This is a genomic window from Sutterella wadsworthensis 2_1_59BFAA (assembly GCF_000297775.1).
In the GTDB taxonomy this organism is placed as follows: Bacteria; Pseudomonadota; Gammaproteobacteria; order Burkholderiales; family Burkholderiaceae_F; genus Sutterella; species Sutterella wadsworthensis_A.
On the sequence record NZ_JH815519.1, the window covers coordinates 83073 to 139882 of the forward strand.

Annotated in this window: 46 protein-coding genes, 1 tRNA gene and 3 pseudogenes; 28 read left to right on the plus strand and 22 right to left on the minus strand. The window is 62.8% G+C overall.

The genetic code is table 11. The features are described from left to right. The 3 genes from HMPREF9465_RS09535 to HMPREF9465_RS09545 form a co-directional block, all read left to right on the plus strand. A partial coding sequence (locus HMPREF9465_RS09535) for an IS256 family transposase (protein WP_005436399.1) occupies positions 1 to 546 on the plus strand: 546 nt, incomplete at its 5' end. 461 nt (positions 547 to 1007) lie between these two features. Continuing rightward, complete coding sequence (locus HMPREF9465_RS09540) at positions 1008 to 1967, plus strand: agmatinase (RefSeq protein WP_005436400.1); 960 nt, start codon at positions 1008 to 1010, stop codon at positions 1965 to 1967. 98 nt (positions 1968 to 2065) lie between these two features. Then, the gene (locus tag HMPREF9465_RS09545; RefSeq protein WP_005436401.1) at positions 2066 to 3385 is read left to right on the plus strand and encodes an anaerobic C4-dicarboxylate transporter family protein; all 1320 of its coding nucleotides are present in this window, start codon (positions 2066 to 2068) and stop codon (positions 3383 to 3385) included. A gap of 66 nt (positions 3386 to 3451) precedes the next feature. Here HMPREF9465_RS09545 and HMPREF9465_RS09550 read toward each other — a convergent pair. Next, a pseudogene (locus HMPREF9465_RS09550) lies at positions 3452 to 3940 on the minus strand (LysR substrate-binding domain-containing protein); the annotation flags it as partial. A 145-nt stretch (positions 3941 to 4085) separates the two neighbouring features. On the opposite strand from HMPREF9465_RS09550, the gene HMPREF9465_RS09555 reads away from it, so the two are divergent. Further along, complete coding sequence (locus tag HMPREF9465_RS09555; protein WP_005433715.1) at positions 4086 to 5801, plus strand: transposase; 1716 nt, start codon at positions 4086 to 4088, stop codon at positions 5799 to 5801. Here the strand turns inward: HMPREF9465_RS09555 and HMPREF9465_RS09560 are convergent. Next, a complete protein-coding gene (locus HMPREF9465_RS09560; RefSeq protein WP_005436402.1) occupies positions 5794 to 6447 on the minus strand; it encodes a LysR family transcriptional regulator in 654 nt (217 codons plus the stop codon). The two genes, HMPREF9465_RS09555 and HMPREF9465_RS09560, sit on opposite strands and share 8 nt — an antisense overlap. 257 nt (positions 6448 to 6704) lie before the next feature. Between HMPREF9465_RS09560 and HMPREF9465_RS09565 the strand changes: the two genes are divergently transcribed. After that, complete coding sequence (locus HMPREF9465_RS09565; protein WP_005436403.1) at positions 6705 to 7769, plus strand: IS110 family transposase; 1065 nt, start codon at positions 6705 to 6707, stop codon at positions 7767 to 7769. Positions 7770 to 8214: 445 nt separating this feature from the next. On the opposite strand, the gene HMPREF9465_RS13780 is transcribed toward HMPREF9465_RS09565, so the two are convergent. Continuing rightward, positions 8215 to 9810, minus strand: coding sequence for a hypothetical protein (locus HMPREF9465_RS13780; RefSeq protein WP_005436404.1), 1596 nt, complete (start codon positions 9808 to 9810; stop codon positions 8215 to 8217). Positions 9811 to 9906: 96 nt separating this feature from the next. On the opposite strand from HMPREF9465_RS13780, the pseudogene HMPREF9465_RS09575 reads away from it, so the two are divergent. The 3 genes and pseudogenes from HMPREF9465_RS09575 to HMPREF9465_RS13785 form a co-directional block, all read left to right on the plus strand. Beyond that, positions 9907 to 10269 (plus strand): annotated as a pseudogene (locus HMPREF9465_RS09575) (LysE family translocator); the annotation flags it as partial. 119 nt (positions 10270 to 10388) lie between these two features. Continuing rightward, positions 10389 to 10820: a hypothetical protein gene (locus tag HMPREF9465_RS09580; RefSeq protein ID WP_038007517.1), complete on the plus strand. Its 432-nt coding sequence runs from the start codon at positions 10389 to 10391 to the stop codon at positions 10818 to 10820. Beyond that, a complete protein-coding gene (locus tag HMPREF9465_RS13785) occupies positions 10756 to 10998 on the plus strand; it encodes a hypothetical protein (RefSeq protein WP_231289382.1) in 243 nt (80 codons plus the stop codon). The genes HMPREF9465_RS09580 and HMPREF9465_RS13785 overlap by 65 nt, the downstream gene beginning before the upstream one ends. Positions 10999 to 11173: 175 nt before the next feature. On the opposite strand, the gene HMPREF9465_RS09590 is transcribed toward HMPREF9465_RS13785, so the two are convergent. The 4 genes and pseudogenes from HMPREF9465_RS09590 to cysS form a co-directional block, all read right to left on the minus strand. Beyond that, positions 11174 to 11261 (minus strand) — tRNA-Ser (locus HMPREF9465_RS09590). Between the two features lie 87 nt (positions 11262 to 11348). Continuing rightward, positions 11349 to 12935 (minus strand): tRNA lysidine(34) synthetase TilS, encoded by a 1587-nt coding sequence (gene tilS / locus HMPREF9465_RS09595; protein ID WP_005436407.1) that lies wholly within the window; start codon positions 12933 to 12935, stop codon positions 11349 to 11351. Positions 12936 to 13259: 324 nt separating this feature from the next. Then, positions 13260 to 14234 (minus strand): annotated as a pseudogene (locus HMPREF9465_RS09600) (acetyl-CoA carboxylase carboxyltransferase subunit alpha); the annotation flags it as partial. A 35-nt stretch (positions 14235 to 14269) separates the two neighbouring features. Beyond that, positions 14270 to 15676, minus strand: a complete 1407-nt coding sequence (gene cysS, locus HMPREF9465_RS09605; RefSeq protein ID WP_005436410.1) for a cysteine--tRNA ligase — start codon at positions 15674 to 15676, stop codon at positions 14270 to 14272. Between the two features lie 318 nt (positions 15677 to 15994). Here cysS and HMPREF9465_RS09610 point away from each other — a divergent pair, with 318 nt between their 5' ends. The 9 genes from HMPREF9465_RS09610 to HMPREF9465_RS09650 all read left to right on the plus strand — a co-directional run bounded on the left by HMPREF9465_RS09610 (position 15995) and on the right by HMPREF9465_RS09650 (position 21769). Beyond that, on the plus strand, positions 15995 to 16534 hold the full coding sequence (locus HMPREF9465_RS09610) for a tetratricopeptide repeat protein (protein WP_005436412.1): 540 nt from the start codon (positions 15995 to 15997) through the stop codon (positions 16532 to 16534). Between the two features lie 38 nt (positions 16535 to 16572). Then, positions 16573 to 17154: a peptidylprolyl isomerase gene (locus tag HMPREF9465_RS09615; RefSeq protein ID WP_005436414.1), complete on the plus strand. Its 582-nt coding sequence runs from the start codon at positions 16573 to 16575 to the stop codon at positions 17152 to 17154. A 115-nt stretch (positions 17155 to 17269) separates the two neighbouring features. Beyond that, the gene (locus HMPREF9465_RS09620) at positions 17270 to 17761 is read left to right on the plus strand and encodes a peptidylprolyl isomerase (RefSeq protein ID WP_005436416.1); all 492 of its coding nucleotides are present in this window, start codon (positions 17270 to 17272) and stop codon (positions 17759 to 17761) included. An 84-nt stretch (positions 17762 to 17845) separates the two neighbouring features. Beyond that, positions 17846 to 18628 carry a UDP-2,3-diacylglucosamine diphosphatase gene (locus tag HMPREF9465_RS09625; RefSeq protein ID WP_005436418.1) on the plus strand — a complete coding sequence of 261 codons (783 nt, stop codon included), beginning with the start codon at positions 17846 to 17848 and terminating at the stop codon, positions 18626 to 18628. A gap of 57 nt (positions 18629 to 18685) precedes the next feature. Continuing rightward, the gene (locus HMPREF9465_RS09630; RefSeq protein ID WP_005436420.1) at positions 18686 to 19003 is read left to right on the plus strand and encodes an ArsR/SmtB family transcription factor; all 318 of its coding nucleotides are present in this window, start codon (positions 18686 to 18688) and stop codon (positions 19001 to 19003) included. Positions 19004 to 19133: 130 nt separating this feature from the next. Beyond that, positions 19134 to 20216, plus strand: coding sequence for a permease (locus HMPREF9465_RS09635; protein ID WP_005436422.1), 1083 nt, complete (start codon positions 19134 to 19136; stop codon positions 20214 to 20216). Between the two features lie 36 nt (positions 20217 to 20252). Then, entirely contained in the window at positions 20253 to 20489 is a 237-nt protein-coding gene (locus HMPREF9465_RS09640; protein WP_005436424.1) for a thioredoxin family protein, read from the plus strand. Beyond that, positions 20471 to 20944, plus strand: coding sequence for a low molecular weight phosphatase family protein (locus HMPREF9465_RS09645; RefSeq protein ID WP_005436426.1), 474 nt, complete (start codon positions 20471 to 20473; stop codon positions 20942 to 20944). Before HMPREF9465_RS09640 ends, HMPREF9465_RS09645 begins: the two co-directional genes overlap by 19 nt. 117 nt (positions 20945 to 21061) lie before the next feature. Then, positions 21062 to 21769 (plus strand): ArsR/SmtB family transcription factor, encoded by a 708-nt coding sequence (locus HMPREF9465_RS09650; RefSeq protein WP_005436427.1) that lies wholly within the window; start codon positions 21062 to 21064, stop codon positions 21767 to 21769. 89 nt (positions 21770 to 21858) lie between these two features. Here HMPREF9465_RS09650 and HMPREF9465_RS09655 read toward each other — a convergent pair whose 3' ends face one another. The 6 genes from HMPREF9465_RS09655 to HMPREF9465_RS09680 form a co-directional block, all read right to left on the minus strand. After that, on the minus strand, positions 21859 to 23136 hold the full coding sequence (locus tag HMPREF9465_RS09655; protein WP_005436429.1) for a TolC family protein: 1278 nt from the start codon (positions 23134 to 23136) through the stop codon (positions 21859 to 21861). Continuing rightward, positions 23133 to 26435, minus strand: coding sequence for an efflux RND transporter permease subunit (locus HMPREF9465_RS09660; protein WP_005436431.1), 3303 nt, complete (start codon positions 26433 to 26435; stop codon positions 23133 to 23135). Before HMPREF9465_RS09660 ends, HMPREF9465_RS09655 begins: the two co-directional genes overlap by 4 nt. A gap of 12 nt (positions 26436 to 26447) precedes the next feature. Next, positions 26448 to 27527: an efflux RND transporter periplasmic adaptor subunit gene (locus HMPREF9465_RS09665; RefSeq protein ID WP_005436433.1), complete on the minus strand. Its 1080-nt coding sequence runs from the start codon at positions 27525 to 27527 to the stop codon at positions 26448 to 26450. Between the two features lie 11 nt (positions 27528 to 27538). Beyond that, positions 27539 to 28156 (minus strand): TetR/AcrR family transcriptional regulator, encoded by a 618-nt coding sequence (locus HMPREF9465_RS12530; RefSeq protein WP_005436435.1) that lies wholly within the window; start codon positions 28154 to 28156, stop codon positions 27539 to 27541. 177 nt (positions 28157 to 28333) lie between these two features. Further along, positions 28334 to 28726 carry a DUF4418 family protein gene (locus HMPREF9465_RS09675; RefSeq protein WP_005436436.1) on the minus strand — a complete coding sequence of 131 codons (393 nt, stop codon included), beginning with the start codon at positions 28724 to 28726 and terminating at the stop codon, positions 28334 to 28336. Between the two features lie 83 nt (positions 28727 to 28809). Further along, entirely contained in the window at positions 28810 to 31020 is a 2211-nt protein-coding gene (locus tag HMPREF9465_RS09680; RefSeq protein WP_005436438.1) for an ATP-binding protein, read from the minus strand. Between the two features lie 110 nt (positions 31021 to 31130). On the opposite strand from HMPREF9465_RS09680, the gene HMPREF9465_RS09685 reads away from it, so the two are divergent. Further along, a complete protein-coding gene (locus HMPREF9465_RS09685; protein WP_005436440.1) occupies positions 31131 to 32642 on the plus strand; it encodes a tyrosine-type recombinase/integrase in 1512 nt (503 codons plus the stop codon). Positions 32643 to 32740: 98 nt separating this feature from the next. Here HMPREF9465_RS09685 and HMPREF9465_RS09690 read toward each other — a convergent pair whose 3' ends face one another. Together HMPREF9465_RS09690 and tmk are read right to left on the minus strand one after the other, a co-directional pair. Further along, on the minus strand, positions 32741 to 33784 hold the full coding sequence (locus tag HMPREF9465_RS09690) for a DNA polymerase III subunit delta (RefSeq protein WP_005436442.1): 1044 nt from the start codon (positions 33782 to 33784) through the stop codon (positions 32741 to 32743). Beyond that, positions 33775 to 34389 (minus strand): dTMP kinase, encoded by a 615-nt coding sequence (gene tmk / locus HMPREF9465_RS09695; RefSeq protein WP_005436444.1) that lies wholly within the window; start codon positions 34387 to 34389, stop codon positions 33775 to 33777. Before tmk ends, HMPREF9465_RS09690 begins: the two co-directional genes overlap by 10 nt. Before the next feature lie 232 nt (positions 34390 to 34621). On the opposite strand from tmk, the gene mltG reads away from it, so the two are divergent. From mltG to HMPREF9465_RS09715, 4 genes are all read left to right on the plus strand, one after another. Beyond that, positions 34622 to 35929, plus strand: coding sequence for an endolytic transglycosylase MltG (gene mltG, locus HMPREF9465_RS09700; protein WP_005436450.1), 1308 nt, complete (start codon positions 34622 to 34624; stop codon positions 35927 to 35929). Between the two features lie 251 nt (positions 35930 to 36180). Continuing rightward, a complete protein-coding gene (iscB, locus tag HMPREF9465_RS09705) occupies positions 36181 to 37467 on the plus strand; it encodes an RNA-guided endonuclease IscB (RefSeq protein WP_231289383.1) in 1287 nt (428 codons plus the stop codon). 27 nt (positions 37468 to 37494) lie between these two features. Continuing rightward, positions 37495 to 38484 (plus strand): YgfZ/GcvT domain-containing protein, encoded by a 990-nt coding sequence (locus tag HMPREF9465_RS09710; RefSeq protein ID WP_005436453.1) that lies wholly within the window; start codon positions 37495 to 37497, stop codon positions 38482 to 38484. A 344-nt stretch (positions 38485 to 38828) separates the two neighbouring features. Continuing rightward, entirely contained in the window at positions 38829 to 39524 is a 696-nt protein-coding gene (locus HMPREF9465_RS09715) for a hypothetical protein (RefSeq protein ID WP_005436455.1), read from the plus strand. 91 nt (positions 39525 to 39615) lie between these two features. On the opposite strand, the gene thrB is transcribed toward HMPREF9465_RS09715, so the two are convergent. Then, positions 39616 to 40500, minus strand: coding sequence for a homoserine kinase (thrB, locus tag HMPREF9465_RS09720; RefSeq protein ID WP_005436457.1), 885 nt, complete (start codon positions 40498 to 40500; stop codon positions 39616 to 39618). Positions 40501 to 40515: 15 nt separating this feature from the next. After that, complete coding sequence (gene thrC / locus HMPREF9465_RS09725; RefSeq protein ID WP_005436459.1) at positions 40516 to 41994, minus strand: threonine synthase; 1479 nt, start codon at positions 41992 to 41994, stop codon at positions 40516 to 40518. Between the two features lie 225 nt (positions 41995 to 42219). On the opposite strand from thrC, the gene HMPREF9465_RS09730 reads away from it, so the two are divergent. The 3 genes from HMPREF9465_RS09730 to HMPREF9465_RS09740 are packed head-to-tail and all read left to right on the plus strand — an operon-like array spanning position 42220 to position 45687. Beyond that, positions 42220 to 43296 carry a homoserine dehydrogenase gene (locus HMPREF9465_RS09730; RefSeq protein ID WP_005436460.1) on the plus strand — a complete coding sequence of 359 codons (1077 nt, stop codon included), beginning with the start codon at positions 42220 to 42222 and terminating at the stop codon, positions 43294 to 43296. Between the two features lie 6 nt (positions 43297 to 43302). Continuing rightward, positions 43303 to 44652, plus strand: a complete 1350-nt coding sequence (locus tag HMPREF9465_RS09735; protein ID WP_005436462.1) for an aspartate kinase — start codon at positions 43303 to 43305, stop codon at positions 44650 to 44652. A gap of 15 nt (positions 44653 to 44667) precedes the next feature. Then, a complete protein-coding gene (locus HMPREF9465_RS09740; RefSeq protein ID WP_005436469.1) occupies positions 44668 to 45687 on the plus strand; it encodes an aspartate-semialdehyde dehydrogenase in 1020 nt (339 codons plus the stop codon). A 162-nt stretch (positions 45688 to 45849) separates the two neighbouring features. Here the strand turns inward: HMPREF9465_RS09740 and HMPREF9465_RS09745 are convergent, their stop codons facing one another. From HMPREF9465_RS09745 to HMPREF9465_RS09755, 3 genes are all read right to left on the minus strand, one after another. Beyond that, positions 45850 to 46278 (minus strand): GNAT family N-acetyltransferase, encoded by a 429-nt coding sequence (locus HMPREF9465_RS09745; protein WP_005436479.1) that lies wholly within the window; start codon positions 46276 to 46278, stop codon positions 45850 to 45852. A 135-nt stretch (positions 46279 to 46413) separates the two neighbouring features. Continuing rightward, positions 46414 to 47544: an RNA-guided endonuclease InsQ/TnpB family protein gene (locus HMPREF9465_RS09750; RefSeq protein ID WP_005436481.1), complete on the minus strand. Its 1131-nt coding sequence runs from the start codon at positions 47542 to 47544 to the stop codon at positions 46414 to 46416. A gap of 241 nt (positions 47545 to 47785) precedes the next feature. Then, complete coding sequence (locus HMPREF9465_RS09755; protein WP_005436483.1) at positions 47786 to 50539, minus strand: M16 family metallopeptidase; 2754 nt, start codon at positions 50537 to 50539, stop codon at positions 47786 to 47788. 233 nt (positions 50540 to 50772) lie between these two features. On the opposite strand from HMPREF9465_RS09755, the gene HMPREF9465_RS09760 reads away from it, so the two are divergent. The 3 genes from HMPREF9465_RS09760 (at position 50773) to HMPREF9465_RS09770 (ending at position 53590) form a co-directional block, all read left to right on the plus strand. Continuing rightward, positions 50773 to 51381, plus strand: coding sequence for a septation protein A (locus HMPREF9465_RS09760; RefSeq protein WP_005436485.1), 609 nt, complete (start codon positions 50773 to 50775; stop codon positions 51379 to 51381). Between the two features lie 111 nt (positions 51382 to 51492). Beyond that, positions 51493 to 52275 (plus strand): peptidylprolyl isomerase, encoded by a 783-nt coding sequence (locus HMPREF9465_RS09765; protein WP_005436487.1) that lies wholly within the window; start codon positions 51493 to 51495, stop codon positions 52273 to 52275. Positions 52276 to 52426: 151 nt separating this feature from the next. Next, positions 52427 to 53590, plus strand: coding sequence for an iron-containing alcohol dehydrogenase (locus HMPREF9465_RS09770; RefSeq protein ID WP_005436488.1), 1164 nt, complete (start codon positions 52427 to 52429; stop codon positions 53588 to 53590). A 211-nt stretch (positions 53591 to 53801) separates the two neighbouring features. Here HMPREF9465_RS09770 and HMPREF9465_RS09775 read toward each other — a convergent pair whose 3' ends face one another. Next, a complete protein-coding gene (locus HMPREF9465_RS09775) occupies positions 53802 to 55226 on the minus strand; it encodes an FAD-dependent oxidoreductase (protein ID WP_419723248.1) in 1425 nt (474 codons plus the stop codon). Between the two features lie 7 nt (positions 55227 to 55233). Next, positions 55234 to 56607, minus strand: coding sequence for a YihY/virulence factor BrkB family protein (locus HMPREF9465_RS09780; protein ID WP_005436491.1), 1374 nt, complete (start codon positions 56605 to 56607; stop codon positions 55234 to 55236). Positions 56608 to 56810 lie beyond the last annotated feature (203 nt).

Here is a 56810-nt window from a genome sequence, read left to right on the forward strand (position 1 = left end):
GAGGACATCCTCATCGCCGTTACGGATGGCCTGAAGGGCATGACGGAAGCTCTTGAAACCGTCTATCCGCAGACCCTCCATCAGACCTGCATCGTCCACCTTATCCGCGCATCCACGTCATTCGTCTCTCATAAAGACAGGGCGGCCGTGTGCAAGGAGCTTAAGCCCATCTATCAGGCAATGGATGCCGACGCTGCAGAACGCGCTCTGGAGCGCTTTGGGAGCACGGCCATGGGCAAGAAGTACCCTGCCATCATCCAGATCTGGGAACGCGCCTGGGCACAGGTAATCCCGTTCTTCCAGTTTCCTCCTGAGATCCGTACGCTGATCTATACGACCAATGCGATTGAAGGGCTCAACCGTGCTATCAGGAAGGTGATCAAGACGCGCACTCTGTTCCCCAATGAGGACGCTGCCAAGAAGCTGATTTACCTGGCCATCATGAATTTCACGGCCTCCTGGAAGCGTGCTACGCCCAAGTGGGCTGCTGCCATGCCCCAGTTCGCTCTGCTGTTTGGTGAGCGCTTTACAGGTGCCATGGAGTAAGGAAGGGATATGATTAGACCTCTCGCGCTAACGCGCCAGCCGCTTCGCGGCGCGCGATAGCGGGGGCTAAGGAGGATCCTCCCGCGCTCCGCGCGGGCCCCTCCACCTTAGCCCCCGCTATCGCATCAGGTCTGGCATACTGCATCTCAAATACAAAGGGCAGCCTCGTTGGGCTGCCCCTGGAATAACCTCCCCAGACACAGAAATCCTGACACTCCCGAACTCCGCACCAAAGCGCACGCATGCGAACGCTATCGCATGATTTGATACTGAGACCTAATAGAATGCAATCCCAAGGAGGAGTTCTTTTGCGCCGAGACTTGACAAAGTTCCGACCATTAGCATAGCTAATAGTAATAGTTAGGAAAACTGTTGGTTTTTGTAGCTTTTCCCTTCGAAAAATAAGATTTCCTTGACTTCGAGCGGTTCACCTCTCTTGCCGCACGGAAAAGGAGAAAGCTATGCCTGAAAAAATTCACAATCTTCCGATCACTGGCATCGCCAGTTTTGCCAAGTATCCGATTTGCACAGATCTGGACGCTCTGGACGACGCCGACGTTTGCGTGATGGGTATTCCGTATGACATGGGCGCCCCCTATCTTTCTGGCGCCAAGTTCGGTCCTCGTCGCATTCGTGAAGTTTCCTGCCACTATGGCCGCGGCGACGCGGGCTTCTGGGATCCCGAACGTCTGGAACAGTATCTTGCTGCTCCGGTCAAGATCGTTGACGGCGGTGACGTTGACATGGACCCGATGGAATACCGCAATACGTTCGACAACGTTGAAGAAGCCATCCGCAAGATCATCTCGAAGGGCGCCCTGCCCGTCATGATGGGTGGCGACCACTCGGTGACCATCCCGATCGCCCGCGCTCTCGACATGTACGAGGACCTTTGCATTGTTCAGTTTGACGCGCATCTCGACTTCGGCATGCGCATCAATACGAACGGTAGCCCTATGCGCATGGTTTCCCAGATGCCGCACTTCACCAAGATGTGCCAGATCGGCATGCGCGGCCTCGGTTCCAATACCCGAGAAGACTTCCAGGCGGCCTATGACTATGGCTCCGTCGTGATCCCGGCCCGCAAGGCTCTTGAAATGGGTGCTCAGGAAGTGCTCAAGATGATCCCGAAGGCCAAGAACTACTACGTCACGATCGACATTGACGGCTATGACATGAACACCGCCCCTGGTGTTGGTTCTCCGTCGCCCGGCGGTCTCAACTATGTCTTCGAAACCGACGTTCTCGAAGGCATCGCCAAGATGGGCAACGTCGTCGGCTTCGACCTGGTTGAAGTCGCGCCCCAGTATGACCCGACTGGCATCACACCGCGTCTCGGCGCCATGACGATGCTCGCCTTCATGGGCTTCATCATGAAGGAACGCGAAATGAAGGGGCTGCTGAAGCACCAGCAAGCCTAATAGGCATTACCCCGCCTTACCGGCCGGCTGAGACTCTTTGCCCCCCGCCTCAGCCGGCTTTTTCTCATCTCCGAATCGTTCGACTAAGGAGACCCCTCATGTTCTGGTTGGAACTTTTAGTTGTCCTGGCCGCATTGGCGCTTGGCGCTCGATTGGGCGGCATCTTCCTCGGTATCGCCGGCGGTCTCGGCCTTGCCTTCCTCGTCTTTGTTTTTGGTCTTGCTCCCTCCGCTCCGCCGATTGACGTGATGCTCATCATCACGGCTGTGATCGTCGCAGCCAGCGTCCTTCAGGTCGCAGGTGGCATGGATTACTTGGTGTCCGTCGCGGAAAAGATCCTGCGTTCGAACCCGAAGTACATCACGTTCCTGGCGCCGATGGTGTGCTATCTCTTCACGTTCATGGCTGGTACGGGCAACATTGCCTTTGCCCTTCTCCCTGTGATCGCCGAAGTGGCTCGCGAAACAGGCGTTCGTCCTGAAAGGCCGATGAGTATTTCCGTCGTGGCTTCTCAGCAGGCCATTACGGCTAGTCCGGTTTCCGCCGCCATGGCTGCTCTGGTTGCTCTTCTCAGCCCGCTCGGCGTCGGCATGGGTCAGATCATGCTGGTCTGCGTCCCCGCCACGCTCATCGGCTGCTTCCTCGGCGCGCTTTCCGTCTGCAAGCGTGGCGTTGAGCTCGACAAGGATCCTGTGTACCAGCGTCGTCTGGCTGCCGGCGTCATCAAGGCGAGCGAGTCTCGTGAAAAGGTTGCCTTTGTGCCGAAGAAGGGTGCCAAGCTTTCCGTCGCGATCTTCGTGCTCGGTGCTGTTCTGATCGTGCTCTTCGGTACGATCCCCTCCCTGCGCCCGACCTTCATGGTCGAAGGCAAGCTTGTGACGCTCTCCATGACGCATATCATCGAGATCATCATGCTTGTGGTTGCCGGCGTCGTCTCGCTCCTTTGCAAGCCCAATATTGACGAAGTGGCCAAGAGCTCGGTGTTCCAGGCTGGTATGACGGGTGTGATTTGCATCTTCGGTCTCGCATGGATGGGGGACACGCTCATCACGGCCTATTTGCCCGACATCAAGGCCATGACGCAGGCATTCGTGCAGGATCATCCTTGGACCTTTGCAGTCGGTCTGATGTGCGTCGCTTCGGTGGTGCTCTCTCAGGCTGCTACGACGCGACTGCTGTATCCGCTTGCCATTGCCCTCGGTCTTTCCCCGATCGCTCTGGTAGCCTCCTGGCCCGCTACTGGCTGCCTCTATATCATCCCGACTTATGCTACGATCGTTGCTGGCTGTGCATTTGACTCCACGGGCACGACTCACATCGGCAAGTACGTCATCAACCACAGTTATCTGATCCCCGGTCTGATCACGACTTGTTCGAGCGTTGCAATCGGTTTTGCCATTGCTCAGGTTGTCCTTTAATAGAGGTCTGATCCTTTGAAAACAGAGGGCCTTCGGAAACGAAGGCCCTCTGTTCTTTCATCTGGTTCAGAGATCGTTCAAAAACAGTTCTTCCGCAGTCCACGGCATTGTGGAGCGAATAAGCGGGAGGACATCTTCTTTTATGCACTGATGGCAAGCCGATCCGACCGTTTCCATGAGGCTGAGCGGCGTGCTTTTCTTTCTTGCTAGCAACAGCTCGCGCGGCGGGCACGGGTGCGGAGCTTGAAGAATTTTGCAAGAGGCGATGAAGTCACGGGCACCTAATAAAGCCAGCGGCTGAGTCAGAGACCAGCCAAACCCTGCATTGACTAGAGAGAAGACGGTTAAATTGTCGTCGACCGCAAAGGTAGTGGGAAGATCAAGATGCGCCTGAGCGAGAACCATCTCCGTCTGTAGCCCTGAAGCGGTATTGCTTGTATAACGGATCAAAGGGATGCCGCAATACTGAAGATCCTCCCATTGCCACGACTGTCGACGTTTGGCGACGGCTTCTGGAAGAAGAATGACATGGGGTTCTAGGAAAAGAGTGCGTTGATCTAGCCTAAAAGTCGTCGAAAGACCCCACGAAACCCTGTTGGGAGTAGGTCTTTTAAACTAAAAGTCCGTGAAACACACGGACTTTTTATTGACTCCAATAGTGCACCTATAATATAATACAGGTACACCATTGGAGCAGATTATGGGACGTCCTCTCACTGGAAAAAAGCATGTTGGAATTCGTCGTGACACCCGCCCGAATGGCGATGTTTACGTGTATGAACGCGTCACCGGATATGACGCCAAGACGCAGAAAACCAAGACGATCTCTACCCGACTTCTTGGAAAAATCCTGGCCGGAACGACGGAAATGATCCCGACTCGCCCCAAAAAATCGCGTTCTGAGGTTGTAGAGCCTCCGGTTGAAGCTGTGCGCACGCATGTCGGACTGCAGACAATTCTCGAATGGGCCGGAAAGGAATCGGGCATCGATGAGGATCTGAAGACATGCTTCGAGATTGGGGAGGCTCAGAAATTGAGTTCAATCGCCCGATATTGGGTTGCCACTGATGGTGATACGCTGCCTCGCATGGAGACGTGGCAGATGATGAATCCGTTGCCTTACGAGTACCCCATCACGCAGGATGTGTACGGCAAGCTTTTTGCGTCTGTCGGACGTAATGAGTCAGGCGTGCAAGCCTATTTTCGAAGCCGTGCTCAAAGAGTTTCCTCGTCGGGCTTGAATTTGGCTCTGGACACAACGACCTTTTCTACATATTCGAAGAATCAAATCGAAGCGCGTCAGGGATTCAACAAGGATGGCGACGGACTGGATACGATCAAGCTTCTGGTCCTGTATTCAGTTGAGAATCGAGAACCGGTAGCTTTCAGCAAGCAGCCGGGAAACATTCCGGACAAGATCTCGCTGGCAAATTCTCTACGGCAGCTTGAGGTGCTGGGTCTCTCTGCACCGGTTATCGTGGCTGACAACGGCTTTTACTGTCAGGCCAACATGACGTACCTCGCGCGGGAGCACGTGAAGTTCCTGATGCTCGCCAACAGCACCGACAAATGGGTTCGTGAAGAAATTGATGCTGTTCGCGAAGAGATTGGCGCTTTCGAAAATTCCTGTCCGTTTGATGTCGGTGTCAATGCCGTCATGCGTCGTCGCCAGCACGATTTCAGCATCGTTCGTCAGCGCACGCGCGGCAACTACGAAGCAGGACAGACTGAAACATTCACCCGGCGATTGTATGTTCATGTTTGTTACAAGCCGGAAGCAGCTCCGATTCAAGAAAGACGTCTCAAGGAGAGCCTTTTTTCAATCAAGAAAGATTTGGAAGATGGTGTTGAAGAATTCCGACCTGCCGCCCAGAAGCTGATCGACAACTTCCTCATCGTGAAGCGCACAAGCAAAGGCGTCAAGGTTTCCTTCAAGAATGAAAAGATCGAAGAAGCCAAGCGATACTGGGGGTACTTTGTCCTCGTGAGCAACGAAATTTGCGATCCCTTTGAAGCTCTGAAAGCATACCGCTCCCGCGAAAAGATTGAAGAGTTGTTCGCGACCTACAAGGACAGCTTCGACGGACGCAAGCCCAGAACGTGGTATCCGGAAAACCTTTACGGCAGACAATTCGCACAATTCGTCGGGCTGGGCTATCACTGCTTCCTGACGAAGAGAATTCAGGATGTGAAAAAGGGGCTTGCCCAAAAGAGCACTGAAAAGAAAACGAAGGAAGAGTTGAATCTCGAAGAAAAGCTGCTTGCTTGGCTCGATCAGCACTCACTGATTCAAATTCTTGATTGGTTCCGTTGCGTCGACTACGTTGCTACGACAGGTAACGACAGTGCTTCCAAATGGGCCACGGAAACAACCAAACGCGATCAGCTATTCCTCAAGCTGCTTGGTGTCAGTTGAATCGTGGCCGCATTAGACGACTTTTAGGATCTAGACGATCGGAGGAACGGAATTGGCCAGTGGCTATGATCACGTCTAGTTCGTCCAGAAGAAGTTTCTGGTACAGAATGTCAGAGGTACCGCAATGCACCGTTATGCGGCAATTCTGATCCAACAAGGTCTTGAAAAAGCGGGGACCGATGGTTCTGAGCAGAGACTCGACACACCCGATTCGGATGAAAGGACGCAGGAAGTTGCTACTCTGGAGATTGTGTAGGACATCCTTGATGTCCGTCTGCCGCTTGGACAATTCGGTATACAACACTCCGGCTTCTTTTGTCGGCGTCAAGGGGCGTGTCGTCCGGTCGAACAAATCCAGACCGATCTGTACTTCCAATTGGGCGATGGTTTGACTGACGGCAGACTGAGTGACGCCGAGTTCGTGGGCAGCCTTTGAAAAACTTCTATGGCGGAAGACAACTAAGAAAAATGTCGTGGCGTTTGAAAAGAAGGGGTCGGTAGTCATAATGCTGTTCTCAAGGGCGGGCCGGCACCAATGTCGTGTCTCCTGAGCATTGATGATCCGATCTATGGTAGCCAAGAGCTTGCGGCAAAGCCAGATTTTTGAAGCTCCCCTGTTTAAAGACAGAGGATTCACTTTGACCATCAGACAGCTCTTTCGGGGGGCAAAGCCGCCTGAACGTCACCGTCCGTACAAAGTGTGCGCGGCAGACCTCTTAATTAGATGGTCAGCTCCCAAGGGGCATCGAACACCGGAGACCATCCATGCAGAACTTGACAAACGGGCAAAAAAAGAAGCACTCTCTCTTTTCTCTCGCTAGCGGGCTCGGGGCCCATGCGAGTACACCGGCATCAAAGTGCCATTGAGTCCTGATACTCATACGACAAGAGGAGTGCTTCGACATGAATACTACACAAAATTCGACTAAAAGCAAAATCGTGAAAGTCATCGGCGTTGACCTCGCGAAAGATCACTGCGATGTCATCGGCTACGATGAGAACGGAAAAATTTGCTTAAGGCTGGATGGATGCTCCTATGCAAAGCTTCGGGAGATTCTGTCCAATCTGCCTCAGGCTGTTGTCCTGATGGAGGCATGCAAGGGCAGCATGTTCCATGCTCGGAGTATCGCTGATCTCGGTCATGAGGTGCGCCTTGTTAAAGGGGCCGACGTAAAGGCACTTCGCAATATCAATCATAAGAATGACCTGCGTGACGCCGCCTATATCGCCAAGCTTTACTTCGTACCAGGTACCACGTACGTCTACATTAAAAGTCAACAGCAGCAGTCCCTGCAGTTTCTGCAGAACGAGTATAAGAGCCTTCAGGAGTTGCGCATTCAAGCAGGCAATCAGATCCACGCGGGACTCGAAGAGTTCGGATGTCCCGTCCGAAAATCTTCGAAGTTCATTAAGACCCGCATGGTGGCACATCTTGAAAAGCATGCCGAGCTTATTCCTGAGGACGTGATGGCTTCGTTTAAGCGCAGGCGTGAGATTTGGCTCAATCTTCTACAGCAAGAGGAGGAAGCCAAGAGGCGGATGGAACAGGTGGCTGCAACGGATGCCAATGCAAAGCGCATCATGACGGTTCCCTGCGTTGGACCTCAGACGGCAGTAGGACTGCTGGTTCATATTGGCGTCGACATCGGGCGCTTCAAGAACAGCAGGCAGTTCGCGGCCTCCCTCGGGCTTGTACCAAAGCAGAACAGCACCGGCGGCAACAACACGCTCAACCACATCACCAAATGTGGGCCCAAGAGGCTTCGCTCCAATCTCGTGCAGTGCGCCCAACTCGTCCTCATGCACACGGAAAAGTGGAAAGGGAATTTCGGTGACTGGGTGCGAAAAATGCGAGACAGCGGAAAGAAACATGGCGTCATTGTCTGCGCCATCGCAGCCAAGTTAGCTCGAATCATTTATCGTCTGATGAAAGACAAGGTCGATTACACATCTGTACTAAGCTGTTAAAGGTGCATATCGCACAGAGCGATCATCGGCCAATTCCCGCCAAGGACTACGAAGGCAACTACTAGTGACGAATCGTGCTCAACGCAATAGAGTGATGCTGTGAACGGTAATGTGATATCGCGTAGTTAGCGTTAATCACGCCCTCTTAATAAAGCACCTCTATTGCCCCGAATCTCACTATGTCGGCGGAGGTTTAGGAATGAATACCTCCTGACCGCGGATGTATTTCAGTGAAGCCCTTTCTTCAACTTCGAATGAGTTGCAGCAGGTTTCTTCTGGTAGAAGTCTGAATGAGTTACAGGCGCGCAGTGCGCGCTCAAAAAGGAAGGAAATAGAGTCTGCTGAAAGCTTGTTGTGCGCAAGTCGACGAGGCCTTTCGAGCGACTTACCGGGCGCTGCGCTCACGAAGAGAATGGGGAACCAAACCCGGGCAGGCAGCTGCTTGTCATATGAAAGCCTTCTCGATTCCGTAATCTGACTTTACAAATTTAGTGGTGTGGCTTCGCCACGTATTGGATGGAGGACGCGCATGGGCGCGCCCTCCAGGGGGAGTTGTACCCCAAAAAATGCCCCGAACACTTGCAAACGGGGAGCTGACCATGTATTCCCGTTCCGCCTTGCTCCCGCAATTCGGCTTCGTGAGCCCCGAAGCGTCTTTCGATACTTCAGGGTCGCTACAAGGTTCATGACGACACAGACCGCTGCCGCTCAACAGTGCTTCCGCAGTCGTCCACTTCTCCAGGAGAAGGGCTCGGTCGTGTCCTTTTTCAGTTGCATGGCACGCCAGAAATGCACTCATGGCGTCTCGCTGCACGAGCGTGCCAGTGTTTCCCCAGCGGTGCCACCTTTCCTTCAACGGCTTCTTGCGATATGCATCCGTTGCCGGATCGTACTGCGACATCTTCAGCTTATAGGCATTGAGTTCGATCACCTCGCAGCCGGCACTTTCAGCCTTGCGTTTGAGATGCTCCACAAACTCGCCCATTCCCCTCCGATTCGTCGATCGTCCGAAGCAGCGTTGAAAAGATCGGTAATTGTTTTTCTCAATTTTGATCGTGCCGCCGATCTGCAGCAGATCGTTCACAAGCTCACCGTGGTCGCGCTTGCGGGTGGCCGCCAGGCACCGATGGTGCTCGGCAAGCTTTGCCGCCGGCCTGCGTCCGCGATTGCTCGTGTTCCAAGTCGACGAACCCTTTTTCACGGTTCCGTCGGGATTGTAGTTGTCGGGATTGTTCGCTCGTCTTGAACGGTCGATCCTGCGCTGCAGAAGGCGAATCTTCGGCTCTTTCAGATCCACGTGAGGTGCAACCTCGACTATGGCCGCCTGACACTCATGAAAATAAGCAATCCGGCTTGGACCCGGGTCGATGCCGACGACCTCGCATTTGGGCGCATATACCTTGCGAACGGGCGGCAGACCTTCGACCACGAGCTGCACGAACCAGCGCCTGACGTCGTTGAGCGTCCTGCGCACGATTCGGCAGTATTTCACGCGCCGGTCGAAGGCGAGCGCCTCCTTCATGTAGTCGGTGTCGGGCTTCATGTACGGCATCACGTGCTTGCGCCAGACAATGGCTCCACGCTCGGGCTTGTACATGATTTCCTGATTGTTCGTGCCTTCGATGGAATTGAGTCCACGCCTGAAGGATTTGAAGCGAGGTCTGCCGGCTTTCTGGAACATGTGACGCTGTAGAGCCCTCCAGACCGCTTTACCAATGCTTTGCGCTTCATGAGCACCAATGTCTTTTCGACCGCTCGCCTTGCGATGATTATTCGCAATGATCGTAAGGCCGAACTCGGTTAGTCCAAAGGCTTTGTGAACTGCACTGAACGCTTTCGTGCGTGCTTTCCCCTTGGGCATGTCCCGTGCCCCCCGCCACTCCTGCGTCTCACGCATGCGCTGCAGACGTCCGAGAACTGTCCCGAGCGTCGCATTGTAGAGCGTGCGTCCGAACTCAAACGCCTTTTCGAGAAAACGATTCTGCTGATCGTTCACACGAAGCGGAAGTTCGACGATGTAGGAAGAGGTGGAGGTGCGCATAAGGCAATGTTACTTCACGTTCGAAAACTTTGTGCGCCTTACCTCTCATTGAAATGAGAGGTAAGGCGCACGGGTTCTGTCAAGACCTGGCGGAAGGTCCCGCCGAAGATCGTGATCGATGCGCCGAGCGTGCAGGTGCCCGACAACGCCGGCGAGGGGCTCTTTTCGAAGTGCTTCATCCTCGCCGTCACGAATCCGCAGCCGATGATCTTCTGTGTCTCGCTCATGCCGCAGTTCATCGACCCGGAGATCGCCTACATCCCGCAGGTAACCTTCATGATCGCGGTCTACGCGCTGATGGTCTTCGTCTGCATGATTTTTTACGCGCTCATCGCCGACCGCATGCGCGTCTTCCTCGCAAGGGGCAGCGGCCCGAAGCTCATGAACAAGGCAAGCGCCGTGATCTTCATGCTGCTCGCCTGCTGGGTGCTCTGGAACACGGCGCAGCCGTTCCTCTGAGACACCCACAAAGAGGTGTTTCCAAAGGCGCCCGCCTTTGGCACAATGCTCACTTGAATGTCCAGCCCGGCGCATTCCGCGTCCGGGCCGCTCTAATTTGAAGATACGCACACCTCATCATGCTTGAAGGCATCGTCCTCGGCCTCTTCGCCGCCGCCATCCTCTCCTGCGCACTCACGGGCCATACGGTCATCTGGGCACTCATCGCAGGCTTCTTCCTCTTCTCGGGCTACGGGCTCTTCCGCGGACACGGCCTCAAGGCGCTCGGCGCCATGGCCTCGAAGGGCGTGCGCACCATCATGGGCATCGTGATCGTCATGGCGCTCATCGGCATGCTCACGGGCTCGTGGAGGGCTTCGGGCACGATCGCCCGTCTCGTCACGGATGCGGCGGGCTTCATCACGCCCGAATGTAACGCCCTTTGGCGCCGTCCTGACGACGGCCGTCGTCACCTGCGGCATCGCCTGCAACCAGGCCCTGCCCGTGATGCTCACGAACCAGCTCTGCGACGAGGTCCGCCCCGACCGCCAGAAGATGGCGATCGACCTTGAGAACACCGTCATCGTGATCGCGCCGCTCATCCCGTGGTCGATCGCGGGCGCCGTGCCCATCGCCTCGGTCGGCGCACCCGCGGCCTGCGTGCTCGCGGCGTTCTACCTCTGGTTCCTGCCGCTTTGGCAGTGGATCCTCGCATTCGTCGAGCGTGCGCGGCAGACTCGCGGAGCCTGATCCAGACGACCTCTGACACCGCCGGACTCAAAAAAGCAAAAAAATGGAGCACGTTTCAGCGCTAAGAAACGTGCTCCAAATCGTACTACATGTCTGTACGTTGTCTGACTGGTCTACATGCGGCCCAAACGCACAGTAGTAGGACCGCCCCTCAGTCGACCAGGTATAGCTCCATTGGCGGAAGCGGTGGGATTCGAACCCACGAAGGGTTGCCCCTCGCTGGTTTTCAAGACCAGTGCATTCAACCACTCTGCCACACTTCCGACGTCAGATAAGTTTCGCATTCTACAGAAGTAATGAAAAAAAGTCCACAGGCATCGCTTGTTCCGGCAAAAGCGGAAAAAACGTTCTCAGCGCCCGCCTCGACGCTCCGAAGCGGGCCTGTCGGCGAGATTGGGCCTGTCCGCGGGCGCTCCGAGCAGACTCGCTTCGGACCTGAATTCGAAGCGCACGAGCGTGTCGTCGTGGGCGAGTTCGTCGCAGAAGCGGATGTCCATGCCGAGCGCGCCCGTGAAGACGAGCTCCCCGTCGAGCCAGACGAGCGGAAGGTCGGCGCGTTCGAAGGCGGGCACGCCCGCCTCGGCGAAGAGGTCCTTGAGGTACTTCGACGGACGGTTCGGCCAGAGCTTCATTCTTTCGGCGCCGCGGCGGGCGCGAACCTCGAGGGTGCCATCGCGCAGGCGCCTCGCGCTCACGCCGCACTCTCCGGGCAGGCACGGAATGACGGCCAGAGAGCCGTTCCAGCCGGGAAGCGCCAGCGTGTCGCCGCCTTCCCAGACGAGCACCGCATCGCGCGTATCCTCCGACCGTCTGGGCGAGACGTCGCGGATGACGAGAAGGTCGCCCCACCTGCGCATCTCCTTGGAGCGCACCTGAAGCGCAAGCTGCGAGTCGGCGTGGCTCTGCCTCACCTGCCTGAGCCCCTCCTCAAGACGCGCTCGGTTGGGCAGCTGCATGCCTTCCTCCTGCATCCAGGTGCGCAGGCACCAGGCCTGGCGGGCGGGGATCAGCCTGAGAAGCGCGGGAATGCGCAGGGCGTGCGGATTCGCCTCGTCCCTGCACCGCGCAAGATCGTCGAGCGAAACGGAGCGGAGCACCTCGGCCGCCTCGGCCGTGAGCGAAACGGCGCGCGCCGCGGCCTGCCTGAAGCCCGGACGGATCTTGTCGAGAAGCGGCACGACCTCGCGGCGGATGCGGTTGCGCAGGTACTTCGGACTCTGGTTCGACTCGTCCTCGACGTAGCTGAGCTTCACGCTTCGGGCGTACCTGTCGATGTCGGCGCGAAGCACGCCGCTCCAGGGACGCACGAGCAGAAGCGGCGGCGCGTTTCTCGAGGCCGCAAGTCCAGGGATCACGAGCTCGCGCGTCTGCGGAAAGGCGGCGAGTCCTTCGGGCCCCGCGCCGCGCATCCACTGCATGAGGAAGGTCTCGATGCGGTCGTCCTCGTGATGCGCCGTCAGCACGACGTCATAGGCCTCCTCGCGTGCAAAGCGCGCAAGCGCCCTGTAGCGGACCTCGCGGGCCGCGGCCTCGACGCCTTCGCCTGTCTGCCTGACCGTCACGCGCACGGGCGTGAACGGAATGCGCCTTGTCTCGCACTCGGCGCGGCAGTGCGCCTCCCAGTCGTCCGCATTGGGCGAGAGGCCGTGATTGACGTAGACCGCATGCACGCGGGCGATGAGAAACTGGCGTGGACGATGAAAGAGCTTCTCGACGACGTCAAGGAGCGCCATGGAGTCGCGCCCGCCCGAAAGCGCCACGACGACGCGCACGGGATTGAGCGGCCGGAGCGAGAATTCGTCCCCCTTGACGCCGAGAAGCGTTTCGGCCGCATCGGAGAGCGCGTCGTAGACGAGCTGCGTCAGACGCTCGGCGAGCGCCTTCGAGGGGCGCGGCGCGGACTTGCGGGCTGGGGCTTTTCTGGGAGCGTCGGACATGGGCGGACTGGAGGGACTCAAAGGGCCGTGAAAAACAAAGCCGTCATTGTACTGCGGCGGGCGACACGAGCGGGAAGAAATCCAAAAAAGGCACGTCCTCCATGGAGAAACGTGCCTTTTTGAGACGGGCGGGACGGTGAGGTCCGCTTATTCGGCCTTTTCCGCTTCAGCGGCCTTCGCTTCTTCGGCGGCAGGCCTGGCCTTCACGGACTTCGCGGCCTGTGCGGCCTTCTTGGCGTACGGGCAATCGCAGGGATCGGCCTTGGCGTCGGGTTGAGCTTCAGGCGCGGCGGCGGGAGCCTCGGGCTCGGGAACCTCCTCAGCGAGGCGCTCGAAGCGGCCGTAGCCCTCGAGCCTCTCGGCGCGGCGTGCGAGCAGCGTCGGCATGTCGTGCTTCATGAGGACGCGAAGCTCGTCGACGAGAGCCTTCTTGAGGGTGGTCGCCATGAGCTTGGGATCGCGGTGGGCGCCGCCGAGCGGCTCGGAGAGCACGCGGTCGACGAGGCCGAGCTGCGAGAGGCGCGGGGCCGTCAGGGCGAGCGCTTCGGCGGCGCGCGGGGCCTGGCCGGCGTCCTTGAAGAGAATGGACGCGCAGCCCTCGGGACTGATGACCGAGTAGGTCGAGTACTGAAGCATCATCACGGTGTCGGCGACGGCGATCGCGAGCGCGCCGCCGGAGCCGCCCTCGCCAATCACGCAGGAGACGATCGGCACGTTGAGGGTGGACATCGCGTAGATGTTGTGGCCGATGGCCTCGGACTGGCCGCGCTCCTCGGCGTCGATGCCGGGATAGGCGCCCGGGGTATCGACGAAGGTGATGACGGGCAGGCCGAACTTCTCGGCGAGCTTCATGAGGCGCAGGGCCTTCCTGTAGCCCTCGGGACGGGCCATGCCGAAGTTGCGGCGGGTGCGCTCGCGCAGCGTGCGGCCCTTCTGGTTGCCGATCACGATGACGTTCATGTCGGCGAGGCGGGCGAGACCGCCCACGATCGCCTCGTCGTCCGCAAAGGCGCGGTCGCCGTGGAGCTCCTGGAAGTCCGTGAACATCATGTCGATGTAGTCGAGCGTGTACGGGCGGTTCGGATGGCGCGCGACGAGCGACATCTGCCAGGGCGTGAGGTCCGCGTAGACCTTCTTCAGAAGCTCGCGGGACTTGTTCTCCAGCTGCGCGACTTCGGCGTCGATCGAGACGGCGACGGCGCTCTCGGAGGTGTTCTCGGCAAGCTCCCTGAGCTCGTCGACCTTCTTCTCGAAGGCCTCGATGTCGTGTTCAAATTCAAGAAAAACGCGTTTTGCCATGATGGTCGATATGTCCTGAAATGGGTCCGTGGAACTCAGATGCGGCGCCAGGTCGTGCCCTGCGGGCCGTCCATGAGCACGATGCCCTCGTCAAGGAGAGACTTGCGGATTTCGTCGGCGCGGGCGAAGTTCTTCGCCTTCTTGGCCTCGCGGCGTTCCTCGATCAGGGCGTTGATGCGGGCCTCGTCGGCATCGGAGGCGCCGCCCTTGAGGAAGTTCTCGGGGTCAAGCTGCAGGATGTTGAGCACGGCGCCCAGGCCCTTGAGCTGGCGCACGAGGACCGGATCGCCCGTGCGGTTGATCTCGGTGGCGAGCTCGAACATCGCGGCGATGGCGAGCGGCGTGTTGAAGTCGTCGTCCATCGCGGCCTTGAACTGGGCGGCGTACTTCTCGCTCCAGTCGACCTCGCCTTCGGCGGCCTCGCGGCCCTTGAGGGCCCCGTAGAGGCGCACGAGGGCCTTCTGGGCCTCCTCAATGAGCGCGCTCGAGAAGCTGATCGGGCTGCGGTACTGGCTGCGCAGCAGGAAGAAGCGGAGCACTTCGGCGCCGTTGCCCTCGCCGTAGGCGGCTTCGGTGTCCTTGAGGGCGTCGCGGATCGTCCAGAAGTTGCCGAGCGACTTGGACATCTTCTCCTCGTGGCCGGAGGCGTCGCGCACGCGCAGCGGACCCGAGTGCATCCAGACCTTGGCGAACGGCACGCCGGAGGCGGCCTCGCTCTGGGCGATCTCGTTCTCATGGTGCGGGAAGATGAGGTCGGGACCGCCGCCGTGGATGTCGAACGTGTCGCCGAGGATCTTGGCGCTCATGGCCGAGCACTCGATGTGCCAGCCCGGACGGCCGCAGCCCCACTTGGACTCCCACTGGGGTTCGCCCGGCTTGGCGCTCTTCCAGAGCACGAAGTCGAGCGGATCGCGCTTGCCGGCGGCCACGTCGACGCGGGCGCCCGACTGCAGGTCGTCGATCGACTTGCCGGAGAGGCGGCCGTAGTTCTCGAACTTGCGCACGGCGAAGTCGACGTCGCCGTCGGAACCCTGGTAGGCGTAGCCCTTCTGCTCAAGCTTCTCGATGAGGCCGAGCATTTCGGGGATGTAGTCGGTGGCGCGGGGCTCGTGCGTGGGCGCAAGGCAGCCGAGCGCGAGCATGTCCTCCTGCATCGCGCGGCCGAACTCTTCGGTGAGTTCGGTCGTCGTGATGCCGCGCTCGGCGGCGCGGCGGATGATCTTGTCGTCGACGTCCGTGATGTTGCGCACGAAGGTCACCTTCATGCCGGAGGCCTCGAGCCAGCGACGCACGACGTCGAAGGCCACGAAGGTGCGGCCGTGGCCGATGTGGCAGTAGTCGTAGACCGTCACGCCGCAGACGTACATGCGGACGTGGTTGGGTTCGATCGGGGCAAAGGGGGCCTGCGTGCGGCTGAGCGTCGAATAGATCGAAAGTGCCATGGGTGAGGAGTCCTTCTACTCTTATATATAGGCGTCTGCGCGCATGGAGGCGCGTGCGCAGGGGCGGGATGCGCCCCGCGCTTGCATGCGTGCGTCCTGCAGGGCCGTGAAACGGGAATCATCCGCCGTGAGGCCGCAGTGGGCTAAAATGTGGCGCAGACTGAAACATCGCTGCAGGAAGTATAGCCGCCCCGTCCCCTCGCTGCCGTCGCGAATCGAGCGCAAGCCGCTTTTTCGCGTGCGCCCTAGCCTCAAGCGGGGATGCGCGGTCATCCTTTCCGCCGAAGCCCATCATCCAAGACAGAAGAGAAGATACACATGCGACGCCTCATTACCGCCGCGCTCCTCGCGCTCGCCCTCGGCTCCGCCCAGGCCGCCACCCAGATGGAGCAGCTCGCCAAGCAGATGCACCCGAGCGAATTCCCGGCCCAGATCGAAAAGCTTCTCAACAGCGGCAATGCCGCCCAGGCGCTCGAGCTCGCCGACCTCGGCATCCGCAGGAACGAACGCAGCCCGCAGCTGCGCTTCATGAGGGCCGTGGCGCTCGAAAACCTCACCAGGTCCGAAGAGGCCGTGCGCGAGCTCAAGCAGCTCATCATCGACTATCCCGAAATCCCCGAGCCCTACAACAACCTCGCCGTGATCGAGGCGGGTCTCGGCAACCTCGAGGAAGCCGTCGCGCACCTCAAGCAGGCCCTGCGCATCAACCCGGACTTCGCGCTTGCGCGCAAGAACCTCGGCGACGTCTATCTCGCGCTCGCCCGCGAGGCCTATGAGCAGGCCGTCGTGAAGCTTCCGAACAACCACGTCCTCGAGCGCCGCCTCAACACGCTCAAGAGCCTCGAGGCCGCCCGCTGAGCCGGGCTGCGTGCAACCCAAAAACAAGGCAGACAATCATGAAAATCCGCTCCCGCATCCTTCTTCCGCTCGCGCCCGCCCTTCTGGGCCTTCCCGGCGCCGTCCTCGCCGCCTCGCCCGCCCGCGACCCGCGCGTCGAGATCGTCACCGACATGGGCACGATCGTCGTGCAGCTCGCCCCGTCGCGCGCGCCCCGCACGGTCGAGAACTTCCTGCGCTACGTCCGCGAGGGCCACTACGCGGGCACGGTCTTTCACCGCGTGATCCAGGGCTTCATGATCCAGGGCGGCGGCTTCACCGCCGAGATGCAGCAGAAGCCCGTGCATGATCCGATTCCGCTCGAGGCCCGCGGCGGCCTGCCCAACGACAGGTACACGATCGCCATGGCCCGCACCTCCTACCCGCACTCCGCGACCGCGCAGTTCTTCATCAACGTTGCGGACAACAGCTTCCTCAACGCCTCCCAGGCCGCCGACGGCCAGGGCTACTGCGTCTTCGGCCGCGTCGTCAAGGGTCAGGACGTGGTCGACAAAATCGCCGAGGTCCGCACGGGCGTCAAGGCCGGCATGCGCGACGTGCCCGTCAAGCCCGTGACGATCGTCTCCGCGCGCGTGCTCTGAGACACGGAGAACGGGCCTCTCGCACAGCCCTGCTTTGTGCGACAATACCCCATTGCCCGCCGCCCCGCGGGGCGGCGGATGTTTGAATGAATTACGTTTTTAGACTGACAAGACAATGATTCGCTTTACGACCAACAAGGGCGTGATCGACATCGAGCTCGATCACGAACACGCTCCCAAGAGTTCCGCCAACTTCGAACAGTACGTCCGCGACGGCTTCTACGACGGCACGATCTTCCATCGCGTCATCAAGGGCTTCATGATCCAGGGCGGCGGCTTCGAACGAGGCATGAAGGAGAAGGCCACCCGCGCCCCGATCGAAAACGAAGCCGCCAACGGTCTCAAGAACAACAAGTACACCATCGCCATGGCCCGTACGTCCGCCCCGCACTCCGCGTCGTCCCAGTTCTTCATCAACGTCGTCGACAACGACTTCCTGAACCACACGGCTCCGAACCCGCAGGGCTGGGGCTACGCCGTCTTCGGCAAGGTCACGGCCGGCCAGAACGTCGTCGATGAAATCGCCCGCGTTCCCACCTCCACGCACGGCTTCTACGGTGACGTCCCCGTCGATGACATCGTGATCGAAAAGGCCGAAATCCTCTGATAGAGCCCGCTCAACACGAGCCCCTGGGGCGCCGAGATGACACGTCCGGCGCCCTTCCGTTCATTTAGACTGGACAAATCCGCCATGGCAGACAAAAAGGTTCCGGCCCTCTGCGGCCTCAAGAGCGTGCCCGAGCTCACCAATCCCGTCATCATCTCCGACGTGCATCTTGCGGCCAACAAGCCCAAGACCATCATGGCATTCCTGCGCTTCATGAAGAACGTCGCGCCGCGCTTTGCCGAGCTCGTCATTCTGGGCGACCTCTTCGACTACTGGCTCGGCGACGACGCCACGCCCGAAGCCGACCCGATCATCGCAGAACTCAAGCTCTACTCCTCGACCGGCCGCCGCGTGCTCATCATGCAGGGCTCCCACGACGCCCTTCTGGGCGCCGACTTCGCCGAGGCCTGCGGTGCCGAGCTCATCGCCGACCAGATCGTCATTCCCGTCAACGGCAATCCGATCCTCTTCGCCTACGGCGACCAGTGGTGCGTCCGCGACCAGGTCCGCCAGGCCCGCCGCGCCGTGCTGCGCGACCCGATCTGGCAGGAAAACCTCCTCGCCCAGCCCGCCCACGAGCGCGCCGCCGTCATCGACGAGGCCCTGAGGAAGTGCGCCACCGAAAACGAGGCTCCGAAGAACCCGCGCGACTTCGACGTCATTGAAAGCGCCGTCGCCGAATCGGCCCGCGCCGCAGGCGTCGAGCTCGTCATCCACGGCCACACCCACCACCCCGGCGCCCACGTCAACGCCGTCATCGAGCGCTGGGTGCTCCCCGACTGGGAGTTCGACCTCACCGAAACGAGCTGCAGGAGCGGCTACATCACCTTCATGCAGGGCGGCCGCCCGCAGATCCAGATGATGTAACCCTTCTCAAACCGCGCCCGGCAGGCATGCCGGGCGCATTTTCCTCCTGAGAACAACATGTCCGACAAACTTCTCGAGTCCCAGGCCGCCGTCTTCAAGGCACTCGGCCACCCGAGCCGGTTGCTGATGGTCAAGGCCCTCGCAGGCGGCGAGCGATGCGTCTGCGAACTCCGGACCCTCGTCGGCGCCGACATGTCAACCGTCTCCAAACACCTGACCGTCCTCAAGAACGCCGGCGTCGTCGAGGCGGATCGACGCGGCAACAACATCTACTACAGGCTCGTCCTCACATGCCTTTCCGGCGTCTTCACATGTCTGGACGCCGACAGCCGATGCCCGGGAGTCCAAAGGCCGGGCAAGTGCAGCTGCTCCTGAAACCTCCTTCCCACATCAATCTCGTGGTAAACTATTTGGCGGATTAGCCAAATAGCTCAACAGTAGCCGGCCGTTCAGGCCGGCTTTTGACGACCCGCTATTTGGCCAAACAGCCAAATAGGTCTCAACCATGACATCCATCATCTTCAGAGAGGGCGACAAGCCTCATGCTCAAAAGCTTCGGTACGGAGCCGCCGCTGCGGCGGTGCTCCTTTCGTGGTTTGCTCTCTACCGCTGGGCGGAACCTGCCTCAAGCTTGATCGTCTTCGAGCTTCTGGGCCTCTCGCCCGCTTCCAGAACCGGCGCGGCGCTGCAGTTCTTTCTTTATGACAGCACGAAGATTCTGCTTCTGCTCGTGCTGATGATCTATCTGATCTCGCTTCTACGAGCAGGGCTCAATCCGGACCGCGTCCGTGCAATCCTCGCGGGCCGCTCGCGCCTGCCCGGCTACGGCCTCGGAGCGCTCTTCGGCGCCATCACTCCCTTCTGCTCGTGCTCGAGCGTGCCGCTCTTCATTGGCTTCACCGCCGGTGGAATTCCGTTCGGGATCACCATGGCCTTTCTGATCACCTCTCCCGTCATCAACGAGGTGGCCGTCGTCCTGCTCTGGGAACTGCTCGGCTGGAAGCTGACGCTTCTCTACGTCGCAACGGGGCTTCTGATCGGCATTCTCGGCGGTCTGTTCGTTGACGCCATCCATGCCGGACGGTGGCTGCAGCCCTTCCTCCTTCAGTCCTTCGATGCGGATGCCTCCGGCCAGGCCGTCCACGGGAACCCGAGTCTCGGCCTGCAGGCAAGGCACGCCTTTGCGCTGTCGGAAACCCGCGACATTCTGCGCAGAGTTGCCAAATGGGTCTTCATCGGCGTTGGCGCAGCAGCTTTCATCCACGGCTGGGTTCCCGAAGGCTGGCTGCTCGAGCACTTCTCCTCCGACCGCCTCTGGAGCGTGCCCGCCGCCGTTCTGGTCGGCCTTCCCCTCTACACAAATGTCACGGGCATCGTGCCCGTCATGGAAAACCTCCTTCTGAAGGGGCTTCCCCTCGGCACCACGCTCGCCTTCTGCATCTCTGGCGTCGCCGCCAGTCTGCCTGAGCTCATCATGCTCAGGCAGGTGATGACCGATCGGCTCATCGCCGTTTTCCTCGGATTCCTGCTTGTCGCGATCACGGCGGCAGGCTGGCTTCTCAACCTTCTCGCGCCCATGCTCAAATAAGAAGCCGGCGCTCAAACTTCACAAAAGGACAAAAACATGCACATCAGGATTCTGGGAACTGGCTGCAGCCGATGCACCCGCCTTGAACAGCTCGTGAGGGAGCGCGCCGCAGAGCTCCGCCCCGAGGCCATCATCGAAAAAGTCACCGACGTCATGCAGATGCTTCGCCTCGGCGTCATGAGCACGCCTTCGATCCTCATCGACGACAAGCCCGTGGCAGTCGGCCGCGTCCCCTCCCGCGAGGAGATCGATGAATGGCTGCGGCAGGAATGAAGATGCCCGCCGTCCTCTTCTGCTGCACTCACAACAGATGCCGAAGCCGCATGGCCGAAGCCGTCGCCCGACATCTTCTTCCCGGCTGGACATTCATGTCGGCGGGATCCGCACCCGCAGGCGGCATCGATCCCGGTGCAGAGGCCGCGCTGCGCGAGTCGGGACTCGAAGCATCAGGCCCCGCACGACGCGTGCAGGACCTCGACCTTTCGGCATTTGATCTCATCGTCACGCTCTGCGCTCAGGAGGAAAGCTGCCTGTGGCTTCCGCCCGCTCTCTCGAGGCGTGTTCTGCACGTTCCCTTCGAAGATCCGTCCCGTCTCGGCGCCGACACGCCGCAAAGCGTCCGCAACGAGGCCTTCAGGCATCTCATGATCGAACTCGGCGCCTTCTGCCTCACGCTTCCCGACACGCTCGAGAAGATTCATGCGGCAGAGGATATGCGTCGTTCGTGAAAAAATCCGAACGTCCGTTCGTTTTGCCGTAAAATGTCGCATGTTCTCAAACAAGCCCGATCGTCCGACAACCCCGCGGGACGAGCGGAACGACACAAGCACAAACGGAGAGACCCCTTGAGCAACCTCGAATGCAAGCACCGCCTCTACAAGAAGGTCGGCCTGATCGGCAAGGCCTTCAGCCATGAAGTCAGGCTCGAGCTCATCGAGCTCCTCTCCCAGTGTCCGCAGACCGTCGAAAAGCTGTCCGAGATGCTCGACGAGGACTACAAGAGCATCAGCGCGCACCTGCGCGTCCTCTATCGCGCGGGGCTCGTGACCTGCACCCGCAACGGCCGCTTCCAGCGCTACGGACTTGCGAGCCCCAAGGTGGCGGCGCTTGCCGTCATGATCCGAGAGACGGCAGAGCAGAGCATCGCCGAACTTTCCAGTCTCGAGGCCGAAAGCGGCATTCCCAACGCCTCGCTCGGCATCGAGGACGCCGTTCACTACGCCTCCGAAGGCAAGCTCATCCTGCTCGACGTCCGCCCCGAGGAGGAATTTGCGGCGGGACACCTTCCCCACGCCGTCAACATGCCCATCGAAACGCTCGGCAAGCGCGTGCACGAGCTGCCCCGAGGCATGGCGCTCGCCGCCTACTGCCGCGGTCCCTACTGCTTCCTCGCGCACGAGGCGGCAGCCATTCTCGAAGCTTCGGGCCGACGCCTGCAGGTGATCCCCTCGGGCGTCATGGAGTGGTCGAGCAGGGGCGCCGAACTCGAGTCCGCGAGCCCCGAGGAATCCCAGGAAACGCCGCCGCGACGCGGCATCAGAACGAAGGCCTGAGGCCGACGGATCCCTGACGAAGGACAAAATGACGAAAGCCCGCCGCTTGAACAAAGACGGCGGGCTTTTCCTTTGGGAGAGCGTGAACTTCAGAGTTCGCTCATCGCGTGCCTGAGCCTCAGTCCCGCGAGCACGGCGTCATAGTGCGCGTACATCGCGTTCATGTCGCTCGAGAGCCTGAGCGTTTCCGCATCGAGCACCTCGGTGTGGGAGACGAGCCCGTGGCGGTAGCGCTCGCGCACGGCGCGCAGGTTCTCGTCGGCCTGCGCAAGGGCGCTCTGCGCGACACCAAGGCGTTCGTCCGCCTCGTTCACGTTGAGCAGGCACTGCCGGACGGCAAGTTCGACGAGCGAGCCCGCCTCGGCCTTCTGATGCTCGAGCGCGGCGCGCTTTTTGCCGATCTCGGTGACGTTCGCGGCGCGCACGCCGCCGTCGAGGATGTTCCACTTCATCGTGACGCCGACCATCCAGCCGCGGTCGCGGGCGAGGTACGGATCGTCCTGTCTCATCCAGCCGCCGGCCAGAGCCACCTGCGGGAGATAGGCGCCCTTTTCGGCCTTCGCCTGCGCGGCGAGCGCCGCGTCGGCGTGCCTGATGCCCTCGATGGCGGCGTTCTTTCTGACGGCGCGCTCGACGAGCGTAGCCTCGCCGCCCTGAAGGACCTCGGGGAGCGCAGGCTCCTCAAGGCGGGCCTCGGCGTCGAGCGGCCTGCCGATCTCGCGGTTGTAGGCGGACTTCGCGAGGCTGAGCGCGTTTCTTGCGCGGATCACGTCCTGACGAGCGTTCTTCACCCAGACCTCGGCCGCCAGACGGTCGGTCTTGACGACGAAGCCCTTTTTGAAGAGCTTCTCGACGTCGGCGGCGTGGGCCTGGAGCGTGCGCTCGTGAAGCTCGGCGAGTTCAAGCGCGCGCTGCGCCTGCAGGACGTTCACGTAGCGCTCGGCCACCTTCATCTTCACGTCCTGTTCGGCCCCCCTGAGCTCGCTCCCCGCACGGGCCTTCAGGGCCTTGGCGGCCTCAACGCCCGAGACGATGCGCCCGCCCGCAAAGACGGGAAGCGTCGCGACGGCGCCGTAGCCGTAGGTGCGGTCCTTCGCAAGCGGCATGGACATGCCCATGAAGCGCATCTGAGGCGCCTCCTCGAGCCTGAGGTAGTTCGCCTGCAGGTCCACGCTCGGCAGGTGCTTGCGCTCGGCGGCGCTCACAGCCGCATCGGCCGCCTCCTCGGTCGCGCGGGCGGCTTCGAGCACCCGGCTTCCCGAGAGCGCGGCGTTCCACGCGTCGTCGAGCGTCTCGGCCGCGAGCGGGCCCGCGGCCAGCGTCCCGGCCAGAAGGACGCCGATCAGCTTCTTCACATCACTCGTCATGCCTTCACCTCCGTGGCGGCCGCCTTCGTTCCGTCTTCGTCCGCATGGAACGGGAAGGCCTTGTAATACTGATAGAGCAGGATCGGAACCACGAACACCGTGCAGCACGCGCTCACGAGCGTGCCGAAGATGAGCGAGATCGCCAGTCCGCGGAAGACCGCGTCGGTGAGCATGATCAGGCTGCCGCACACGACGCACAGCGACGTGAGCAGGATCGGACGCATGCGCACGCTGCCCGCCTTGAGCACGGCTTCCTTGAGCGGCATGCCGAGCCTGAGGTTGTCGATCACGAAGTCGATGAGCAGGAACGAGTTTCTCACCACGATGCCCGCCAGCGCCGTAAAGCCGATGAGGGACGTGGCCGAGAACTGCTCGCCCAGGAGCCAGTGGCCGGGGAAGACGCCGATCACGCCCATGAAGACCGCAGAGAGGGCAATCACGGGGAGAAGGAACGACTTGTAGTAGGCCACGAGCATCAGGTAGATGCCGCCCACCGCGAAGGAGAGCGCAATGACGAGGTCCCTGTAGGAGTTGAGCATCATGCGGATCTCGCCTTCCCAGAGCAGCTCGACGCGCGACTGCGTGAGGTCGGGGCGAACCTCGGAGACGCCGAGGTTCGACGTCGCGAGCGTTCCGCCCGCCGGCAGCGCCATGCCCTCGAGCCTGTTGTTGAGGTCGATCACGGCATAGGTGGCCGTCGTCCAGCCGAGCTCGCCGCCGATGCGCGTCATGGGCACGCCGTCCTTGTGGCGGATCGTCTGCTCGGCGGCGCCCGTCTCCGTGGTCACCAGGGAGGAGAGCGCCACGCGTGCGCCGCCCGCGCCCGGCACCGTCACGCCCGAGAGGAGCGACGGATCGAACTGGGCCTCGTCGGGAATGAAGAGCCTCACGGGCACCGGCTCGCGCTCGCCGCCGACGTGCGCGTATCCGCTCACGTCGCCCGAGACGAGCTTGCGCAGGAGCCCCGCCGCTTCGGCCGCATTCACGCCCGAGAGCGCGGCCTTCTCGCGGTCGATCGCCAGACGACGCTCGACGACGTCGGCCTCGGCGTTCCTCACGATCTCGACCATGTCGTAGGTCTTGCGGAACTCGGCTTCGATACTGTCGGAGATGACCCTGAGCTCCTTGGGATCACGCCCGTAGACCTCGGTGAGGACCGTGGCGACGAGCGGAGGTCCCGGAGGATCCTCGACCACCTGGATCGTGCTGCCGGGCCATGCGGCCGCGACGGGCCTGAGCGCCTCGCGCAGCTCGCTCGCGATCTCGATCGTCGAGCGTCGGCCCGTGTCCTTGTTCGTGAAGTTCACGCGCACGGCGCCGATGTTCGAGCCCTTTTCGCCCGCGCCCTTGAGGAGCGAGTTGAAGTCGTCGATGCCGCCTTCGCCCGTCCAGCTCTGGTAGTTGACGACCTCGGGAATGCGGGAGACGACGGCCGCGACGTCGCGGACCGCGCGGTCGGTCACCTCAAGCGCCGTTCCCTCCTTCATCTTCACCGTGACGTTGAAGGTGTTCTTGTTGTCCTTGGGGAGGAACCCCATCTGCACGCCGAAGGCCGACGGTTCGCCCGCGGGCCCCTCGGGCCTGATGAACTGCCACGCGGGCAGCACGCACGAGGCCGCGAAGCTTGCCGCGAGCGCGAGCATCAGCACGAGCTCGCGCACGGGATAGCCGATCACGCGTCCCGCGACCGCGTCGTAGACGCGCGCGATGAGGATGGGCTCCTCCTTCGGGGGCTCGCCGCCCTTTTCATGGCTCATCGGAATCCAGTGCCTGCACATCCAGGGCACGACGCTGTAGGCGATGAAGAGCGAGGCGAAGATCGCCACGGGAACCGTGACGCCCACGGGATGGAAGTACTGCTTGGGCATGCCCGTGAGCGTGGGCACGAGCGAGTAGAAGACGAGCATCACCGTGAAGGTGGCCATCATCGTGGGGCTGCCGATCTCGTCGGCCGCGCGCACGACCTGCACGGGCTTGGACTCCTTCGAGCCAAGGCCGAAATGACGCACCACGTTCTCCACGACCACGATCGCGTCGTCGACGAGAAGGCCGAGCGCGATGATGAGCGCGTAGAGGCTCAGGCGGTTGATCGTGAGTCCGTCGATCTTCGTGATCGTGAGCGTGATGGCGAGAATGAGCGGAATCGAGAGCCCGACGATGAGCGCGGGCCTGCGGCCGAGGAAGAGCCAGGTCACGGCCACGACCGAGACGAGCGCGATGCCGAGATGCTCGAGGAGGAGGTTCACGGCGTCGTTCGCGCGCTCGCCGTCGTTTCGCGTCACGACGACATGCACGCCCTCGGGCACCGTGGCCTTCATGCGCTCGACGCGCTCGATGACCTGGTCGGCCACCTCGACGGCGTTCGTGTTCTTTTTCTTCGCCACGGCGAGCGTGACGGCGTTCATCTCGCGTCCGCCCGTGAGCACGTAGTTGTCGGCGTCGCTTCGCCCGTAGGCAAAGCGCGTCGTCATCGTGCGCCGCGCGGCGGGCCCGTCCGTGATCTCGGCCACGTCGCCGAGCCTCAGGGTGCGGCCCGAGAAGACGCCGATCGGCAGGCTGCGCAGCTCGTCGACGCCTTCGATGCCGTTGGCGAGCCTCACCTTCTGCTCAAGGCCGTTTTCAACCACGCTGCCGAGCGGGGCCGCCACGTTCGAGGCGGCGACCGCCATGCGCACGGAGTCGAGCGTCGCCCCGAAGCTCTGAAGCCTTTCGGGATCGATCGCGACCGTGAACTCGCGGCTGCGGCCGCCTTCCACCGTCGTCGTCGAGACGTCGGCCATGCTGAGGAGCTCGTCGCGCATCGCATTGGCGATGCGTCTGAGCGCAAAGTCGTCGTACTTCTCGCTCGCAAGCGTGACCGTCACCGCCGCCACGTCGTCCGCGTCGGCGCTCACGATCATCGGCACGGACGCCGCCGCAGGCAGCAGGTGCCGTCCGCTGTAGACGCGGTCGTAGAGCTTGTTGAGCGACGCCTCCTTCTCCTCGCCCACCTTGAAGCGGACGGTGAGGCGCGCGACCGAGTCGGACGCCGCGCCTTCGGTATGGTCGACGCCCGGAATCTGGTTGACGATCGCCTCAAGGGGCTTGAGCACGGTCTGCTCGACCTCGGAGGGCATGGCGCCCGGCAGCACCACCTGAACGAGGGCGCCGGGCATCGTGATCTGCGGATTCTCCTCGCGGGGCGTGGAGAGCACCGCCCAGAGGCCGCAGATGAGACAGCCGAGAATGACGATCGAGGTGAGCTTGGAGTCGACGAAGAACTCCGAGAGCTTCCCCGTGATGTGTCCTGCTACGCGCATGAGCGCCTCCCGCTAGTTCTGACGATCGGCGATCCTGACGGGCGAGCCCTCGTTGAGGGTCGCCCTGGGCGAATCGACCACGACCTCGCCGCCCTCGAGGCCCGCAAGCACCGTGACGAAGTCGCCGCGACGCTCGCCGAGCCTGAGCCAGCGGAACTTCGCCTCGCCGTCCCTGACGACGAAGACGCCTTCAAGGCCTGCGCGCTTCGTGAGGGCCGAAGCCGCCACGCGCACTTCGGACGTGCCCGCAAGCTCGAAGACGGCCGTGCCGAAGGTGCCGGGCATCACGTCCGCCGCATCCCCGCTGAAGGCAATCTTCACGAGACAGGTGCGCGTGAGTTGGTCGGCGGAGTGCACGACGCGCTCGACTGCGCCCGCAAGCGGCGCCCTGCCCTTGAGCTCGATCCTGACGGCCATGCCTTCCCTGACGCCGGGCGCGAACGATTCGGGCACGTAGGTCTCGAAGACGGGCGCGCCCGCGCTCTCCATCATGACGATGGGGGCGCCCGGCGTCACGAGGTCGCCCTCGCGCTTGACGAGCATCACCACCGTGCCGTCGAAGGGCGCGCGCACGTCGGCGTACTCGAGCTGCACGCGGGCTGCGTCGAGCTGCGCCTCGGCAGCCCTGAGCCTCGAGGCCGCGGCCTCGTGGTTGAGCCTCACCTTGCGCCACTCGTTGTCGGAGACGACGCCGTCCTCGTGAAGCGAACGGAACTTGCGCATGTCGACCGCCGCATCGCGCTCGGCGGCTCGGGCGGCCGCAAGCGACGCCTCGGCCGCCTCGATCCCCGCCCTGACGTCCGTGACGTCGAGCCTGGCGACGGAGTCACCCTTCGAGACGCGCGCGCCTTCACGGGCGGGCAGCGCCCTCAGATAGGCCGTGACGCGGGAGGCGATCGCCACGCGTTCGCGCGCGGCGGCCGTGCCGCTTGTCGTATAGGCGCCGGACACGTTGCTCTGCAGCGCCGCGGGAACGACCGTCTCGACCGCGCCCTGTGCGGGCGCCGCAGGCTCCGGAGCCTCCTTGCAGCCCGAGAGCGCCAGAAGCGCGGCGAAGAAGCCCGCCGCAAGGCCCGTTTTCAGAAATCTCATGACGCCTCCCGTCACCTGGGACTGACATGCACCTCAAGCAGTCCCGCCACGTATTCGATCATCTCCGCCTCTTCGTAGAGGCCGGGACCCGCCCCGGGAATCCGCTCGATGAGCATGCGGCCCTCGTAGGGCATGAAGCACAGCGAGCAGAGCGAGAGCACCCAGCGCCTGCGGTCGCCCGTCACGCCGAGCTCGGCCGCGAAGCCCATCATCAGGTCGAAGAAGCGCTTGAGGGGCTTCGTCGCGAAGATGAGCGCATTCTCGCGGTCCGTGTCGATGAGCACGCGCTGAAAGAGAATGCAGCCGTCGTTGTTAGAGGAAAAGCGCCCGATGATGCGGGCGATGACGCGGCGCAGCCTCTCGGGAGGCGTGCCGTCCTGAATGCGCACCACCTCCTCGATGCTGTCCGTCACCTGCTTGATCGCATGGTCGACCGCATGCCTGTAGAGGTCGATCTTGTCGGAAAAATGGTAGTAGATCGCCGCCTGCGTGAAGCCGACCTCAAGCGCAACCTCGCGCATCGAAACGCCTGCATACCCGTTGCGGGCGAAAAGCCTCAGCGCGACTTCAAGCACGGTGGCGCGGGCGTCGGCCCCTCTCTGTTTTCTGGGATCCCTTGTGGTGGTCATCTTCGTTCCCTTTTCTGCTGCTGCTGTTGTTGTCGAACGCACTTACTGATCGTTCAGTAAGTATCCTTGTTTTCAGTATACGTCAGCTGCGGCAGAAGAAAAACCGGCTTCAGGGAAAACGAAAACCCCTCCGACGGCACTGCGGCGGAGGGGTTTTCAAATGGAATATCCGGATGCTTATTCCGAACGCCTCTTCGAAAGGCGAAGGGCGTCGGCGGCCGAGAGGAAGGCGATGACGGCTCCCCAGATCATGACGACGGGCGCGGTGGTCTCGGCGCAGGGCGCGTTCTCGACGGCGCACGGGCCGATGACGAAGGCGGCGGCTAGCGTGATGACGATGCCGAGCAGCATGTTCATGAGCTGGATGCCCGCCGCAAGGCCTGCGGACGAGAACTGCAGCATGACGCCCGCAAGGGCGCTCGCGAAGCCGAGGACGGCCGTCATGCGCACGAGATAGAAGCACGGCGCGGCGGCGTCCTTGTGAAACGGCAGGACGAACATGACGGCGATCGTGAGGCCGAGGCCCACGAGCATCATCAGAAAGCCGGAGAGAAAGGCGGGACGCTTCATGTTGAAAAAGACTCCAGTGAATTCGGTGCGGGATGCGGGAAGGCGAATTCTACCCGTCCCGCACCCTCGGCTCAAGCCCTCGATCAACCCTTGCTGCCGGGGATGCCGGGCGGGCGCGGGCGGCCCGTGCGGTGCATGTCGCCGTCCTGCATCAGGTGGACCGCATCGTTGAGGGTGCCCGTGTGCACCGTGGCGGGGAGGCTTCTCTCGAGCTGCGGCGACTCGTCGGCCTGCTCCTCGCCGCGCCTCTCGACCACCTCGCGGGCCACGCGGCCGTTGCCGCCCGACTCGTAGATGCTGACGGTCTCGGGGCCCATGTCGGCGATGACGGAGACGTCCTTCATCTGGGAGGGGATCGTCATCGTGAACTTCACGCCCCGCGAGCCGTTGCGTGCGACCGTGATGTTGCCCGCATGGCGCTCGGCGATGTTGGCGACGATCGAGAGCCCGAGGCCCATGCCGGCCTCGCCCTTGCTCGTCTGCAGCGGCTTGAAGAAGCGCGAGAGCTGCTCGTCCGAGATGTAGGGACCGTTGTCGCCCACCGTCAGGATCCATGTGTGCTCGTCGCTCGGATAGAGGCAGACCTCGATCTTCGGATCGGGAATGCCCGAAATGGCGTCGGCGGCGTTCTTGAGGAGGTTGAGCACCACGAGCTCGATCTCCCAGCCGTCGACCTCGGCCATGCTGTGCGGATGCATGCGCACCGTCAGCTCGGCGTCGGTCGTGCGCGAGCGCCTGAAGGTCTGGATGGCGTTCTCGATGATGATCGAGAGGTCGGAGACCTTGCGCGGCGGATAGTCGTGCTTGGCGTAGGAGCGCACGCGCTCGACGATCTTGCTCGCGCGTTCGGCCTGCAGGACGATCTCCCTCAGGGCTAGTTCGAGCTTCTCGCGCTCGACGTCTCCGCGCCCGAGGCGCCTCAGAAGGCCGTTGCCGTAGTTGGTGATGGCGCCCAGAGGCTGCTTGAGCTCGTGCGCGATGATGGTCGACATCTGGCCCACGATGCCCGTGCGCTCGAGGTTCGCGATGTGCTGCCTCGACTGCGCGGCCTCGGCCTCGATGCGATCGCGCTGGTCCAGAGCGTCGCGAAGCGCCCTCGTGCGACGGCGCACCAGGATCGAGAGCGTCGTCGTGTACGTGAGCACGAGGAAGATCACGAGCATGATGAGCGCGATGATCTCGGCGTGCTCCCTCACGAAGCGCTGGAAGCTCCAGCCCGCAAGGTCGCTGTAGGGACCGATCTTGAGCGTGTAGAAGAGGTCGAAGACGGGACGGTTCGTCACGGGCAGCGCCCATTCGGCCCCGTACTTGATGCTCGACATGCCGAGCAGCACGGCGGTCATCGCCTTCTTGAGCGTCGGATCGATGTCGTTGACGGCCGCAAAGACGCGGCCGGGGTAGACCTCGGTCGAGTGGACGCAGGAGAGGCCGTCCTTCTTCTTGGGATTGAGGACCTCGATCTCGTCCATCGGAAAGGACGGATCAAGCGCGAGCTGCTCGAGCGCGCAGGCGGGCAGAAGCCCCACGCGCTCCCTGCCCGCGAGCACGTATTCGACGAGGTCGCGCTGCGAGTTGTTCGTGAAGGTCGTCCTCGAGAGCAGGTCCTCGTAGCCGATGCGGCGGCGCTTGACGAGCTCGCCCGCGCCGATGAGCCAGGCCGACATCGACTTCGGAGTCATGGCGGCGAGCTCGTGCGTGGCGACGTAGGTGAGCGGATCGTGAACTGCGGAGCCGTCGGCGGGCTTTTTGCGGAAGAAGGTCGAGGCCATCGCCTCGCTCGGACTGTCGCCCGTGCCGGGCCACATGACGGCGATCTGCTCGACGCCGCCCATGGCCTGCTCGAGGGCGTAGAAGGACTGGTCCGCGATGAAGAAGTCCACGCCGCCCGTGCGGATCGACTGCGACAGGTCGCGGTCGTTCAGATAATAGATGTTCACGTTCTGCGAGCCGAACATGACGCGGATGAACTCCTTCGTCGCGTTGATCATCTCGGCGTCAGGCTCTGATCCGGGCTCGTTGTGGACCGCGATGCGCATCGGACGCTGGAAGTTCAGCTGTCCCACGGCCTCGGGACGCTCGAGGCCGTCGTCGGGCACTCCGCCGCCGTCGCGGCTGATGATGGGCGAGCGGTCGCGCTGGTGCGGATTGATGATCGCGAGCACGTCCCCCGAGGGCGTGCCCGTGCTCGTGCCCATGCCGAGGTAGGATGCGCTGACGGCGGCCCCGAAGGCGCACGACGCGATCCCGAGGGCCGCGGCGCCTGCAAGAGCCGCCCTGATGATGTGGCTAAGCATAGGTGGGTTTGTGCCGGCGGCAGGCGGGCGTGGCCGTGCGCACTGCAGCCGGGTGAGGCAAAATGTTCGTACGAAAAACTGTCCTAATTGTGCCACCTGCCGACCGAATCATGTCCGAAAAAGCACTGAAGCCTGCGCTGACCGACGTCGGGCTACGATATAACACCAAGCTCGCGGACGTGCTCCCGCCAGACCTCGCCGAGCCGCTCAGGACCTTCGGCATCGAGACGGCCGAGGACCTCTACGAGTGCGCCGCCAACGCGGGCGCCTCGTGGTTCCGCCCCGTCACGGGCATCGACGCCTCGACGGCCACGGCCCTCATGACCTGGCTTCACAGGAACGGCAGGGACGTGGGCGAAGTGACCGAACGCTTCTTCCTGCCGGGCTGCGCGCCCTCGCCCGAATCTCGCTCCGTCGCGACCCAGGCCTCCGACGAGGGCATCGTGCCCATGGAGCGCCTCGTCGTGCCCGAAGGCCTGCGCGGAGACCGCGGCCTCAACAGGGCGCCCGCCATGGCCTGTTCGCTCGACGCCGAGGACGACCTCTCGGCCATCCGCGTCTGGCTTCAGGCACGCGCCTCCAATCCCAACACGCAGGCGAGCTACAGAAAGGAGGCCGAGCGCTACCTTCTCTGGTGCCTGCTTGAGCGCCGCACGGCGCTCTCCTCCGTGAGGGCGGGCGACGCGGCGCTCTTCCTGCGCTGGCTCGAGGGGCTCGGCCGCACCGACGAGAAGGCCTGGGCGCAGCAGTGGCGCATTCCCCAGAGCCGCTGGATCGGTCCCAAGAACATGCCCCGCACCTCGCCCGCCTGGCGTCCCTTCAACGGCCCGCTCTCCGCAACGAGCCGAAGAAACGCCGTCGTGGTCGTGCGCCAGCTGCACAACTTTCTCAAGAACACCGGCTACCTCATCTTCAGCCCCTTCGACCAGGTGAGCCCCAAGGTTCCGCTCCTCAAGGGCGAAGGCGCCCCGCAGGCCTTTGCGGACCGCTCGCTCACCGACGAGCAGTGGGCCGAGATCGTCTCCCGCATCGACGATCTCCCCGAAGGATGGCCGCGCGAGCGCATGAAGCTCATCCTGATGATGGGCAAGAGCCTCGGCATGCGCGCCTCCGAAATGCTCGACGCGCGCACGGGCTGGATCGTCGAGAGGCGCGTGGGCTTCAAGGTCCGCGCCGCCATCGAGATCGTCGGCAAGGGCGCCAAGGTCAGGCGCCTGCCGCTCAACGACGAGCAGCGCACGATCATCGACGACGCGCTCAGGGCCCGCGGCATTGCGGGCGTCGCGGGGTCCGATCCCGAAACGCCGCTTCTCGTCAACCTAGGCCGCGGCAGGAACGCACACGGCCCCATGACCCGAAGCGGACTCTACGTCGTGCTCACGAAGTTTCTCGAGGAAGTCGCGCTCGACGTCGCCGCCGAGCGTCCGATGGACGCCGCCAAGCTCCGCGCCTCGTCCACCCACTGGCTCAGGCACACCTTCGCCGTCAACGCCCTGACCGAGATGAGCGTCAACGTCGTGCAGGCCGCCATGGGACACGCCTCCGTGGCCACGACGGGCCGATACCTCTCGCCCGAAGAAGAGGCGATGAGCGAGGCGATGGAGAAGATGAAGGCGCTTTGATTCCGGGAAGGAAGGACGCCCGCAGAAGACAACACGGCCCCGTCTTCCTTTACGGAGGGCGGGGCCGCTTATTTAGATGAACCGAATGAGGCTGAGCGTCAGACCTGGCCGCCGAGCGCCCTGACGTAGACGAGCAGCACGCCCTCCCAGACCTGGCGGGGTGCGAGCGGATGCTCGGCCGAACGGCGCATTTCGGCGACGGCGGCATTGAGCGAGAGAAGGTTCTTCATCGTCGCATCGGCGGCGATCTTCTCGAGCACGTCCTTCTCGCGGATGAAGAAGTGCGGCTCGGCGCCCGACTTCACGCGCAGCAGGTCGTAGCACCAGCGGGAGAGATAAAGCGCAACTGCGGGAATGCCCATCGAGGCCGAGTAGCCGCGCACGATGCTGTCGGGCGTGAGGCTGCGGCCGCGGGCGAGCAGGTCCCTGAGCGTGGCGGAGGCCTTCGCGTCGAGCGTGAGGCCCGTGATGTCCTTCACGGCGTTGAGGGGCGCGCCGCCCGCCATGGCGAGCGCGACCTCGGGATCGCCCTTGAGGCGCTTCTGGGTCGAGAGCCATGCAAGCGCGTCCTCCTTCGACGGAACGCCCACGCGCAGCAGGCGCGACCTCGAGCGGATCGTCGGGAGCACGGCGTCGATGTCGTCGGCCGCAAGAATGAAGACGCACCCCTCGGGCGGCTCCTCCATCGACTTGAGCAGCGAGGCGGCGGCCTCGGCGCGCACCATGTCGGCGGGATAGACGAGCACGCAGCGGCGTCCTCCGCGGCTCGGCGCCATCGTGAGGAAGTCCGTGAGGGCGCGGAACTGATGAATGCGGATTTCGCGCGAAAGCTTCTTCGAGGACGAGGAGGTTTCGGGCGGGGTGTACGGCAGGTCGAGCGCGTTTGCGAGGAATTCGCTCACGACGATGCGGCAGTCGGGATGGCCGTTGGCGTGCATCATGCGGCAGCCAGGGCACTTGCCGCAGGGCGACCCGTCGGCCTTCGGGCTTTCGCAAAGAAGGCGCTCGGCGAACCAGCGGGCGAGCTCGAACGTGCCCACGCCGGGCATGCCGTGGATGAGGATCGCGTTGGGAAGCCTTTCGCGCATCGCGTCAAGGCGTGCGGCGGCCTCCTCGAGCCAGGGGTACTGCGTCAGAGCCATTTGGCGAACTCCTTCTCAAGCTGCGCGGCGATCGTCTCGGGCGCCTCCTCGGCATTGACCCTGACGAAGCGCTTCGGATCACGGGCGGCGCGGTCCAGATAGGCGTTGCGCACGCGGGCGAAGAAGTCCGCGCTCTCGCGTTCGAACCTGTCGCCTTCGCCCGCACGGATCGTGCGGCGGCGCGCAGCCACCTCGGGCGCCAGATCAAAGAGCACCGTCACGTCGGGCGCAAAGCCCGCGAGCGTCCAGGCCTCGAGCGCCTCGACGTCCTCGCCCTTCATGCCCTTGCCGCCCGTCTGATAGGCGTAGGTGGCGTCGGTGAAGCGGTCGGAGAGAACCCAGGCGCCGCGCTCAAGCGCAGGCTTGATCACCTTCTCGGCATGCTCGCAGCGGGCGGCGAAGAAGAGCAGCGTCTCCGTGCGCGGCGTCATCTCGTCCGTAAGGAGCAGGCCGCGGATCTTCTCCCCGAGCGGCGTGCCGCCGGGTTCTCGCGTGCGCACGACCTCATGCCCCGCGGCCCTGATGAGGCGCTCGAGCCCGTCGATCTGCGTGGTCTTGCCCGCCCCGTCAATGCCTTCAAAGGAAATAAAGCGTCCTGTCGCCATCTGTGAAACTCCGAATTGAAACTCTCGGGGCCGCGCTCGGACGACCCGCTACGGCATTGTAGCGGATTGGCCCGCGCCGCCACGAAGACGCACATTCAAACAAACGCTCACGACTCGGCGGGCTCCACAGGCCATGAACCGGCATCCGCCCGCGCTAAAATGTGCCGCACTTCATCCTTCGGAGGCACAAGCCGCCCGAAGGTCCCGAACACTCAACCCAGGACTTCCCGTCGTGACGCAAGAAGAGAAGAAGAACACCGAAGCCGCCGCACCCGAAGCGCAGGAGCCCGCAGAGCAGAACGCAGGCACGATGGCGGCGACCGCCCTGCCCCGGAATCAGAATGAGGCTCAGGATAAGGCTCAGCCCGAAGCGAAGGCTGAAGGCGCGCCCGACGAAAAACCGGAAGAAAAGGCGGGCGAAAAGCCGGCTGAAAAGCCCCGTCGCCGCCGTCGTTCGCTCACGCTCGTCGCGGGCGGCATGCTCGTCGTGCTCTGCGCGGCCATGGGGCTTCGCTGGGAGGCCGACCAGCGCGTCTTCGAGCGTGCGGTCGAGTCCGCCACGCCCGACACCGCCGTGCGCATCACGGTCGAGACGGGCGACTCCGCGCGCCGCGTAATGGAGCGCCTGCGGGAGGCGGGCCTTCAGGTGAAGGACTTCGACATGCGTCTGGCCGCACGCCTCGTGAAGGACCACAAGCTCTCGAGCATCCACACGGGCACTTATGAGTTCAAGCCCGACCTCACGCCCGCAGGCATTCTCGAAACGCTCGCCAGGGGACCGATCGTCGACCAGTCGCTCAGGATTCCCGACGGCGCGCCCGTCTGGGAGGTACTCGCCATCTTCAGGAACGCGACCGCGCTCAAGCAGACGGCCGCCTCGATGCCCGAGGCCGAGCTGCGCCGTGCGCTCGGCATCGACGCGGGCTCGCTCGAGGGATGGTTTGCGCCCGACACCTACCACTACACGTCGGGGAGCGCCGACCTTGCCGTCATGAAGCAGGCCGTCGCCAAGCAGAAGGCCCTTCTGGCCAAGGCCTGGGAGTCCCGCTCCGAGGCCGCTAAGGTGAAGACGCCCTATGAGGCGCTCACGCTCGCCTCCATCATCGAGAAGGAGACGGGCCTTGCCACTGATCGCCACCTCGTGAGCTCGGTCTTCAACAACCGCCTGAGCATCGGCATGCCGCTGCAGACCGACCCGACCGTCATCTACGGCCTCGGCGAGAAGTTCAGCGGCAACATCACCCGCAAGGATCTGCAGACGCCGACCCCTTACAATACGTACGTCATTCCGGCGCTTCCGCCCACGCCGATCGCCGCGCCCACCTGGGCGTCGATCGAGGCTGCGGTCAATCCCGCCGACACCAGGTTCCTCTACTTCGTCTCGAAGGGCGACGGCTCGAGCCATTTCTCGCAGAGCCTCGCCGAACACAACCGCGCCGTCAGGCAGTTCATCCTGAACCGCCCGAAGACGCAGAAGAAGGCCAAGCCCAAGGAACCGCAACCTACGAAGGAAACAGCACGGTCAATAACCCCTGTCTGAAGACAGAGGCTTGAAAGAGTCTTTATTGACTAGCCTCAGCGCCCCTCTTTCGAGAGGCGCTACGTTGGTTGGGAATGTACAGGCACCGTGGGATGTACATCCTAGTTCCACGCTCTGCGGCCTGTGATTAAAAGCTCCGAGAGGTAGGAGCGGTGTTGCAGGCACCAAACCCCTTCCAACATTGGCGAAGGATGTCAACCGGCCTTCGGGCCGTGTAAGCGGAGCCTGCGGGTATCCGCAAAGGAGATGCTTTGAAAGTATTTGTTTTGAACATGCGCGGCCGGCCCTTGATGCCGTGCTCGCCTGCAAAGGCAAGGCATCTGCTCAAGGCAGGCAAGGCCGTGGTGAGGCGACGAACGCCGTTCACGATTCAACTTCGAATCGCCACCGGTGAAACGAAGCAGAGCGTGATACTGGGCGTTGACGCCGGCGCAAAGCATGTCGGCCTTTCCGCTGCGACGGAAAAGGAAGAGGTCTTTGCGTCCGAAGTCGAACTTCGACAGGACATCACGGGGCTTCTGGCTGCCCGGTTCTCGCTGCGTCGTGAGCGCCGCCAGCGCAAGACGCGCTACCGTGCGCCGCGCTTTTTGAACCGTGTACGCTCGAAACACAATGGATGGCTTCCCCCTTCCGTTGAAAACCGCATTCAGGCGCACCTGTCGCGCATTGATGCGATCTGCGGACTGCTGCCTGTCACCAAGATCGTGATCGAGACGGCGTCCTTCGACATTCAGAAGATCAAGCATCCGGATGTCGAGGGCACGGACTATCAGCAGGGCGATCAGCTCGGCTTTTGGAACGTGCGTGAATACGTTCTCTTTAGAGACGGTCACGTTTGCCAACACTGTCACGGTCATGCGAAGGACAAGATCCTCAACGTACACCACCTCGAAAGCCGCCAAACCGGCGGCGATGCGCCCAACAACCTGATTACGCTCTGCGAGACCTGCCACAAGGCCTGTCACGCAGGGAAGATCAAGTTGAAGGTCAAGCGCGGCCAATCGTTCAGGGAGGAAGCCTTCATGGGCATCATGCGTTGGACATTGCTCGATCGCGTGCGCAAGGCGCATCCCGGCTTGCCTGTTGAGAACACCTACGGCTATCTGACGAAGAACACGCGCATCACCCTGGGACTCCCCAAAGCGCATTGCGTCGATGCCTACTGCATTGCGGGAAACCTCAAGGCCGTACGAAGAGGCGTCTATCTCCATCAGCGACAGGTTCGCAAGCACAACCGTCAGATTCACAAGTGTACGGTGCTCTCGAAGACGCTTAAGGACGGCACGAAGATCGGATACCGAAAGCTCAATCAAACACCGCATCTGGTCAAGAACTTCAGGCTCTTCGACAAGGTGAGATGTCTTGGGCAAACCGGCTTCATCTTCGGGCGAAGATCGTCCGGCTACTTCGATGTCCGGAGGCTGGACGGCGTAAAAATTTCTTCCTGCATCAACTACAGGAAGCTCACGCTTCTCGAAAAGAGAAGCACCTGTTTAACCGAACTTAGAAAGGAGGACGGCGCTTCCTCCCCTGTCTGAAGACAGAGGTTTCCGCGCCGAATTTCTATGAACTGCAACGCCAATGCCTGCACGACCGCCGACGCCGGCGACGACGCAGGCCGATTTGCCCTCACGACGACCGCCCCCTGCTGCCGCGTCACCGAATACGGTCTGATGCGCGTCTCTGGCAAGGACGCCGTCACGTTCCTGCACGGCCAGTTTACGAACGCCGTCACGGGCCTCGCCGACGAAGTCCGCAATGCGGGCTACTGCACCCCGAAGGGCCGCCTTCTCGCCACGTTCCGCGTCTGGATGGACGGCGACGACGTCATGATGCTCGTCCCGAAGGCTGTTGCGCCCGCCTTCTTCAAGCGCCTGCGCATGTACGTGCTCCGCGCCGACGTGACCTTCACGTGCACGGGCGGCGACGTCGTCATGACGGGCGTTCCCGCCGGCGCCGAGGCCTTCCTCGAAGCTGCGGGCCTGCCCGTCCCGGCGCCCAGCCGCGTCGTTCGCCACGACGGCCTCGTCATCGTCGACGCCGAACCTGCCTCCAAAGTCGAGGGCTTCTGCGCAGGAGGCCGCCGTGCGCTCATCATTGCCCCGAAGGACGACGCCCGCTTTGCCGACGCCTCGACGGACTCCGCCCTCTGGTGGGCCTCCGAAATCGCCGCAGGCAAGACCACCGTCTGGCCGGGCTCACGCGAACTCTTCGTGCCGCAGGCCGTCAACTACGAACTTTCGGGCGGCGTCGTCTTCAACAAGGGCTGCTACCCCGGACAGGAAGTCGTCTCCCGCGTCCAGCACATCGGCGAGACGAGCCGCCGCGCCGCCTTCGGCCTCGTGGCCGGCACCGAGGCCCCGCTCCCCGGCGCTTCCGTATACTGCGACGGCGCCGAAGCCGGCTTCGTGACGCAGGCCGTCGCGGGCGAAATCTCGACCCTCGTCGCCTTCTCGTCCCTGCGCTCCGCCCTCACGGGCCGCCTCACGCTCACGCCCGAAGGCGCGCCGATCTCGATCCTGCCGCTGCCCTACAAGATCCCGTCCGCAGCCTGATCGCACTGATCCGCATTCGACCGGCGGCCGTCATCCCTCTGTGGTGACGGCCGCCTTTTCCTTCATGAGCCTCACCCTTTCTCCTGCGCAACAGACAGAACATGTTATGTCGGCTTATACGGAAGGCAAAATGGCAAATTCAACCGAGCCATCTTCCGGCTCCCTGCAGGGCGGCCGTGCCGTCCCGTGAGAGGGCTTCCTTTGGATGCGTCCGCGCAACATTCCGGCACCTGCGCCTGAGGGAAAACATGGTTTTGAGCGTTTTTCCAAATTTCCTCTGCTAGACTCAGACAGACAAGGCGGACACAGCGTTCCGCCCGCATGATTCACTTATTCCCAAGCCCATGCAGAAGACCCTCACGTTCACCATCACGCTCGACGAGATCGAGGCGGGGAAGGCGGCCGAAGTGCTCGCAGGGGCCGGACTGACACCCGAGGGCGTGATCCGCCAGCTTCTCGAGCGCACTGCACGCGAAGGTGTCGTGCCGCTGCGCAAGGGGCGTGCCCGTCCGAAGAGGACGGACGGTGGGGACGCAGGCGCGCACTTCGTGCAGGGCGACCTCTTCGCCCGTCCCGATCCCGCAGAGCCCTTCTACTCGTTCAATCCCCCTGCGGCCAAGCCCGAGACGCTTCTGCCCTCGCTCGTCACGCTGCGCGCCCTGCAGGACGCGCAGGCCAAGTTGCGCTGGCGTGAACGCGAGCGCGAAAGCGCCGACGGCTCGATGCTTCAGAGCGGCCCCGACGCGCCGCTCGAGCTTCTCGAAACCAAGCAGTTCCGGTTCGACAAGTCCCTCATCGTGGGCGACCCGAGGCGTTCCGCCATCATCGCCGCCCTTGAGGCGCTCTTCACCGAGCTCACGAACAGGCGCGTACCCGAGGGGCTGCGACCCGTCGGAAACGGCGACAGCCTCTATGCGGTCCTCGACGTAGAGAGCGCTCCGCTCGGCCTCATCCTCCAGATCGGCGGCGCCGAGATCTGCCTCGTGCGCTACGGTACGCCCGAAAGTCTTCTCGAGAATCCGCACGTGCTCGAACATTGATCCCGTCGTCCGCAAACAGAACGCCCAAGCAAAAGGCGCCGACTCCTCATTCGGGAGACGGCACCTTTTTGTTCCTTCAGAAGCTGCAGCCTCAGTCCTCGACCGTGACAGTCGTGCCCTCGTGACAGACGGTGAGCACTCTGGCGGCGAAGTCGGGCCAGGTCTCGCGGACCTTCGCGACGAAGGCTTCGGCGACGGCCTCGGACTTCGTGGCAGCGATCATGGTCGAGCCCGAGCCGCTGATGAAGAAGGTGGCGGCGCCCGCCTCGAGCGCCATGGCGCGCATGGCGTTGTACTCGGCGATGAGCGTGCGGCGGTAGGGCTCGTGCAGGACGTCCGCGCAGGCGGCGCCCACCAGCGCCTCGTCGCCCGTCTCAAGGCCCCTCACCATCGCGATGGCGTGGGACATCGTGTGAACGGCGGCCGAGAGGTCGATGTCGCGCCTGACGATCCTGCGGGCCTCCTCGGTACGGACCTCGTAGTTCGGGATCACGGCCACGAAGCGCCAGGCGGGATCGGGCGAGAACGGAACGGCGACGGCCCTGCCCTCGTGCATGAAGCTCGCCGTCAGGCCGCCGAGGAAGGCCGGCGCGGCGTTGTCGGGATGGCCCTCGAAGGCCGTGCAGAGTTGGAAGAGGTCGTCGGTCGTGAACGGATTGCCGAGCATCGCGTTGGCGGCGGCCATGCCGCCCGCAATACAGGTGCTCGAAGATCCGAGACCGCGAGCGACGGGCACCTCGGAGTCGATCACGAGATGCACGGCGGGCACGGGACGGCCCGCCTTCTCGCAGACCATGCGGAAGCCCTGCATGACGAGGTTGTCGGCATTTCGGTAGGCCTCGGGACAGCCCTCGATCACGAGCTCGTCGGAGGGCTCGAACGTGAACTTCGCCTGCAGCGAGAGGGCCATGCCGAGCGAATCGTAGCCGGGACCGAGGTTCGAGGTCGAGGCGGGAACGCGGACGGTGACTTTCATGTGCGGCCTCCCCTGTCAGAATGCGCGCGCGACGGTCGCGCGGATGAAGTCGGCCATGCCCTCGGGACGCACGACGTCCTTGTGGAGCACGGGCATCGAGCGCAGCCCTGCAAGAGGCGCGGGGGCGTTTTCACTCGTGAGCCCGGAAAGCGCGTCCATGTATGCGAAGCCGTCGGGATCGCCTTCAAGCGGCCTGCCAGTGAGCGCGATGTAGACGTCGCGGCAGAACTTGAAGGGGCTCGCCGTCGAGAGCACCACGCACGGCACCGACCTGTCGGCGCGCTCGCGGGCGACCTTGAGGGCCACGGCGGTGTGCGGGTCGACGAGGCGGCCGTCCTTGCGCCAGGCCTCGCGGATCATCGCGGAGGTTTCGGCGTCGTCGGCCCAGCCGCACTTGAAGAGCGAGCGGATGCGCTCGAGCATCTCGCCCTCGACCCTGAAGACGCCCTCGTTCCTGAGGTTCTCCATGAGGCGGGCGATGAGCGCCGTGTCGCCCTCGGATGCGTAGTAGAGCATGCGCTCGAGGTTGCTCGAGATCAGGATGTCCATGCTCGGCGTGATCGTCTTCACGAACGGACGGTTGCGGTCGTAGACGCCCGTCGTCAGGAAGTCCGTGAGCACGTTGTTGGCGTTGCTCGCCACGATGAAGTGGCGCACGGGCAGGCCCATGCGGTACGCATAGTAGCCCGCGAGCACGTCGCCGAAATTGCCCGTCGGGACGCAGAAGTCGACCTTGGCGCCCTGTTCGACCTCGTTGGCCTCGACGAGCTGGCGGTAGGCGTCGAAGTAGTAGACGACCTGGGGCACGAGGCGGCCGATGTTGATCGAGTTGGCCGAGGAGAGTTCCACGCCTTCGTCGGCGAGCTCCTGCCTGAGGTCCGAGGCGAAGATCTTCTTGACGGTGCTCTGCACGTCGTCGAAGTTGCCCTCGACGGCGGCGACCGCGACGTTGCGACCCTCCTGGGTCGCCATCTGCAGGTACTGGATGTCGCTCACCTTGCCATGCGGATAGAAGACCGTGATGCCGATGCCGGGCACGTTCATGAAGCCCGAAAGGGCGGCCTTGCCCGTGTCGCCCGAGGTCGCCGTCGCGATCATGACGCGGCGGCCCGTGTCCTTGAGCGCGGCGCTCATGAGCTGCGGCAGCATGCACAGGGCGACGTCCTTGAAGGCGGACGTGGGACCGTGATGCAGCTCGAGCAGGAATTCGTCGCCCACGCGGGTCACGGGCGTCACGGCGACGCTCGCGAAGTTGTCGGCATAGGCGCGCTCGATGCCCTCGGCGAGCTCGGTCTTCGTGAAGTCGGAGAGCAGGACCGAGAAGACGCGCAGCGCCGTCTCGCGGTACGTGAGGCCCTTGAGCATGTCGGGCGTCAGGACGCAGGTGAGGAGCTCGTCGCTCACATAGAGGCCACCGTCGTCGCACAGGCCCTTGAGCAGGGCTTCGCGGGCATTCACGCCGTTTTCAAGGCTTCTCGTGCTGTGGTAGATCATGGAGGAACTTCTCCGAAATTTGGGAACAATCGGTTCATTGTGGCACAAAGCCTGCAAAAAAACCGCGTTTCACCTCAAGGCTAAAGCCTTCTAGGGCATTTCACCTAAGACATGCGCCCGAAGACGTTGGCAGAATAATCCGATATGATGCATAAGTGGTGTTTTCCGCTCAGGCTTCAATCCTGAAGCGTGAGCGAATCGCCCTTCACGAAAACGGAGCCCCAATTGAACATCGGACTGCTTGGATACGGAACCGTCGGCCGCACCGTGGCCGAACTTCTGGACGAGCGTGACTGCGGGATCAGGATCAGGCACATTCTGCGGCGACCCGGCCACGCGGACGGCCCCCTGATGACCGACTCGTTCGAGGCCGTGCTGAACGACCCCGAGGTCACATGCATCGTCGAGGCCCTCCCGGGCCGCGACCCCGCCCTCTCCTACATCCGCGCCGCGCTTGCGGCCGGCAAGCACGTCGTCACATCCAACAAGGCCGCCGTGGCCGCCGATCTCAAGGGACTCGCCGAGCTTGCCCGCGCCAACAACGTCTCGCTTCTCTTCGAAGCGAGCTGTGGAGGCGGCATGCACTGGGTCGAGATGATCAAGAAGACCGCCCGCTTCAACGAGGTCTCCGACGTCTCGGGCATCCTCAACGGCACCTGCAACTACATGCTCGACCACATGGAGAGGAGCGGCCTCTCCTTCGAGGAGGCGCTCGCACGCGCCCAGGCCCTCGGCTACGCCGAAGCCGACCCGACGGCCGACATCACGGGCGCCGACGTCCGCAACAAGGCGATCATCTCCGCCTCGCTTGCCTACCGCACCCCCGTCGTGAGCGATATTCCGACGGCGGGCATCGTGGGCGTGACGAGAGGCATCATCGCCGCGGCCCGCGAGCGTGGCCGCAGCCTCCGCCTCATGATGCTCAGCGAAAGGCGCGGCGATCGCTACGCCGTCGGCATCGTGCCGGTGCTTCTTTCCCAGGACGAAATCGCCGCACACGTTCACGACAACCTGAATTACGGCCGCATCACCGGCGACGTGGTGGGCGCCCTCTCGATCGTCGGGCAGGGCGCGGGCGGCAGGCCCACGGCCGACGCCATGATTCAGGACCTGATTTCCCTCGGACGCGGAGAGACCGGCAGGCCGGTTCTCGACCGCCCCCTGACGTACGACCCCGCCCTGCTCTGCGGCACAGGCCACTTCCCGGACGAAGTCCTTCCGGGACGCCCCCTCGCCGAGCTCATCGAGATCGCGCGTCAAAAGCAGTCCTTCCTTGCCTTTGAACCTCAGGCCACGGAGTAATCCAACATGATCAAAATCACCAAATTCGGCGGCTCGAGCGTCGCCGACGCCGAACAATTCAAGAAAGTCAAGGCCATCATCGAGGCCGATCCGTCCCGACGATTCGTCGTCTCCTCGGCCTCCGGCAAGCGCTTCAAGGGTGACAACAAGATCACCGACCTGCTCTATCTCTGCCAGGCCCACGTGACCTATCACGTCGACTATCTGCCGCTCTTCAACATGATCGCCGACCGCTTCCGCAGCATTCGCGACGAGCTCGGCCTGAAGGTCGACATCGAGACCGATCTCGCGAAGATGCGCGACAGCCTTCCCGAAATGTCCGTCGACGAAATCGTCAGCCGCGGCGAGTACTTCACCTCCCGCCTGATGGCAGACTACCTCGGGTTCCCCTTTGTCGACGCCACCGACGTTGTCTGCATCAACTTCGACGGCACCTTCAACTTCAACGAAACCACCGAACGCCTCAAGGAAATCCTCAAGAAGCACGACCGCTTCGTGATGCCCGGCTTCTACGGCCGGCTTCCCGACGGCCACGTCCGCGTCATGAGCCGCGGCGGCTCCGACATCTCGGGCTCCATCCTCGCCCGCTGCATCCAGGCCGACCTCTATGAGAATTGGACCGACGTCTCCGGCTTCCTGATGGCCGACCCGCGCATCGTCGAAAATCCCCGCAACATCGAACAGATCACCTTCTCCGAGCTGCGCGAGCTCTCCTACATGGGCGCGAGCGTGCTTCACGAAGACGCCGTCTTCCCACTGCGCGAGAGGAACATTCCGATTCAGGTCCTCAACACCAACCGCCCGCAGGATCTGGGCACGATCGTGCGCGACAAGATCCCCGCCGACCCGACGGCTCCGCTCGTCACCGGCATTGCAGGCAAGAAGGACTTCGTCTCCATCGAAATCTCGAAGAAGAACATGTCCAACCGCGTTGGCTTCGTGCGCGAGGTGCTCTCCATCCTTGAGTCCTACAACGTCTCGGTCGAGCATCTGCCTTCCGGCATCGACAGCTTCTCCGTCGTGGTCGCCAAGGCCGACGTGAAGCAGAACGTCTACGAGATCATCGCCCGCATCCAGGAGGCAATGAAGCCCGACTCCATCCGCCTCACCGAACCCTTCGCGCTGATCGCGACGGTGGGCCGCAACATGAACTCCCGCCCCGGCACCTCGGGCCGTCTCTTCGCCGCCCTCGGCAAGGCCGGCATCAACGTCCGCATGATCGCCCAGGGAAGCGCCGAGCTCAACATCATCGTCGGCGTCGAAAACAAGGACTTCAACCGCGCCGTCGCCGCCCTTTACGAAACCTTTGCCGCTGAAGCCAAAGAAGTCAGGGCCCAGCAGGCTCAGAACGCTTGACAGGAGACAATCATCATGGCCAGCTACAAAGTCGGCATTCTCGGCGCCACGGGCGCCGTCGGCGAACAGATGCGAATCGTCCTCGCCGAACGCAAGTTCCCCATCTCCGAACTCCGCCTCTTCGGCTCCGCCCGCTCCGCAGGCAAGGTGATCAACTACGAGGGCCAGGACATCGTCGTTCAGGAAGCCAGCCTCGAGGCCTTCAAGGGCCTTGACCTCCTGCTCGGCGCCGCCGACAATCCCGTCGCCAAACAGTTCCTGCCCGAAGCCGCGAAGATGGGCATCCACGTCGTGGACAACTCCAGCGCCTTCCGCCTTGATCCCGATGTTCCGCTCGTCATCCCCGAAGTGAACCCCGAGGACGTGAAGCTCTCCAAGGGCCTCATCGCAAACCCGAACTGCGCGACCATCATCGGCCTCACCGCCGTCAACTCGCTTCACCGCCACGCCCGCATCCGCCGCATGGTCGTCTCGACCTATCAGGCCGTCTCCGGCGCAGGCAAGGCCGGCATCGACGCCCTTGAGGCCGAAGTCAAGGCCGCCAACGGCCAGCGCGCCGAAGGCTCCTGCTTCCCCTATCCGATCGCCTACAACCTGATCCCGCAGATCGGCGGCTTCAACGAAATGGGCTACTCCTCGGAAGAGATGAAGATGCAGAACGAAGGCCGCAAGATGCTCCACGACGAGACCATCCGCTTCGCCTGCACCTGCGTGCGCGTGCCCATCATCCGCTCCCACTCCGAGGCCATCACCCTTGAGTTCGAGAACGACATCACGCCCGACAAGGCCCGCGAGCTCCTCGCCGAAGCTCCCGGCGTCGTCCTCTGCGACGATCCGAACAACGGCCAGTACCCGATGCCGCTCCTTACGAGCGACCAAGACCTCGTCTACGTCGGCCGCGTGCGCCGCGACCTTTCCGCCGACGCCGCGTCCTTCAACCGCTCGCTCACGCTCTTCTGCTGCGCCGACCAGGTCCGCAAGGGCGCCGCGACGAACGCCGTTCAGATCGCCGAGCTCATCTTCGGCCTGAAGTGACCCGCACCTGAGACCTGCTGAGTCCACGGCCCGTCTTCCACTGCGAAGGCGGGCCGCTTCATTTTCACGCATGCGAAACGGCGCCCCTCCGGACAGGAAGGACGCCGCGGCTTGATCCTAAAAGCAAAAGTTGCATGACACGCAAGAAGCTTTCCTCACCCCTCAGAAAACGAGGCGCATCATGCGGTGCGGGATTCCTGCCTCGTCGAACTCGTCGCCGAAGGGCTCGAAGCCGAGGCGCTCATAGAACGGCATGGCCTGCACCTGTGCGGCGAGGTGCACGTCCTTCATGCCGCGCGCCTTCGCGCGCTCGAGGACAGTCTTCATCACGGCCTCGCCGATGCCGCGGCCGCGGAAGGGACGGAGTACCGCGACGCGGCCGATGCGACCGTTGTCGAGCAGCCTTGCGCAGCCCGTGACCATGTGCCTTGCGTCGAACGAAATGAAGTGCTCGGCCGTCTTGTCGTCCTCGTCGAACTCCAGCTCGCGGGGCACCTTCTGCTCCGCGATGAAGACCATGGCGCGCACGCGCTCGGCCTCGTGCTGATAGGTCTTCCAGTCGCCGTGGACGATATTGGGTGCGGTCTGCATGAGTTGTCTCCTCGAATAATCGTGACTGCTCCCCGTCCGATTTGCCAACAAATCGGGCGAGGCTTCCTGCTTCTTCAACACCGCCTGGACGATCGTTCGGGTCTTACATGTCTCCACAGGCTTCGGCTCGTGACGTTACGAGCGCAAGACGGTCAGCCCAGCCGCCTTCAACATTCTTATGCCTTCCTGCTTGATGTTCAGGGAGGCGTTTAAGTCGCGGTCATGTTGTGCGCCGCAATGCGGACACGTCCACCTGCGGGTTGCAAGGCTCAATTCCTTGAGCTTGTGACCGCAGGCGGAACATGTCTTCGAAGACGGAAAGAAGGTGCCGATCTTTGCAAAGATTCTGCCTTCATGCTTCGCCTTGTATTCGCACTGGCGCATGAATTCAGCCCATCCTGCATCGGCAATCGCCTTTGCGAGATGGTGATTCTTCATCATGCCTTGAATTTTCAAAGTCTCGAAAATCAGCGCTTGGTTATCGTTCACCAATCGTCGAGATGTCTTGTGAAGGAAGTCGCTGCGGCGGCGCTTCACCTTGCGGTGCAGTCGCGCCAGACGCTTGCGGGCCTTTTCACGATTCTTGCTACCTTTCTGCTTTCTTGAGAAGGCGCGTTGCGCCTTCTTAAGCTTCTTTTCGGCTCTCTTGAGAGCTTTGGGAGACTTGATCTTTTCACCGTCGGAGCATGTGCCGAAGGTCTCAATGCCGACGTCGACGCCTACCGTCTTGGTCTGGCGAACGCATGTCGCAGGTACGGCTTCGGTGAGGCCGTCCTCGTAGAGAACGGAAGCCCAGTAGTCGCCGCAGGCATCCATCGAGAGCGTGATGCTCTTGACCTTGCCTTCGATCTTCCGATGCATGACGGCCTTGATCTTCTTCATCTTCGGCACCTTGACGAAGTCGTCGCCTGCCGAAACGCCGGTGCAATGGTAGCTGGACTGTTCGCCGCGTCGGGACTTGAAGCGCGGATATCCGGCTTCCTTCTTGAAGAAGCGCCCATAGGCTTTGTTCAGATTGCGAACTGATTCCTGCAATGCCATGCAGTCGTATTCCGCCAGCCAGGCGTACTTCTTCGACTTCTTCGCAATGGCGATGAGCTTCTTGAGGTCGTGAATCGGGTGAAGATTGACGCCCTTCACCTTGTAGAAATGCGTCTTGAGATACAGCGCCTTGTTGTAGCAGAACCGCACGGCACCGAAAAGACCGGCCAGATATTTCTTCTGGTCGGGCGTCGGATAGAGTCGAATGCGGATGGCGCGGATCATTCGTGACAGAGGAAGGAACGGTATGGAAATTTGATTATATGAGGCTTCCTCTTTTAACGTATGCCTCGCATTTCGCCGTCTTTTCCGCCATTCCTCCACGCCTCACCGAGGCGAGGGTTCCTGGCGGATTTAGCTGAACAATCCGACATTTTATGCCTGCGAGGGGCGTTCAGAAACGACAGCGCCCCGCTGCTCGCGTCGGAGCGGCGGGGCGCCTGATGCCGTCTGGCCCGGCAGGGAGCTACTGCTTGGAGAAGTCCTTGCCCGCTTCCCTGGCCTTCGCAAGGTCGGCGGCGAGCACGAAGGTCATCTTCGAGGGATCCGCAATGCGGCGGATCGCGGCGTTGACGTCCTTGACCGTGAGCTTCTCGATGGCGACTTCCATGTCCTTCGAGAAGGACCAGTCGCGGCCGGATTCCATGAAGTTGATCCAGCTGCCCGCGAGCGTGCCGTCCTGGGCGCGGTTCACCGCACGGTACTCGATCAGGCCGCGCTTGGCTTCGGCGAGCTCCTGCTCGGTGATGCCGTCCTTGACGGCGCGGGCGAGCTCGTCGCGCAGGCTGGCCTCAGCCTGCCTGACGTTCTGCGGAGCGACGATCGCACCGACGGACCAATGGCCGCGGTTGCCGAAGCGCGGGAGCGTGATGCCGCTGCCGGCGCCGTAGGAGAGGCCCTCCTTCTGGCGCAGACGGGTCACGATGCGGTTCGAGAGACCCGTGGAGCCGCCGAGGATCCAGTCGGCCGTGACGAGGGCCGCGGCATCGGCGTCGGCCACATTGGCCGGCAGGTCGACGCGGGCCATCAGCGTGCCGTTTTCCTTTTCAGGCGTGTCGATGACGATGCGGGCCGATGCAACGGGCTTGAACTCGTGCACGGGACGCTCGTAGACGACGGTGGAGAGCTTGCGGCCGACGACGGCGCGGCGCAGGTCGCCCGCAACCGCTTCGGGATCGAAGTCGCCGACGACGGCGATGTAGCCGCGACCCGTGCCGAAGACGTTGCGCCAGTAGTTGCGCACGTCGTCAAGCGTGAGGGCCTCGACCTCGGCGATGAGCTCGGCGCTCGTCTCCGTGCGGCGGGCGTCGCCCTTCGGATAGGTGTTGAAGTGCTCCGTGAGGGCGTCGCGGGCCTTAGTGCCCGGATCGTCCGACTTGGCGCGCAGGCCGACGAGGGTCTGGCGCTTCAGGGTCTCGAATTCCTTTTCAGGGAAGGCGGCGTCCGTGAGGATGCTGCCCGCAAGGCCCACGGCGGCCGAGAGATGCTCGCGGTCGGTCGTGAACGCAAAGGGCGAACCCTCCATGCGCAGCTGCGTGAAGGCGTCGTCGATCTCGTCGCGCGTCATCGTGGACGTGCCGCGCGAGAGCATGGCGGTCGAGAGCATCGAGACGGCGGCGTTGGCGCCCGTCTTCAAGTTGCCGTTGAGGAACCTCATCTGCACGACGACGGTCTCGCCGAGCGTCTTCTTCGGCAGCAGCGCCATCTTCACGCCGCCCGCCTCGACGAACTGCGTGCGGGCGTTGATGTTGTCCTGATCGACGTCGAAGGCTTCGGCCGTGCGGCCTTCCTGACGGAACTTGAAGCCCTTGAGGTACTCGTCGACGGAGGGCGCGGCCGTGATGTCGGCGCGCTTGAGCTCGTCCGTCGGGATGTAGCTGCCGACGACGCGGTTGTCACGCACGAAGTAGCGGGCGGCGGCCTTGTCGACCTCGGCGGTCTTCACCTGCGCGATCGCATCGCGGTCGGCGAAAAACACGCGCCAGTCGCCGAGTGCGATGTAGTCGGAAAGGCCCACGGCGAATGCTTCGGGATCGCTGATCTGGCGCTCGAACATCGTGGCCTGCTCGGCCTTCTGGCGTTCAAGCTCCTGATCGGTCACGGGCGTCCTGGCAAAGGAGTTTTCGATCACGTCGACCATCTTCGCGCGGACCGGACCGAGGTCCTCGCCCTTCTTGACCTGAGCGCCGAAGACCACGAAGCCGGGCTGGGCGCCCGGAATCGTCCAGCCGAAGACCTGCGTGGCAAGGCCCGTCTCGACGAGCTCCTTGTAGAGGCGCCCCGTCGGGGCGTCGGAAAGGATCGACGTGGCCATGGCCGCAGGCTCCCAGTCGGGATGCAGGGCGGCGGGCAGGCGGTAGCCGATCATGAGCATCTGCGTCTCGCCGGGACGGCGGACCGTGAACTCGCGCTCGCCGTCGGCGGCGGGCTCGACCGTCCACTCCTTAGGAAGCACGCGCTCGGGCTTGGCGATCGGGCCGAAGAGCTCGGCGATCCAGCCAAGCACCTCGTCCGTGTCGAACCTGCCCGAAACCGTCAGCACGGCGTTGTCGGGCTGGTAGTAGCGGCGGTAGAAGGCCTGGAGGTTCTCGATCTCGACGTTCTCGATGTCGCTTCGGGCGCCGATCGTGCTGCGGCCGTAGCTGTGCCAGTCGAAGAGCACGGACTGCATGCGCTTGAGGAGCACGCTCGTCGGACGGTTCTCGCCCATTTCATACTCGTTGCGCACGACGGTCATCTCGGTGTCGAGGTCCTTGCGGGCGATGAACGAGTTGATCATGGCGTCGGCCTGCCAGCCGAGCGCCCACTTCATGTTGTCGTCCGAGGCCGTGAAGGAGACGTGGTAGTTCGTGCGGTCGAGCCACGTCGAGCCGTTCATGCGGAAGCCGCGCTTCGTGAACTCGGCGGTCGGATTTGGATAGTTTTTCGACCCCTTGAACATCAGGTGTTCGAGAAGGTGGGCCATGCCGGTCTCGCCGTAGTTCTCGTGACGCGAGCCCACGAGATAGGTCATGTTGACCGTGGCGGTCGGCTTGCTCATGTCGGGATAGAGCACGACGCGCAGGCCGTTCGGGAGCCTGTACTCGGTCATGCCCTCGACGGTCACGACGGAAACGGGTTTGGTTGCGTTCGTCAAATCATTCTCCTTGGCTGCCGCGCCTCCTGCGGCGCCCATCATCACGACGGCGGAAAGCAGCACTATTTTTCTTGCAAATTGCATAACGAAAGTCCGTTGTTCATATCGTGTTGCGGGAGCGCGTCACAAACCGTCCCCTGACGGCCGGGAGCCCCCGACTGCACAACGATACCTGTCCCAGGTGACGAAAACGTTTCGAAGCACCTGAACAATGTTCGAAATGTTACCAAGCCTTCGGCCCCAGGGCCTCCCCCTGAAACATCAACTGCCAATTTCGCTAAAATTTCAGGATCCCGCTCCACACGAACCTCCTTACGATGAAACTTCTCTTCGACCTCTTCCCCGTCATCCTCTTCTTCGCGGCCTTCAAGATCGCCGAGGACCAGCCCGACGCCGCCATCGCGCTTGCCGAGCGCTTTATGGGCGAGGGCCTCACCGCCATGACCGCTCCGGTCTTCATCGCCACCGTCGTCGCCATCGCCGCCACCTTCCTGCAGGTGGGTTGGCTCATGCTGCGCGGCCGCAAGGTCGAGCCGATGCTCTGGATCAGCCTCGCCGTCATCGTCGTCTTCGGCAGCCTCACGCTCTATCTTCGCAACGAGATGTTCATCAAGTGGAAGCCCACGATCCTCTACTGGATCTTCGGCGGCATCCTCGTCTACGGCAACATCGCGGGCCGAAACTTCATCCGCATGCTTCTCTCCAAGGCCGAGATCGAAATGCCCGGCCACGCCTGGGGGACGCTCCAGAACATGTGGATCGGCTTCTTCGCGGCCATGGGCGTCGTCAACCTCCTCGTCGCCTACCTCTGTTCGACCGACACCTGGGTCAACTTCAAGCTCTTCGGCCTGATGGGCCTGACACTAGTCTTTACAATTGGCATCGGCGTGTTCATGACCAAACACGCCGTCACTAGGCAGAATTGACCTGCATGACGCCCGAACCCCTTATAATTTCGGGTGCAATGACTAACAACCTGATAGCGGCGTACGGTGCTGGGAAGCGCCGAACACCTGCGGCAGTTAAGGAAGAAAGAAATGGAAAAGAAACTTTTGGTTCTCGGCATGGCTGCCATGATGGCCGCCGGCGCGGCCAACGCTGAACTTCAGGCCTTCAAGGTCAACGGTGAAACCGTCAGCGTTGCCCAGCAGAAGGCACTCTACGACAGCGCCGTCGCTCAGGGCCAGCCCGCAGGCGCCGAACTTGAGCGCCAGGTGAAGAACGTCCTCACGCAGCAGACCGTCCTGCTTCAGGAAGCCAAGAAGGCCAAGCTTGACCGCAACTCCGACGTCAAGCAGGCCATCGAAGCCGCCCGCAACCAGGTCCTCATCAACGCCGTCCTGCGCGACTGGGCCAAGAAAAACCCGGTCAAGGACGAAGACGTCCGCAAGGCCTACGAGGCTGAAAAGGCCGCCTACGGCCCGACCGAATACCAGGTCCGCCACATCCTCGTCAAGACCGAAGACCAGGCCAAGAACATCATCAGCCGCCTCAACAAGGGCGCCGACTTCGACAAGCTCGCCAAGGAATTCTCCGAAGACCGCGGCAACAAGGATCGCGGCGGCCAGCTCGGCTGGGTCGTTCCCCGCTCCTTCGTTCCGACCTTCGGCAACGCCTTCGCCGGCATGAAGGAAGGCACGGTCAGCAAGGAACCCGTGCGCACGCAGTTCGGCTTCCACGTCGTGAAGCTTGACGCCAAGCGTCCGGCCCAGCTCTTCCCGACCTTCGAGGCTCAGAAGCCCGCGCTCGTCAACGCGCTCACGAACCAGCGCGTCAACCAGCACTTCGGCGAACTCGTCAAGAACGCCAAGGTCCAGTAACGGATCCTTCGTCCCCGACGAATCGACACGAACCCAAGGGGGAGGCCCGCATCGCGGACCTCCCCCTTCTGCATTGAGCGAAAACGCGCCTTTCCACCCGCGGCCCGGCTCCGTATACTGTCAGCAAAACCACTTTTTTCAAGGTTCCCTCATGCAGAACTTCGAGTATTACAATCCGACCCGACTCATCTTCGGCCGCGGCGAAATCGCCTCCCTCACCCGCCACATCCCCGAGGGCGTGCGCGTCCTCGTCACCTTCGGCGGCGGCTCCGTGAAGCGCAACGGCGTCTACGACCAAGTCAAGGCCGCGCTCGCCGGCATCGACCACGTCGAATTCTGGGGCATCGAGGCCAACCCCAAGGTCGAAACCCTCAGGAAGTGCATCGAATTCGGCCGCGAACAGAAGGCGGGCTTCATCCTCGCCGTGGGCGGCGGCTCCGTGCTCGACGGCTCCAAGCTCGTTGCCTGCGCCCTCACCGAGGGCGAAACGCGCGACGCCTGGGACATCGTCCTCTCCCGCCGTCCCGCCCGCTGCATTCCCTACGCGAGCGTCATGACGCTCCCGGCCACGGGCTCCGAAATGAACGCCAACAGCGTCATCTCCCGCCTTGAGACGAAGGAGAAGCTTGCCTTCGTCGCGCCTGAAAATCCGTGCTTCTCGATTCTCGACCCCGAGTGCTGCCGCTCGCTCGGCGCCGCCCAGGTCGCCGCGTCCCTCGCCGACATCACCGCGCACGTGCTCGAGCAGTACATGACCGAACCCGGCCAGTCCCGTCCGATGGACCGCTGGGCCGAAGGGCTCCTTCTCACGCTCGTCGACATCGCGCCCGCGCTGCGTACGCCCGAACCCGACTACGACGTGCTCGCCGACTACATGCTCACGGCTACGCTCGGCCTCAACGACATGATCTGCATGGGCGTGAATCAGGACTGGGCCACCCACGCCATCGGCCACGAAATCACCGCCCTCACGGGCATGGCCCACGGCGCCACGCTCGCCATCGTCTTCCCCGCTCTCCTTCGCGTCCTCATCGACACGAAGGAAGCCAAGCTCGTGCAGATGGGCGAACGCGTCTTCGACGTGCATTACGGCACCGACCGCGAGCGCGCCCTCGAAACCATCGTGAGGCTCGAGGCCTTCTTCGCCTCCCTCGGTCTGCCGACCCGCCTTGACGAGGCAGGCGTCGGTGAAGACGTCGAACGCGAGATCGTCCGCCGCTTCGAGGAACGCAACTGGAAGCTCGGCGAGCACAAGAACATCACGCCCGCCCAGATCGCCGCGATCCTCGCCTCGGCCCGCCCCGCAAAGGCCTGAGGCTGAAGATCCTCTGCAAGCCCGCCCCCGCGGACAGCTGCGTGGAGAACAGCCAAAAGGAGAAGGGCGCCTGCAGCGTTTTCGCGCTGCGGGCGCCCTTTTCTTCTTTTGTTGTGCCGCCCGCGAGGGACGGACGGCACGGCTCTCAATCGGCCTTACTGTTTTTTGGCGACTTCCTGGCCGGCGATGTGGCCGAAGACCAGAAGGTCGGTCAGGGCGTTGCGGCCGAGGCGATTGCCGCCGTGGATGCCGCCCGTGTCTCACATGCGGCGTAGAGGCCCGGGATCACGTTGCCGTTCTTGTCGAGGATCTGGGTCTTCTCGTTGATGCGAAGACCGCCCATCGTGTGGTGGATGGTCGTCGTGATCGGCACGGCGTAGAACGGCGCCTTCACGACCGGATTGCCGATGAGGATCTTCGGCACGGGGAGAGACTTCGTATTCTGGGACACGGAGGCCTCGTTGTAGGCCTTCATGGTCTTCTCGAAGTTCTTCCAGTCGATGCCGGCCTGGCGGGCAAGGTCTTCAAGCGTGTCGGCCTTGAAGGCATAGCCGTGGGCGATGGCGGACTCGATCTTCTTCTCCTCGATCGTGCGTTGGTCGTAGATCGAGAAGGCAACCTGACCGGTCTGCTTCAGGATGCCGTAGGAGATCTCGTCGCGGCGACCCGTTTCGTCGACGAAGCGCAAGCCGTCGCAGTTAACGTACGGCGTGTCGGACGGACGGGCGGCGATGGTGGACTCAAGCTCGCCGTTCTTCGGGTTGCCGTGCGGATGGATCTGGATCCACTCCATGCCCGTGAGGCCGGCGCCTGCGGCGACGGCTTCCTCAAGCACTTCGCCGGTGGTAGCCGGAGAGTTTGAGGTCACGGTGACGGAGATGTCGTTGTACTTCTTGACCATCTGCAGGTTGGCGCCGTAGCCGCCTGCGGCGAGGACCACGCTGCGGCCGGAGAAGACGCGCTCGACGCCCTTGCGGTCGAGGGCCTTCACGCCCGTGACGCGGCCGGAGGCGTCACGCTCGACGCTCACGACCTTCATGTTCTTGTAGATCGGGTTGCCTGCGGCCTCGACCTTGGCGGCGAGCGGACGGATGTAGGCGTCGTACGTGGAGATCGGCGTCTTGCCGTCGGCCTGACACGGCCACTGCCCGCGCGGATAAAGGCCGCCAATGCCGACATCGACCCAGCTGCGCGGCACGTGGAACCACGTCATGTCGGACTGGACGTCAAGCCACTTCATGGCGGCCGTGGCGTTGCGGGTCATCGTGAGAACGAGCTTGGCGTCGTTCTTGCAGTTGCCGCCGACGATCGTCTGAAGCGCAAAGAGCTCGGGAGAGTCGAAGATGTACTTCTTGCCGCTCTGCGAGCTGCTTGAGAACCGTCTTCTGAAGCTCGGCTTCGGGTTCGTGTACTTGGCGATGATGTCGCGCACGGCCTGCGTCATCGGCAGAAGCTTTTCGGGTTCGGGGTCCATGGCGGACATGTTGCCTTCGGAGCGGGCGGTGTTGCCGCCGAGCATGACCATCTTCTCAAGGACGATCACGGTCGCGCCGTTGTCGACGGCCGTCGCGGCGGCAACCATGCCGGCGCCGCCCGCACCGACGACGAGCCGCCCATGAGGGCAGTCTGCCTGCAGGTCCCCGTCAGGCGGGACGGGCGGTCTGTTCCGCCTGAACGTCCTGCGGCTCCTCGTCGATGGTGAAGACCTCGTCTAGGGGCTTCGCGAGCATTTCGGCGGACATGAAGCCGCGGTACCAGTCAAAGAGCATCCCTTCATCTCGGGACGACGAGGCGCGCTTGGGACTAGTGAGATGGTTGGTGCCGTCGACGAGAAGCGCCGTGCAGGCGTCCCTGAGGCTCTTGGCGGACGGATCGCACAGAAGCGCCCAGTCGCTGTGACTCTTGGGCTTCTCGCTCATGATCTCGACGCAGTAACCCTTTTCGGCGAGCCTGAGCAGAATGCGGCGGGCGGCCTGCGGGTAGCTGTCGACCTCGTCGGCGAGCGTCGTGATGCCCACCGAGGTCTCGCCCTCGCGGCGATGGCGCCAGAGCGTCTTCAGGAGCGCGACGCCCGTAAGGAAGTCATTGCCGCGCTTGTAGCTGTCGGCGAAGCGCCCCGAAGTGAGAAGCGGGATCGTCGCCGTGATGGCTGCGCCGCCGAAGACGATGAGCCAGGAGACGTAGAACCAGAGCAGGAGCACGGGGAAGGCCACGAACGCGCCGTAGATCGACGTGAGCGTGCCCGCCGAGACGTAGTGCCCGAAGGCCTCGCGCACGGCGAGTCCCGCGAAGGAAGCGGAGACGCCGCCCACGGCCGCGTGCGAAAGCTGCACGTGGCAGTTGGGCACGAACTTGTAGAGGAAGGTGTAGGAGGCGACCTGGATCGCAAACTGCAGAACGGCCATGCCCCACTCGACCGACGTCGCGTCAACGCCCTCCGAGGCGGAGCGGATCGCCTGCGTCGAGACGGTGAGCGAGAAGGCGATCACCAGGGGCCCGAGCGTGATGAGCGCCCAGTAGAGCAGCGCCCTCTGTCCCCAGGGGCGCATGCGGCGCACCTGATAGATGCGGTTGACCGTCACGAAGAACTTGTCAATCAGGAGAAGCGCCGTCACGGCCAGACCCGCCAGACCGAAGATGCCGAGTCCCGAGGCGTGGTCCGTGAAGTTGCGCAGATACGTGACGATCGTCTCCGTGTACTGCTGCGGCAGCACGCCCGAGATGATCGCCTCCTCAAGCGCGTGGCGCGAGTCCGCGAAGCTCGGGAAGAGCGCAAAGGCCGACATCGCGACCGCGATGAGCGGAACGAGCGAAAGGAGCGTCGTGAGCGTCATCGAGGACGCCACCTCCTGAAGCTGAGTCTCGCGCATGCGGTCCATCGCAAAGCGGATGATCGTGCGCACGGCCTCGATGCCGTGCTGCCGCCGAGCCCGCTTCACAAGCTCCGCACTCCTCGTTCCGGCCTCTCCCTCTGCATGGCCCTCGGAGGCCGTCTTCTCTTCCGACATCGTCTGCATGCTATCTCTTCTTCTCCATGACGCCCGTCGTTGATGTCACGAGCTCTTGCGCTCATTGTACAGGCCGCCAACTCCCGCAGGCCCGCGCGGCCTCCGCGACACAAAAGAGCGGCAGTCGACGCGATCCTTCGCCCGAATGGTCGACAAATGATTTTCTCCTGCAACACATGGGCTTTGCCCGCACCATTCTCAGAAAACCCCAG

What these genes read in the sequence shown, in the direction of transcription:
- HMPREF9465_RS09540 (WP_005436400.1), top strand. Translation starts at nt 1,008, where the DNA reads ATGCCTGAAAAAATTCACAATCTTCCGATCACTGGCATCGCCAGTTTT.
- HMPREF9465_RS09545 (WP_005436401.1), top strand. Translation starts at nt 2,066, where the DNA reads ATGTTCTGGTTGGAACTTTTAGTTGTCCTGGCCGCATTGGCGCTTGGC.
- HMPREF9465_RS09555 (WP_005433715.1), top strand. Translation starts at nt 4,086, where the DNA reads ATGGGACGTCCTCTCACTGGAAAAAAGCATGTTGGAATTCGTCGTGAC.
- HMPREF9465_RS09560 (WP_005436402.1), bottom strand. Translation starts at nt 6,447, where the DNA reads ATGGTCAAAGTGAATCCTCTGTCTTTAAACAGGGGAGCTTCAAAAATC.
- HMPREF9465_RS09565 (WP_005436403.1), top strand. Translation starts at nt 6,705, where the DNA reads ATGAATACTACACAAAATTCGACTAAAAGCAAAATCGTGAAAGTCATC.
- HMPREF9465_RS13780 (WP_005436404.1), bottom strand. Translation starts at nt 9,810, where the DNA reads ATGCGCACCTCCACCTCTTCCTACATCGTCGAACTTCCGCTTCGTGTG.
- HMPREF9465_RS09580 (WP_038007517.1), top strand. Translation starts at nt 10,389, where the DNA reads ATGCTTGAAGGCATCGTCCTCGGCCTCTTCGCCGCCGCCATCCTCTCC.
- HMPREF9465_RS13785 (WP_231289382.1), top strand. Translation starts at nt 10,756, where the DNA reads ATGCTCACGAACCAGCTCTGCGACGAGGTCCGCCCCGACCGCCAGAAG.
- tilS (WP_005436407.1), bottom strand. Translation starts at nt 12,935, where the DNA reads ATGTCCGACGCTCCCAGAAAAGCCCCAGCCCGCAAGTCCGCGCCGCGC.
- cysS (WP_005436410.1), bottom strand. Translation starts at nt 15,676, where the DNA reads ATGGCACTTTCGATCTATTCGACGCTCAGCCGCACGCAGGCCCCCTTT.
- HMPREF9465_RS09610 (WP_005436412.1), top strand. Translation starts at nt 15,995, where the DNA reads ATGCGACGCCTCATTACCGCCGCGCTCCTCGCGCTCGCCCTCGGCTCC.
- HMPREF9465_RS09615 (WP_005436414.1), top strand. Translation starts at nt 16,573, where the DNA reads ATGAAAATCCGCTCCCGCATCCTTCTTCCGCTCGCGCCCGCCCTTCTG.
- HMPREF9465_RS09620 (WP_005436416.1), top strand. Translation starts at nt 17,270, where the DNA reads ATGATTCGCTTTACGACCAACAAGGGCGTGATCGACATCGAGCTCGAT.
- HMPREF9465_RS09625 (WP_005436418.1), top strand. Translation starts at nt 17,846, where the DNA reads ATGGCAGACAAAAAGGTTCCGGCCCTCTGCGGCCTCAAGAGCGTGCCC.
- HMPREF9465_RS09630 (WP_005436420.1), top strand. Translation starts at nt 18,686, where the DNA reads ATGTCCGACAAACTTCTCGAGTCCCAGGCCGCCGTCTTCAAGGCACTC.
- HMPREF9465_RS09635 (WP_005436422.1), top strand. Translation starts at nt 19,134, where the DNA reads ATGACATCCATCATCTTCAGAGAGGGCGACAAGCCTCATGCTCAAAAG.
- HMPREF9465_RS09640 (WP_005436424.1), top strand. Translation starts at nt 20,253, where the DNA reads ATGCACATCAGGATTCTGGGAACTGGCTGCAGCCGATGCACCCGCCTT.
- HMPREF9465_RS09645 (WP_005436426.1), top strand. Translation starts at nt 20,471, where the DNA reads ATGGCTGCGGCAGGAATGAAGATGCCCGCCGTCCTCTTCTGCTGCACT.
- HMPREF9465_RS09655 (WP_005436429.1), bottom strand. Translation starts at nt 23,136, where the DNA reads ATGACGAGTGATGTGAAGAAGCTGATCGGCGTCCTTCTGGCCGGGACG.
- HMPREF9465_RS09660 (WP_005436431.1), bottom strand. Translation starts at nt 26,435, where the DNA reads ATGCGCGTAGCAGGACACATCACGGGGAAGCTCTCGGAGTTCTTCGTC.
- HMPREF9465_RS09665 (WP_005436433.1), bottom strand. Translation starts at nt 27,527, where the DNA reads ATGAGATTTCTGAAAACGGGCCTTGCGGCGGGCTTCTTCGCCGCGCTT.
- HMPREF9465_RS12530 (WP_005436435.1), bottom strand. Translation starts at nt 28,156, where the DNA reads ATGACCACCACAAGGGATCCCAGAAAACAGAGAGGGGCCGACGCCCGC.
- HMPREF9465_RS09675 (WP_005436436.1), bottom strand. Translation starts at nt 28,726, where the DNA reads ATGAAGCGTCCCGCCTTTCTCTCCGGCTTTCTGATGATGCTCGTGGGC.
- HMPREF9465_RS09680 (WP_005436438.1), bottom strand. Translation starts at nt 31,020, where the DNA reads ATGCTTAGCCACATCATCAGGGCGGCTCTTGCAGGCGCCGCGGCCCTC.
- HMPREF9465_RS09685 (WP_005436440.1), top strand. Translation starts at nt 31,131, where the DNA reads ATGTCCGAAAAAGCACTGAAGCCTGCGCTGACCGACGTCGGGCTACGA.
- HMPREF9465_RS09690 (WP_005436442.1), bottom strand. Translation starts at nt 33,784, where the DNA reads ATGGCTCTGACGCAGTACCCCTGGCTCGAGGAGGCCGCCGCACGCCTT.
- tmk (WP_005436444.1), bottom strand. Translation starts at nt 34,389, where the DNA reads ATGGCGACAGGACGCTTTATTTCCTTTGAAGGCATTGACGGGGCGGGC.
- HMPREF9465_RS09710 (WP_005436453.1), top strand. Translation starts at nt 37,495, where the DNA reads ATGAACTGCAACGCCAATGCCTGCACGACCGCCGACGCCGGCGACGAC.
- HMPREF9465_RS09715 (WP_005436455.1), top strand. Translation starts at nt 38,829, where the DNA reads ATGCAGAAGACCCTCACGTTCACCATCACGCTCGACGAGATCGAGGCG.
- thrB (WP_005436457.1), bottom strand. Translation starts at nt 40,500, where the DNA reads ATGAAAGTCACCGTCCGCGTTCCCGCCTCGACCTCGAACCTCGGTCCC.
- thrC (WP_005436459.1), bottom strand. Translation starts at nt 41,994, where the DNA reads ATGATCTACCACAGCACGAGAAGCCTTGAAAACGGCGTGAATGCCCGC.
- HMPREF9465_RS09735 (WP_005436462.1), top strand. Translation starts at nt 43,303, where the DNA reads ATGATCAAAATCACCAAATTCGGCGGCTCGAGCGTCGCCGACGCCGAA.
- HMPREF9465_RS09740 (WP_005436469.1), top strand. Translation starts at nt 44,668, where the DNA reads ATGGCCAGCTACAAAGTCGGCATTCTCGGCGCCACGGGCGCCGTCGGC.
- HMPREF9465_RS09745 (WP_005436479.1), bottom strand. Translation starts at nt 46,278, where the DNA reads ATGCAGACCGCACCCAATATCGTCCACGGCGACTGGAAGACCTATCAG.
- HMPREF9465_RS09750 (WP_005436481.1), bottom strand. Translation starts at nt 47,544, where the DNA reads ATGATCCGCGCCATCCGCATTCGACTCTATCCGACGCCCGACCAGAAG.
- HMPREF9465_RS09755 (WP_005436483.1), bottom strand. Translation starts at nt 50,539, where the DNA reads ATGCAATTTGCAAGAAAAATAGTGCTGCTTTCCGCCGTCGTGATGATG.
- HMPREF9465_RS09760 (WP_005436485.1), top strand. Translation starts at nt 50,773, where the DNA reads ATGAAACTTCTCTTCGACCTCTTCCCCGTCATCCTCTTCTTCGCGGCC.
- HMPREF9465_RS09765 (WP_005436487.1), top strand. Translation starts at nt 51,493, where the DNA reads ATGGAAAAGAAACTTTTGGTTCTCGGCATGGCTGCCATGATGGCCGCC.
- HMPREF9465_RS09770 (WP_005436488.1), top strand. Translation starts at nt 52,427, where the DNA reads ATGCAGAACTTCGAGTATTACAATCCGACCCGACTCATCTTCGGCCGC.
- HMPREF9465_RS09780 (WP_005436491.1), bottom strand. Translation starts at nt 56,607, where the DNA reads ATGCAGACGATGTCGGAAGAGAAGACGGCCTCCGAGGGCCATGCAGAG.